We start from the raw sequence: 56,104 nt of genomic DNA on the forward strand, positions 1-56,104 counted from the left end.
TCCACTATTTATCATTGGTCACAGATGCCTTCTCACGCAAGATAGTCGGTTATCATGTCAGTAATGAAATGAAAGCGACGGATGTCGTTAAAGCGCTCGATATGGCGATACAAAATAGACGTTACGACCATGATGCTATTCATCACTCAGACCGAGGATTGCAATACTGCTCAACGTTGTATCAATCAGTACTTGAGACAAATAACATCCGCCCTTCAATGACTGATGGCTATGACTGTTATCAAAATGCGCTCGCTGAACGCATAAACGGAATACTGAAACAAGAGTTCTTAATCTATCAATGCAATACACTGGATGAGCTAAGTGTATTAGTCAGTGAATCGATAAACATATACAACGAATTAAGGCCGCACTTGAGTTTAGAGATGAACACACCTAACAAAGTGCATATAATGAAAAGCCAGCAAAAAATGCTGGCTTAAAACCGTCAACTTATTTTAGGACGGGACATAGAGACAGATTGTTTTCAGCTGCGAGCTGCTAGCGACGAGTTTCGAGCAAGAGCAACAGCAACAGCACAAGATAGGCTAGGTGGGCGACACGCCATATAGACAGTTCGGCTCACCTTGCGTTAATTCACCGAAAAAAGACTCGGCTGAATTAACACGGAAACGACACGTCATATAGACAGTTCGACTCAACTTGCGCTAATTCACCACAAAAAGACGTGGATGAATTAGCACAGCTTAGCTCTTTAGCTTAAACCTCAACTTACCCTCTTCAATCACCACTTCTTTACCTAGATTAATAAATACCCATTCTTCCCAGATATTTTCATCCATGGTGTAGCGTAATGATTCACTTTGGGTCATTTCTGCGACTCTTTTCTCGAGTTGTGACTGATGATAATCGAGTACTCGTTGTTTACTGCCATCAACATATAATTTTAAATAGTCATTCATTTCGACAGGTACGGTACTGCTCATTAAATTAAAGGCATTTTTCATCGTTCCGGTAAATAAGGACAACACTGGACTGGGAATAAACAGGCTTAATAAACTTTTGTAGTCTTTAATTATTGAATATTCATCTTTAACTAGGCGAATATTAACAATTCGAGTTTCTGCTAAGTATACCGCTTGTTGCTGTGGGTCATAATCTGGCTTTGCCGTCAAGCTGACAAGTAAATGCGCCCGGTAGATGGGACTGGCTAAATAATTGATTTCAAACGAACAAAGTAATTGGCAATGCAATAGATCAAAAGCTTTCGGCATATCCACTTCAGCAGATAATAAAACCAGTTTACCTTCACCTCTAGGTACGCTAATTGGTACTGTTTGAGGTAAATGGGGTTTAATTAGGTCCTCGATTTCTGCTGACGAATATTCTACATAGCGAATTTTTTTAAAATGGATAAACCATTTGGTAAACCACAGTTTTAGAGTCAATTTATGTGTCGATTTTAACAAATAAAGACTCCTTTAAAAGTCGTAAATTGATAGTAGTGACGGGTAATGATAAACGAAATGTAGCTTTAGTAGTAAGGTTTTAGTTAAGGCAAATTATTGAGAAAGGCGTAAAGGGTTTAACATTTAAGTAACACTTAAAATTCTTTTTTGATACACTAACTGGTATGACGTCAGATGTGTTGGGTTGGTTTAGTGTTTTGCGCTAAACGTCCTCAATACCATTCCCTCAAGTATTAGCAAGTAGATGAATATGCAAACAAACTCACAAACACAGTTCGACTTTATAATTGTAGGTGGGGGCTCAGCTGGTGCTGTATTAGCCACTCGTTTAACTGAAAATAAAGATTTTTCAGTTTGTTTAATTGAGGCGGGGGGTAAAGACACTAGTCCTTTCATTCATATCCCTTTTGGTTTGGCCTTGTTGTCACGTTTGACTAATTTGGGATGGAGCTATAATACTGCTCCGCAAACAGAACTTAACAAGCGCGAGTTATTTTGGCCACGAGGAAAGGTGTTAGGGGGCTCTAGTTCACTAAATGCCATGTGTTATATCAGAGGTGTTAAGGAAGATTATCAGCGCTGGGATAAACTAGGCGCTAAGGGCTGGGACTGGCAATCCGTTTTGCCTTATTTTCTTAAATCAGAAAAACAACAACATGGTGCTGATGAAAACCACGGTGATAGTGGCTACCTTAGCGTAAGCGACCTACGTCACGTTAACCCCTTGTCGAATACCTTTGTCAGTGCTGCCAATGAAGTTGGACTAAAAGAAGTAAGCGACTTTAATAGTGACGAACGTGAAGGATTAGGTTTGTACCAAGTCACTCAAATTAATGGTCAACGCTGTTCAACGGCCAAAGGTTACTTGACTGAAGCCTTAGGTAGGCCAAATTTAACAGTATTAACCAAGGCCTTAGTGCAGAAGATCACTACGTTGAACGGCCAAGCAACAGGGGTAATAGTTAAACTCAACAAGCAGTTACTTGAATTAAAAGCTAACAAAGAGGTGATATTAAGTGCCGGTGCGATTAACTCTCCGCAAGTTTTAATGTTGTCGGGTATCGGCCCAAAAAAACATCTGGCTGAGTATGGTATAACGACTGTGGTAGATTTACCTGGGGTAGGACAAAATTTACAAGATCACCTAGACGCGATTGTGCAAGTTCGTTGCAAGAATCGCGATAGTTATGCGGTGAGCTTTGCCGCAATCCCTCGTTATATAAAGGCGTCATTCGATTACCTATTTCAGCGTAAAGGTATTTTGAGTAGCAACGTAGCGGAAGCTGGCGGTTTTGATCGTACAGAGTACGCACAAGGTAGCCCAGATATTCAATATCATTTTTTACCTGCCATATTACTAAATCATGGGCGCACAACCGCTTTTGGATATGGCTTTGGGGTACATGTTTGTGGTTTATACCCCAAAAGTCGTGGTGAAATCCGTTTACAATCAAATGATCCAGCCCAACCTGCGATAATAGATCCTAAATATCTTAGCCATGTCGATGATCAAAAAGTAATGATCGCTGGAGTGCGCAAGGCTCGCCAGATTTTATCAGCAAAGGTATTTGAAAAATATCAAGCATGGGAGATAGGACCTGGACCTCAAGCCCAGTCTGATGAAGCGATCTTAGACTTTATTCGTAAAAAATCCGAAACTATTTATCATCCAGTTGGTACTTGTAAAATGGGTAAAGCCGAAGATCCAACGACCGTGGTTGATGAAAATCTAAAGGTTAAAGGCATAAAAGGTTTACGTGTGGTTGACGCCTCGGTCATGCCAAGCTTAATAGGTGGCAATACTAATGCGCCAACTATTATGATCGCTGAGCGTATCGCTGATTTAATTAAACAAGATTATAAGTCTTAATGATTTTGGCAAACTAGTGTGTTGGTAGTTCGCTAATATTATGTTTATTCGGATTTCAGTCTACTTTATCTGCTAATCGCATTAGTAATGCGATATTAAATTGGATGAAAAATAGCGGCAGGGATTTTTATTCTCGGTCATGACTTCTAGTAAATAGGTTGACTGCACACTCACACATTTCATCGATGTGACTGCGGTCAGCATAAATTCCATCAATAAGTAAACGAGCAATGCCGTGTAGGGTGCCCCACGTCACCTGAGCTAGGCGCAATGTATCTTCTGTAGCCGGCATAATACCAGTGTTTTGCCATTCCTTTGTCATTTCAACCTGTTGATGAAAGCTTGGGTAAGCGATATTGCGTAAGCTCTGTGTTGCGCTGTTTTGTTTCCATATCGTACGACCAAACATCAAATCGTAAAGCTCAGGATTATCCGCGGCATAGGCAATATAGCCGCGAATAAACTGGCGATACTTTTCTCTAGCCGTTAAACCCACGCTGTTAAAAATAGCGGTAGCGTCTTGTTGCCAGTGCATAAAACCCTGCTCAGCGATGGCGCAGAGTAGTTCGTTTTTATCTTTAAAATGATGGTAGGGAGCGGTACGAGATACGCCAACTTTATCGGCTAATTTACGCAGTGATAAGCCATCAATGCCGCTTTCTTTTAACATTATACTGGCAGCATCAACTAAGGAGCTGCGCAAATCACCGTGATGATAACTATTTTTTTCCAACTTTTTAGCCAATGGTCTATAACTCTCGTTTGCAGATATGTATAAAATTTATTAATAGGCGCTGATCTTGACAGCGTCAACATAAACCCTTAACTTGACGCTGTCTAGATTAAAATAATGTTAATTTAAATTACTGTATTCCATAAATTGGAGAAAGCTTGTGCACACCATTGATTTTTCAACGTTAAAGACCTTATCCGTATCCATTGAACACCATATTGCCCATATTCAACTGAGCCGTCCCGAGGCTCTGAATAGTATGATCCCTGCTTTTTGGAGTGAATTGCCAGCAGTGGTGCGTCAAATTGACGCGGATGCAAAAGCCCGAGTCATTGTTATTTCATCTCAAGGCAAACACTTTAGCGCTGGAATGGACTTGTCCGTATTCACCGAAATGGGTAAGAGTTTTAATGGTGAGCCTGCTCGCAGGGCAGAGCGTATGCGCCGCATGGTGTTGGAATTACAGGATAGTTTTAACGCCCTAGAAGAGGCACGCATACCAGTATTAGTCGCTATGCAAGGTGGCGTTATTGGCGGAGCTGTGGATATGGTCAGTGCAGCCGATTGCCGCTATTGCACTGAAGATGCTTATTTCACAATCAAAGAAACGGAATTGGGTATGACAGCCGACGTTGGCACCTTGCAACGTTTACCCCATCTTATTCCGCAAGGTTTGGTCAGAGAGCTCGCTTTTACTGGCCGCAATATGCGGGCCCAAGAGGCGCAAAGTTGTGGTTTAGTTAATCAAGTCTTTAGCGACCAGAGCAGTATGTTAGCCGCCGTTATGGCTATTGCCGCCAAAATAGCCATGAACTCACCTATGGCAGTGTCTGGATGTAAAGAAATGCTCAACTACAGCCGTGATCACTCGGTAAACGACAGTCTTAATTACATGGCCACATGGCAAGCTGGCATGTTTCAAATGCCCGATGTGCAAGAGGCCATGACAGCGGGTCAACAAAAGCGTTTACCTGAATATGCGCCCTTACATAAAAAAATGTCCAGTATGTAAATTCAAGCAAATTAATAAACAGTTTCGGCAAAACACTAGCTTTAGGAAAATATATGACAAATAACAACGCCAATACGAGCAAGGGTGCAAACAAGTATCCTCATTTACTCCAACCTTTGGATTTAGGTTTCACTACCTTAAAAAACCGCGTAATAATGGGCTCAATGCATACTGGCTTAGAAGAAGCGCCTAATGGCCACTTGCGCATGGCTGCTTATTTTGCTGAGCGCGCAAAAGGCGGTGTGGGGCTGATAGTGACAGGCGGAATTGGCCCAAATGATGAAGGTGCTACGCATAAAGATACCAAGCGTTTAGATACTGATGAGGCAGTGGGTCATCATAAAATGATCACCGATGCCGTGCATCAACATGGTGGCAAAATTTGCATGCAAATATTACATACTGGTCGTTATGCTTATAATCCCGCCTTAGTGGCTCCTTCTGCGGTTCAAGCGCCTATTAATCCGTTTAAACCCAGAGCTCTTGATCAAGAGGGCATAGAAAAGCAAATTGAAGACTTTATTTTCACTGCCAGTCAGGCCCAGAAAGCGGGCTATGACGGCGTAGAAATAATGGGGTCTGAAGGTTATTTTCTTAATCAATTTATTGCCGCTCGCACCAATCATCGAGATGACGAATGGGGCGGTGATTATCAAAACCGCATAAAGTTGCCGATTGAAGTCGTGCGTAGAGTGCGTGAGGCAGTAGGTAAAGAGTTCATAATTATTTATCGTTTGTCGATGCTTGATTTAGTTGAAGGCGGGTCAAACTATGCTGAAGTGGTTGAGTTAGGTCTAGCGATAGAAAAAGCTGGCGCAACAATTATCAATACTGGTATCGGTTGGCATGAAGCGCGTATCCCGACTATTGCGACTAAGGTTCCCCGTGCCGCGTTCACTTGGGTAACGGCTAAGTTTCGTAAGGCCTTAACTATTCCAGTGATTACTTCTAATAGAATTAATACACCAGAAGTCGCTGAGCAAGTGCTTGCTCGTGGCGATGCTGACATGGTGTCTATGGCTCGGCCATTTTTAGCCGATCCAGAATTTGTTCTCAAAGCTATTGAAGACAGAGCCGATGAAATTAATACCTGTATTGGTTGTAATCAGGCGTGTCTAGATCATGTGTTTGCAGGACAAATGACAAGTTGTTTAGTGAATCCTCGTGCTTGCCACGAAACTAAAATGAATATTGAATTAACGACTACTCCACTGAAAGTGGCTGTAATAGGTGCAGGGCCCGCGGGTTTAGCTGCAGCCACAACCGCCGCAAAACGCGGGCACAAAGTTACACTGTTTGATTCGGCCAGTGAAATTGGCGGTCAGTTTAATATTGCTAAACAGATACCCGGTAAAGAAGAATTTTCTGAAACCTTGCGTTATTTCGCACGGCAAATAGCCTTGTTAAATATTGATTTAAAATTAAATACCCGCATCAGCGTCAGTGAACTTAATCAAAGTGATTTTGACCAAGTTATTCTTGCTACAGGTATAAAACCGCGGACACCACCCATTGAAGGTATTGAGCATAGCAAAGTACTCAGTTATATCGACGTTATTACCCATAAAAAGCCAGTAGGCAAAAAAGTAGCGGTGATTGGCGCAGGTGGTATTGGTTTTGATGTGAGCGAATATCTATCTCATGGCAAACAAACCCCGAGTTTGGATATTCCTGCGTTTATGCAGGAGTGGGGGATTGATATGACTTTTTCTCATCGTGGCGGAATCGAAGGTATGCAAGCTAAACCAGAAGCGTCGCCTCGTGAGATTTATTTGTTGCAGCGTAAAACGACCAAAGTTGGTGCTGGTCTAGGTAAAACTACAGGTTGGGCGCACCGAGCTGGTTTGGTTAGTAAAGGCGTACATATGTTAGCTGGCGTTGAATACCTAAGAATAGACGATGCAGGTTTACATATTCGAGTGAATGACGAGGAGCAAGTCTTAGAAGTTGATAATGTCATCATCTGTGCTGGACAAGATCCTTTAAAAGAATTGGTGGATGGCCTATGCAAACCTTATCAACTAGTAGGTGGAGCTGACGTTGCCACTGAACTCGATGCCAAACGAGCGATTAAGCAAGGAACTTTAGTCGCCATGGCTGTATAGATTGATAGTGCGCAGTGATAACTTATTACTGCGCACTGTGTTTATGTTGGAGGTCTTTGTCTAAGGGATATTATAAAAGTGGCAGCTCTATTGTATCGCTGCATGATAGCGCATAGCTTGGGATTAAGAAGATTAACTGCTTTGCATACAGTTTCCTGCTGGGTTGCAAGCCATCCTTGAGTTAAACCTAGTTCTTTCCAAAACCTCAGATAAACTAAGTAAGGCCATTCCGCTAAACCTTTACTGCAGAGCAATTGGAATTAAGCAAGCTGCTTAGCTTTGTTAATGTTGGCACAATTTAAGGAATTTTTACCTTTCCTTGACTCATTGCTTCTTCAACACTAAACAGTAAAGTAAGTCTTAAACATGCAAACCCCGCAGGTTGATGCAATTTACTCTGAGTGCTGATACTCAGTAATGGAGCGAGTCTCAGTGACTGCTGGTCATTTTTTTAAACCAAGGTCTAGTCTGGTTTATTCACCTCTGGCCACACAAATCCCGTTGTTTCAGCACTATCAACTTTAGGTGGGCTGCTATCTCGTTGTGTTGTGGTTTTTGCTTTTGGTTGTTTGGCGATTTTTGCTAAATACAGCTGTTCAACTTGCTCCCGTGCCCAAGGGGTTTTACGCAGAAATTTTAAACTCGATTTTATTGAAGGATCGCTACTAAAGCAGTTGATACGGACCGCAATAGCCATCTTTTCCCAACCGAGTTTTTCAACCAGATCTTCGAGTATTTTCTGCAAGGTCACGGCGTGCAAGGGGTTATTATTTTGTGCTGTGGTCATTTTATGCCGCTGGAATATTTATTTACGATGCAGTATAACGTTTTTTTCTGCACTAAGGACAGTTGGTAAAAAAAAGCCCTGTTAGAACAGGGCTTTGATATCTTTAATTAGTCTTATGCGAAGTTTGCTGCAGCAAAATCCCAGTTAACTAAAGACCAAAAACCTTCTAGATATTTAGGACGCGCGTTACGATAATCGATGTAGTAGGCATGTTCCCACAAATCAACAGTCAACAATGGTGTGACGCTGCTGTCAGTCAATGGAGTACCAGCGTTGCTAGTGTTAACAATGTCTAAGCCATTTGCTGTTTTGACTAACCACGTCCAGCTTGAACCAAAGTTGTTGACTGCTTTGTCATTTAAAGCCGCTTTAAAGTCTGCAAAAGACCCCCATTTTGCTCTGATAGCATCAGCAAGAGCGCCCGTTGGTTCGCCGCCGCCATTAGGGCTTAAGCAGTTCCAGTAAAAAGTGTGGTTCCAGATTTGTGCTGCGTTGTTAAATACGCCGCCTTCAGAGCTTTTTACAATCTCCTCTAGGCTTTTAGAAGCCATATCAGTACCTTCAACCAAACCATTCAACTTAGTAACATAAGTGGCGTGATGTTTACCGTAATGGTATTCCAAAGTTTCTGCAGAGATGTGTGGTTCTAAAGCGTTCTTTTCATAAGGAAGCGCAGGAAGTTCAAAAGCCATGTTATTTCTCCATTTAGGTGTTGATGTGTGCATTAAGTCGTTGAATGCTAAATGCTAGACTTTAATCGCCCAGAGTAAAAGTGCAGTGTGAATATTACTTATAAATAAAACGCTGCATAAGGATCATATATTGCGTCAATAGGGGGTTATTTCAAGTCTTGCTTTAGAAGAAAATACTTAAGTTGCCAAAACAGTAAAAATATTGCGCTTTGATTTCAACTGGCCTTGAAAAGCGATAAACTAGTGGCCATTACTATGACCATACTTGATATGAGGCGAAAAAATGGAAAATATTGAAACCGTTGAAAAAATTCAGCAACAACTTAAAGAAAATCCGATTTTATTGTATATGAAGGGCTCGCCTAAATTCCCAAGTTGTGGTTTTTCGGCGCAAGCGTCACAAGCATTAATGACATGTGGAGAGCAGTTCGCGTATGTGGATATTCTGCAAAACCCAGATATTCGCGCAGAGCTGCCTAAATATGCCAATTGGCCGACATTCCCGCAGTTATGGGTAGATGGCGAACTTATCGGTGGCTGTGACATTATTCTTGAAATGGTACAGCAAGGTGAACTGCAGGGAATTATTAAAGAAACTGCTGCGAAATACCCCAGCCAAAACGCTGAGTAGTATTAGCTACACATGTGATAAAAAAATAGAGCGATATCGCTCTATTTTTTTATTTATTTTTAATTTAAAGGGGGCTTGATTGTGCAGGTGGTATTTTGTTCAAGCTTTTTTCTAAGCTAGTTAATTTACTATTCAGCTCATCTACTTTGTTGGTTAAGTTATTGTTACCTAAAGCGCTTGATATGAGTTTTTCACGCAAACTAGTCAATTGCTGCTCATTACTTTGAATCGTACGTTTTAGCAGATCTTGAGTCTCTTGGTTAACTTTCTGGTTTTGATTCAGCTGAGTTAGTTGATTATTTAAACTCACTACACTGGTGTCTTGTTGCTCATTGCTATCAATTAGACTTTTAATCTTTTTGTCATAACTTGATTTAAGTTTTTGCAATTCACCATTTAAATCTGCAATTTCTGCTTGATTGCGACGCCATGCAGAAGCCCATAATTTGTCCATTTGTTCCCACAAATCTTCGGTTTTTTTACTCAACTCCGTTACTTTCACTTGCAGAGCTACAGCTGATTGATCTAACTCTTCGCCTGTAGCGGACAATCGACGTTCTAATTCACTAATGCGTTCTTGTGCAAGACTTAAGGTTTTTTGTTGCTGAATTGACCAGTAAGCGCCTGCGGCAATCACGATGCCCAACACCAATATAAATATTAGCCAAGAAGGCGAGCCTGACCGCGTCGATTTAGCATCTCCTGGCGTTTTGTTTTTATTCGAGTTGGGTTTATTTGATTGCGCCCGAGTACGTTGAAATGACTCTAGGTCATCTCTTTCTAAGGTAATTTTGGGCATATCATCCATTGGTTCTATCGCCATGATATTTATATAATTCCTGCTGTTAAGGCTTATTGAGACTGTGAACCGTTTGAGTCACTGTATTTGCTCTATAAGATATCAAACAATCAGGGTAAAGTGAGCTAACAATTAAAAAAAACTGTGACTTAGAGAATAACTGGGGCAAAAATAAGCAGGGTGCACTTGATCTAAAACATCTCCCAGCTTTGAGGCGCTGTAACACACTTCAATATAGTGAGTGACAATTTGAGATATTGTTTGATATCTTAAGTTTATTAATTATGTAAACCTAAAGTTGAAACAGGTTTATACTTGGGAACCAGATGAATTGTGATTTAAAAACATCAATAATCGGTGACAAATGGAAAAAATAAAAGCTAGATACAAACGCCTTATTTCCGACGCTCGGATTTTAATTGTCGATGACGAGCCGATTAACTGCGAAATTATGCAACATATGTTGGGTGAACTCTACCACGTAAGTAGCGTGCACTCTGGGCAAGATGCGATTGACGCTTGTTTGAGCCAAAAACCAGATTTGATTCTACTTGACGTGGTGATGAAGGGAATGGATGGCCTTGAAACATGTCGCTTGATTAAAAGTAATGAAGAAATACAACATATTCCCATCATTTTCATTACTGGCGTGCAAGATGAGCAACAGGAAGCAGATTGTTGGGATGCAGGAGCTGTTGATTTTGTTGCAAAGCCGGTCAATGGTGTTGAACTGCGCAATCGGGTGCGCGCTCACCTTACGCACAAATTGCAAACTGATTTATTATTGAACTTGTCATACGTTGATAAATTAACTGGGGCCTATAATCGTCATTTTTTAGATGATGTTATACCGAAGTTAGAGAAACAATCAAAACGTAGCCACAGTTTGGTGAGTGTGCTGATGATTGATATAGACTGGTTTAAACTTTATAACGATCATTTTGGTCATTTACAAGGCGATGAATGTTTGCACCAAGTTGCAGATAGCATTGTGGATGTATTAAAGCGACCCACCGATATGCTTGTTCGTTTTGGAGGCGAGGAGTTTCTTGGTCTGTTAGTTGATACTGATAAACAAGGCGCCATGCATGTGGCACAGAACATTCTCGAAAAAATAAAACAAACCAACATAGACCACCCCAAGTCAGATTTTTCGCGCATTACCTTAAGTATAGGTGTTGCGACTTACAACGATCAAAACACGCAAACTACACTATTCGATGTTATTCAAGAGGCAGACAAATTGCTGTATAAAGCGAAATCGGCTGGACGGAATCAGGCGCTCGGATAAGGTGTATTTGCCTTATGTTTTAATTTTTCATGAGTCATTTGATTAAAAACAAGAAAAAGATTACTAATCTGTTGAAGTATTAACCATAAACGTGTAGCAAAGACTAAAAATCACTCACTTTTATCTTTGTAGTCACACAAGTCTTCAAGAATGCACGAGCCACAACGAGGCGTTCTGGCGATACAAGTATATCTGCCGTGCAAAATTAGCCAGTGATGCAGATTGTAAAAGAACTGAGCTTTGTTGGGGGTATTTTTGATGATGCTTTGTTCAGTTTGTTCAACCGTTTTACCTTTAGCATAGCCGGTACGATTCGCTACCCGTTGAATATGGGTATCGACTGCAATAAAGTAATTACCTTCATTATCTTTGAGCCAACCAAAAGCCGTATTGAGTACCACATTGGCAGTTTTGCGACCAACACCGGGCAAGGCTTCTAGGGCTTGACGATTTTCTGGTACTTGTGACTGATGCAATTTTATTAACATGTCACAGGTTTTGATCACATTTTCAGCCTTGGCGTTAAATAGGCCAATAGTTTTAATATAGAATTTGAGACCCTCAACGCCCAATGCATAAATTGCTTCTGGGGTATTTGCTACGGGATATAATTTCGCGGTAGCTTTATTAACGCCTACATCGGTTGACTGAGCCGATAAAATCACAGCAATAAGCAGTTCAAAGGGGGATGTGAAGTTCAGCTCGGTTGTTGGGTGAGGATTCTCAGCCTGCAAGCGCGTAAGCATTTCAATGCGTTTTTGTTTGTTCATCTAAATTTTATCTTCGTTGCTTAGGCTCAATTTTCTGCAGTAACCCGTGCCCGCTGAACAACTTTTACTTCTGTTTTAGCGGCGAATGCTTTCTCCATTCGTTTATCCAGCACATTTTTAAGCGCAATTAACAAACCCATACCGAGAAAAGCGCCAGGTGGCAAAATAGCTAATAAAAAAGGATTATCTGCACTGAATAAGGTTATTTGCCAATTACTCGCCCAGTCACCAAATAATAAGTTGGCACCAGCAAACAGGGTGCCATATCCCAGCACTTCGCGCATTGCGCCTAAAATAACCAGCACTAAGGTAAAGCCTAAACCCATCATCAGGCCATCTATGGCAGCCAGACCAACCGGATTTTTTGCTGCATAGGCCTCTGCTCGACCAATGATGGCGCAATTAGTGACTATCAAGGGTATAAAAATGCCAAGTGCCTGATACAAAGTAAAGGTATAAGCATTCATTAAAAGCTGCACAATAGTGACAAAAGACGCAATAATCATCACAAAAATAGGTATGCGGATCTCATTAGGCACAAAATTTCGAATCAAGGAAACTGTGGTATTTGAACCGATTAAAACTAAGGTTGTGGCCAAACCCAAGCCGAGACCATTTATCAAGGTTGCCGTGGTCGCGAGTAAAGGGCAAAGGCCTAATAATTGCACCAAGGCAGGATTGTTTTTCCATAGACCCTGCCAACTCAACTGTTTGAATTCATTCATCTTAGTTTTTCTCTGGTCGGGTAAGAACATCTAAACTACAGGCATTAGCGGCACTAAATATGGCTTGTTTTTCTTGCTGGTAATACAAGGCACTGCGTTTAACAGCTTTCACTACGGCACGAGGTGAAATAGTTGCACCAGTAAACTGGTCGAATTGCCCGCCATCTTTCTTAACTGCAAAGCGTTCACTGGTTTCAGGACTAAATAAAACTTGGGTAAAACTGAGGATCCAATCATTAACCCGTAAGTCGATTTTATCGCCAAGTCCTGGCGTTTCTTTGTGATCTAATACACGCACACCAGTGATGATAACATTGCCCTGTGCATCATCTGTCAGACCAACAACTAACTGAATTTTACCACTGTAACCATCGGGGGCAGTCGTTTCTATCGCTACCCCAACAGGAAGATTGTTGTTAAATGCCCGATAAATACGCTGGGGTTCTTTACTGCCTAAATACTCCGATGAAGTCACGTTAATACAATTATTTGCTATGGCGTTATCATATGAGCCTGGGGCAATAATAGCATTTAGAATGCCCTGTAACTTAGCTTGTTGTTGCAGGGCAATTTGTTCATGAGTAGCAAAGTAAGTAATAGCAATTAAACCACTTGTTAGCATGGCAAATATGGCCAAAATAAGCCCATTTTTACTGACCGACTTTCTCATTTTGTACTCGCTTTCGTCTTGTGGCCATAGACTCGCGGACGAGTGTAATAATCGATTAGTGGTACCGCCATATTCATAATAATAATGGCGAAAGCTACGGCATCGGGATAGCCACCCCACGTTCGGATAAGGTAAACCCAGATGCCAATTGCCGCACCAAAAATTAACCTTCCTTTGTTCGTGGTCGACGCGGATACAGGATCAGTGGCCATAAAAAAGGCACCAACAATGATACTACCGTTAAATACATGGAAAATTGCTGAGCCATAATGATCGCCATCAACTAAAAACATGATGCTTGCCATGACAATGATGCCGAGCATCATACTAGCCGGTATATGCCAGTTGATGACTTTTTGTTTGATAAGTAGCAAACCGCCGAGTAAAAAGGCACAACTAATCCAAGACCATGCAACGTTTAGCGAATAAATGCTGCTGTCAAAAATAGTGTGTTCAAGACTTTCAGTATAAGTCAGCCCTTTGGCTAATCCAGTTCTGAGGGTGTCTAAGGGAGTGGCCATTGTGCTGCCATCAAAACCAAAACGCAGTTGATTAAGGCTTAAGCCATTTTGGCTAAACCCGGTAAATATGGTGTACCAGCTATCGACAAAGGAATTATTATATTGGGCTAAGCTCTGAGGTGGCAGCCATTGGGACATTTGCAACGGAAATGAAATCAATAACATAACATAGGCAGCCATAGCGGGATTAAATAGATTAAAGCCCAAGCCCCCATACAGTTGCTTTACAATTGCGATAGCGAAAAACGTACCAATGACAATAACCCACCATGGCGCCAGAGGCGGAAGACTAATGGCTAACAATACTGCCGTTAAGACCGCACTGTAATCACGTAAGCTGCGTTCAAAATCACGTTTACGTAACTCTAGAATGCTGGCTTCAGTCACGACCGCTGTGATAATAGCTAAGGCGATTTGAATCAGGGTACCAAAACCAAAAAAGTAGGTTTGTAAGATGATGCCTGGGATCAGCGCATAAATAACCAGTCTCATTACTTGGCCGGTATTACGGCGATTATGCTGGTGCGGTGAGCTCGCCAGATTTAAATTCATCATCATTGTTTTTCATCTTTAAGCGCTTGTTCTGCGGCTTTTTTGGCTTTGGCTTTGGCCACAGCGGTGGCTATTCTGCGTTTTTTAGCATCCAAAGCTTGAGTGTCATCATCAATATTTGCAGAGGTCTGTGATGGATTGCTGGTCAGTTCAGAATCTGCAGGTGTTGGTTCATCAAAGGTACTATCGAGCAATGTAGTTTCGCCTTTTTTGGCTTTCGCTTTAGCAACTGCTGTGGCGATGCGCTGTTGTTTGGCATCCTTTGTCTCAGCCTCTGTCACCTCCTGTTGAGCGGCGTTTGCTGTCGACTCAGGTTCTAATGTCAGCGTGTGTACCATTTCTTCTATTTGCTGCGAACTGCCGCGGCTACCAGAACTTGCGGCCTTTTTGGCTTTAGCTTTGGCAATAGCCGCTTGTACACGTTCGTTTTTAGCGGTCTGCTCTAGTGTAGTGACTTGTGCTTCAACTGGTTTATCGTCATTGGCACTTGCGGCCTTTTTGGCTTTAGCTTTGGCAATAGCCGCTTGTATACGTTCGTTTTTAGCGGTCTGCTCTGGGGTACTGACTTGTGCTTCAACGGGTTTATCTTCGTTGGCACTGGCAGCCTTTTTGGCTTTAGCTTTGGCAATAGCCGCTTGTATACGTTCGTTTTTAGCGGTGTCCTCTGGGGTACTGACTTGTGCTTCAACGGGTTTATCTTCGTTGGCACTGGCAGCCTTCTTAGCTTTAGCTCTCAAAATAGCGGCTTGCACGCGATCGTTGTTGCTTGAGGGTGGGACAACTTCTGGTGCATCGTTCTGAGTCACGTCTTTAACTGACTCAGTATTATCATTGTCGTTTAATTGAGTTTGTTTCTTCTCTTTGGCCCGCGCTAATGCGGCTGCGATCCTGTCTGCAGCATTATTACCCGTTTGTGACATCGCTTGTTTTCTTGCTTCGGCTGCGAGGCGATGCTTTTCGTCTCTGGCTTCTTGGTCGGCAATCAGTCGTGCTGCGCGAGTTTCAAATCTTTCACGGGCTTTATCGGATTTTTGTTTTTCTTGCTGTTCAATTCTGACATCAGCCTTGGCAATGCGATAATAGTGGACCAAGGGGATTTCACTCGGACAAACAAAAGCACAGGCGCCACATTCGATACAGTCAAATAAGTTATATTCTTGGGCCTTGTCTAACTCTTTGGCTTTGGCGTGCCATAAGAGTTGCTGGGGTAACAAAGAGGCTGGACAAACGTCCGCACAGGCGCCGCAACGAATACAAGCCTGCTCATTATTACCGGCTAATTCATTTTTTGCAGGTACAAGAATGCAGTTTGTAATTTTAACTACCGGCACTTGTTGACTGGATAGGGTAAATCCCATCATTGGTCCACCCATGATGATCGTGGGCTTTTTTTGTTTGTTGCTTTGAAACTGACTGATATTGAGTAAGTGCTCTACAGGTGTACCAATAAGCGTCCAATAATTGCCCCGCTGGTTAACCGCTTGGCCAGTCACAGTCACCACACGTTGTATTAGAGGTTTCCCACTAAAGATAGCGTCAGCAATGGCGTAGCAGGTACCAACATTATGCATAATAACGCCGACATCCATTGGTAGCCCGCCACTGGGTACCTCTCTGTTGGTGAGCATCTGAATCAATTGCTTTTCACCGCCGGCCGGATATTTAGTTGGAATAACGCAAATACGGTATAAGGGGTTTTCACGGTAGGCTAAACGCATCGCGTCTATCGCTTCAGGTTTGTTATCTTCAATGGCAATGATGACAACCTTAGGCTCTAACAAGTGACTTAGAATATCGGTACCTTGGCGAATTTGCCAAGCATGCTCACGCATTAGCCTGTCATCTGAACTGATATAAGGCTCACATTCAATACCATTGATGATCAGAAATTCAACATTCTTTTTAGGCGCTGCTTTTATGTGGGTAGGAAATCCAGCGCCGCCCATACCGCTGATACCGCTGTCACAAATCGCACTTAATACCGCCATTTTAGGTTGATTCTGATAATCAGCTAATGGCTTGAGAGGTAACCAAGTATCAAGTTGATCGCTTTGAATTTCGATAGTTAATTCAGCAATGCCTGAGGGATGAGCTGAAACATGAGAGCCTATACTGACAATGTGGCCAGACGTTGGCGCGTGAACAGGCACAGCAAAAGGGTTCATACTTTTCGTTAGTGCTTGGCCCTTTAATACATGCTGACCCACTTCGACAACAATATGTCCTTCTACACCTATATGTTGCTTAAGGGGCACAAACAAACGAGCAGGAATAGGCAACTGAGCTATGGGTGTTTGATTAGATAATAGTTTTTGTTGAGGAGGATGCACGCCACCGGGAAAATCCCACACTTCGTTGGCATTCAACTTACTCATTACGTCGTCAAAATCACTGAACATATTCACACTTAACTTACTTGTTTAATTGGAATTGGGTTGAGCTCCCAGCGCCAAGCGGCACTATTTAATTTAACTGGCAGCATATCAATACAATCAACAGGACAGGGATCAACACATAAATCACAGCCTGTACATTCATCACTAATAACGGTGTGCATTTGTTTTGCGGCACCCAGAATGGCATCTACAGGACAAGCTTGGATGCATTTAGTGCAGCCAATGCATTCGTCTTCACGAATAAAGGCAACTTTTTTGATATCTTCGGTGCCATGAGCACTATCTAAGGATGTTGCTTCGACACCCATTAGTTCCGCCAATTTTTTAATAGTGGCTTCGCCTCCTGGGGGGCATTTATTGATGTCATCACCATTAGCAATAGCCTCTGCATAGGGCTTACAGCCGGGATAACCACATTGTCCGCATTGGGTTTGTGGTAAAATCTCGTCAATTTGTTCAACTAAAGGGTCACTTTCTACTTTAAAACGAATGGCCGCATATCCAAGGATCGCACCAAAAATAAGTGCCATTACTCCCAGTGCCAGTAGTGCGGTTAATATTGCCAAGCTTAATGACATTAAAACTTCACCAAACCGGTGAATCCCATAAAGGCAAGAGACATTAAACCAGCTGTTATCATCGCAATTGAAGCGCCTTTAAAAGGGGCGGGCACATCTGCTACAGCTAAACGTTCTCGCATCGCTGAAAACAATATCAGTGCTAAAGAGAATCCTACGGCAGCACCAAAGCCATAGATCACCGACTCGATAAAATTGTGTTGTTGATTAATATTCAAAAGAGCTACGCCCAATACCGCACAATTTGTGGTGATCAATGGTAAAAAGATACCGAGCAATCGATATAGGGTGGGGCTAGTTTTATGTACAACCAATTCGGTAAATTGAACGACTACTGCAATAACTAAGATAAAACTGAGTGTGCGCAGATAAGCAATGTCTAGTGGCAACAAAATGTAATGTTCAACCAAATAGCTAGAAAGAGAAGCTAAGGTCAAAACGAAAGTTGTCGCCATGGACATACCAATTGCTGTTTCCAATTTGCCTGATACGCCCATGAAGGGGCATAGACCAAGAAATTGGACTAATACAAAATTATTGACCAGCACGGTGCCGATAAGGAGTAAGAAGAATTCAGTCATTGTATAAAGAAAATTACTACGCTTTATTAAACAAGCTTTATTATCGGGGTTTCGATGAGTATTAACAACTTGATATTCAAAACTTTATTGCTGATTCAGCTTTATTTTTTAAATACTGGGCTATAACAAGGAATGATTAAACAAGAATTAAAAGATTGAAGCCAGCAGTCAGATATACTGAAGTGGCTCCCCCTCCCCGACTCGAACGGGGGACCTGCGGATTAACAGTCCGTCGCTCTAACCAGCTGAGCTAAGGGGGAATTTTACAGAGTTAATAGAAATTTAGTTGCCTGAGCCATCTGTTAAACTGTGATCCAGTTTTCTAGATTGGCTCCCCCTCCCCGACTCGAACGGGGGACCTGCGGATTAACAGTCCGTCGCTCTAACCAGCTGAGCTAAGGGGGAATCACATTTCTATATTGAGAGCCGATTAATTGGCTTCAATTTGCCGTTTTTCAACGGTGGCGAATGTTAATGAGACAGTGGCCCACTGTCAACACTCAAAACAACAAAATCCGCAATCTTTTTACGATCTGTGTAAACCTTGCACAATTGTTGCTTTTTATTTGCACTGCAGGCTTTTTTTTAAGCACTTTGTTTGGTTTTTGTGCACAAGTAAGACGCACAAATTAAGTGCAATATTTTTTGTTTTTTTAGTTCTCTGCATATAACTAAAAGATATTAAAAACTTGTTGAGTACTGTTTTAGTATACAGTGCTTAACAAAAATGTAACCTTTTGAGGCCTTGCTGAAGGTTAGTGTTTACCAACTAAACATATTGACTATCTCAAGCCAAGGTCACGTCCTACTTGTGTCTGACTTAGTTATCCACGAAAGCTGTGGATAAAGTTGTGGGTTAAATATTTTGCACTAGAGTTTTGAGTTTCAAATGATTGTCAATCGCTATTATTAAAAAAAGCATTATTTAATAATTATCTATAAAAAACAGTTAGATACGTTTTTTTATGGTTTTTAGGTTTTTTATTTCACCCGTATTAGTTTAGATTTCAAACTCATGTTAGCTTGTGTGTTGTTTTATAAGGAAAAAATAAATTCATCATTATTTTACATTACTTCCAAAAATATTTTCATCAAAGTCAAGCCTTAAATACAGTAATTTTAATGAAATATTTAGTCAAAAGAGGGCTTGCATATTATTTAGAAGAATAACTTTGTTGCTATTTAGCTACACTTTACTCAAAAAAATAACTGAGATTTTTTCAGTCATTAAAAGCAGAATTAATGATAATTGCGCTAAGGATATCGCGTACCATTAGTGTCATAATTATTGGTGTTTGTTAAAAATAAACATTTAATCAATCGCTTAACGTTTTGTGGCTGTAATAGGGGATGATTTGAATTTGGTGGTGCTCCAGGGAAGCAGCAAAGATACGCCTGACTTAACTTTATTTTACTTATCTGTGTGAGAACAAACTTGAATAAAACCCCTAGTTCAGGTCCTGACTTATTAAATCAGGATATAGCAAGTACCTTGAAGTCGATGACCATCCCCATGATTGTGGGCATGATTATGCTCATGACTTTTGGACTAGTCGATACGTTTTTTATCGCGATGTTAGGCACCGATGAACTAGCTGCTATTAGTTTTACCTTTCCTGTTACCTTTACAGTTATCAGTCTGAACATAGGCCTGGGCATAGGTACATCGGCTGTTATTGCCCGATTACTTGGGGCGAAATTACATGAACAGGCTAAAGAGACCGCTACCGGTGCGCTGATGTTGTCTGCCTTACTTGCAGTGATTTTGGCTATCGTTGGCGTATTTTCAATTAAGCCTATCTTCACCGCTATGGGAGCGACAGCCCAAGAACTCGTGCATATTAAAGATTATATGTATGTTTGGTATGCCGCAGGCGTATTTTTAGCTATGCCCATGGTAGGTAATAGTGTTTTGCGCGCATCCGGTGATACTAAAACGCCTAGCTATATTATGGCTTTTGGTGGATTGGTCAATGCGGTACTTGACCCATTATTGATCTTTGGCTGGGGCCCAGTTCCGGCTTTTGGTATTCAGGGGGCTGCCATTGCGACTTTGATTGCTTGGGCCATTGGTTTGTTTTACATCATTTATTTATTGGCAATCAAACGTCATTTGATGCTGCCCAGATTATTGACCTTAATAGAATTGAAGCGTAGCTGTGGTGGCATTTTAAAAATCGGACTACCTGCTGCTGGTGCCAATATGCTTACCCCCATTGCAGCAGGTATTGTAACTTCATTTGTTGCAGGTTACGGGCAAGTTGCCGTTGCAGCTTGGGGGGTAGGTGGTCGACTGGAATCCTTAGCAAGCATAGTGGTGTTATCATTGTCTATGTCTTTACCGCCCTTTATCAGTCAAAATTTAGGCGCTAATAAGCTAGAACGGGTGCAACAGGCCTTTAATTTAAGTATTAAGTTTATTGTGTTTTGGCAGATTGCAGTCTATGTCGTGGTGGCACTTTCCGCTGGCTTCTTAGCCAATATATTCACAGACGACGCTGAAGTTGCAGATTTAATTAAATTATTTTTGCTTATTGTGCCATTAGGTTATGGCTGCCAAGGTGTGATTATTTTAGCTAACTCTTCTTTTAATGCTTTGCATTTGCCTCTGTCTGCGCTGGGATTAAGTATTGTGCGGCTTTTTGTGGTTTACGTACCTTTTGCCTTTATTGGTAGTCAACTATTCGATCTACAAGGAATTTTTGTTGCAGCGGTATTGGCCAATGTTATCGTCGCTAGTGTGGCCTTTATTTGGTTTACGCGCGTAATCAAAAACAAAATATTGCAAGTGAGAGTTGAATGAGTGAACCCCTAACAATGAGTCGATCTTTTGAATTAAGGTCAAATTATTCTCCTGCCGGTGACCAACCAAAAGCCATTAAAGCCCTAGTCGAAGGTTTGGAAGATGGGCTAGCTCGGCAGATTTTGTTGGGTGTAACGGGTTCTGGTAAAACGTTTACTATGGCCAATGTAATTGAAAAAATGCAGCGGCCCACCTTAATCCTAGCCCATAATAAAACCTTAGCTGCACAACTGTACGGAGAAATGAAAGAGTTCTTTCCTAATAATGCGGTAGAATATTTTGTTTCTTATTACGATTATTATCAGCCTGAAGCCTATGTTCCTTCGAGTGATACCTTTATTGAGAAAGACGCCTCTATAAACGAGCACATTGAACAAATGCGTCTGTCAGCCACCAAATCATTGATGGAAAGACGGGATGTTATTATTGTTTCCAGTGTGTCGGCTATTTATGGTTTAGGTGATCCTGAGTCCTATATGAAAATGTTAGTGCATTTTCGTGTGGGCGACGTTATGGATCAACGTGACATACTGAGGCGTTTGGCAGAAATTCAATATAAACGCAATGATGTGGCCTTTGAGCGCGGTACCTTTCGGGTGCGAGGTGATGTTATTGACGTGTTTCCTGCAGATTCTGAGCGCCATGGTATTCGCGTTGAATTATTTGATCAGGAGATAGAGCGTATCAGTGTTTTTGATCCGCTAACAGGAGCGGTTGAAAAAACGGTTACTCGAGCAACAGTGTTTCCCAAAACTCATTATGTTACTCCCCGTGAAAAGATTTTGTCGGCCATTGAACATATTAAAGTTGAATTAAAAGAGCGTCGTGCGCAACTTTTATCTGTGAACAAGTTGGTGGAAGAACAACGTATTAGCCAACGCTGTCAATTTGACATCGAGATGATGCAAGAGTTAGGTTATTGCTCTGGCATTGAAAACTACTCGCGTTATTTGTCAGGTCGTCCACCCGGTGATCCACCGCCGACTTTAATTGATTATTTTCCAGCCGATGGTTTGCTGTTTATTGATGAAAGCCACGTAACCGTTTCGCAAATTGGCGCCATGTATAAAGGCGACCGTTCGCGCAAAGAAACCTTGGTTGAATATGGCTTTCGTCTACCTTCAGCTCTTGATAACAGACCTTTAAAATTTGATGAATTTGAACGTATCTCGCCACAAACTATTTACGTGTCGGCAACGCCGGGTAAATTTGAGTTAGAGCATGTGCCTGATGATATTGTTGAACAAGTTGTTAGGCCTACAGGCTTGGTGGATCCATTAATTGAAATTCGACCGGTTGGCACTCAGGTGGATGACTTATTGTCAGAAATTCATAAATGTGTCGCCGTTAACGAAAGGGTGTTAGTAACTACCTTAACTAAACGTATGTCTGAAGATCTTAGTGATTATTTAGATGAACATGGGGTAAAAGCGCGCTATTTGCACTCCGATATTGATACGGTTGAACGCATAGAAATTATTCGTGATTTGCGCATCGGTAAATTTGATGTATTAGTAGGGATTAATTTATTACGTGAAGGCTTGGATATGCCCGAGGTATCACTGGTGGCTATTCTTGACGCTGATAAAGAAGGATTCCTGCGTTCAGACCGTTCGCTCATTCAAACCATTGGTCGTGCCGCTCGACATCTTAAAGGTCGTGCCATTCTGTATGCCGATCGTATTACCGGTTCAATGCAACGGGCGATGGATGAAACCGACCGTCGCCGAGAAAAGCAAACAGCTTATAATCTAGAACATGGCATTGTACCTACCCAGATGTATAAAGCCGTGACCGATATTATGGATGTGGGTGATGGTGGGGATGATGGTAAGGTTAAATTGCGCAAAGTGGCGGAGTCGAGTGGCCGTTATAAGTCAATGAACACCTCGCAACTAATGCAAAAAATCAGTGAGCTTGAAAAGCAAATGTTTAAATTTGCTAAAGAGTTAGAGTTTGAAAAAGCCGCTAACCTGCGTGACGAAATCGAAATGTATCGACAACAACTGGTTAAGTTATCCTAATAAACGCAATATCGGGCTGATACAGCCCGAACACCTAAAATTTTCATTGTATTGAGGCTATCACTTTTCTAAGATGTAGTTTAGTATCAATAATTATACCTATAAGTGGTGCTGAGTATGTTGAACCGTCTGCAAGAATCCGATATCAAACTATTACGCGTTTTTTATGCTGTAGCGTCATGTAATGGTTTTACCGCTGCCGAGCCTGTATTGCGTATGCAACGGCCGAATATTAGTGCCGCTATTAAGAAGTTAGAAGAGCGTTTAGACTTGGTTTTATGTCATCGTGGCCGCGGTGGCTTTCAAATGACCAAAGAAGGTGAGGTGGTTTTTCAAGAAACCAAACGCATATTTAATGCCTTTGACAATTTCGTGTTTAACCTCAAAAGTTTACATGATGATTACTCTGGCCACATTACTTTGGTTATGATGGCCGGTTTACCGCTTTCCTATCATTTGGCTGTCAGTAAAGCAGTTAAAAGTACCATGAAAAAGTTTGTTGATATTCATGTCAATATACAAACTCGCTTGTATAACGAAGTCGAGCATGTGGCGTTATCGGGGGAGTGCCACTTGGTGCTGTCAACTTACGATATGTTAAAGCCAGAATCGGTGACCTTTCACACAACTAGTGTGACTTGCCATGGACGTTTGTACTGTGCACCTTCGCATGCTTTAGCTAAATACAAAGAGCCCTTACCAAAAGGCGTGCGTATTGAAGATTACCCAGCAATCGGTATTTCAGGCTTGTCTTCAGCCAACTATATTTCTGATGATAGACGTATGGCTATACAAACCTTTTCTGATTCATTCGATGCATGTTTATCCGCTATTATGACGGGTGAGTATGTAGGCTTGCTGCCAGACTACGTATTATTGAATCAAGGTGCAGGTTTGGGTCTAGTTCCAGTGGGAGGCAGTATGTTTGAATTTAAACATGAGCTGTTTTTAATGAACGGCAAAAACACCCGTCTAAACCCAGTTCTGCGCCATCTTATTAAAGAAGTGAGTTACTTTATTCAGCAAGTGGATAAGAAATAGGCTTTGAGCTACGAGCTACGAGCACCGAGTTTCGCTCAACTAGCGCATAAATGATATACCAACAAAAAAGTCCTCGGGAGAGGACTTTTTTGTTGAAATCTTATAATACTAATTTAGTGCTTTTTCTCGCATCTCAGACTTCATAATCCAAAGGATCCGTCTTTCCATTTTGTGCAAAGGCTTCCAACCTCTCTTGGCAAGCGCCACATTTACCACAGGCCAATTCTCGGCCATTGTAACAGGTCCACGTTTGACCATAGTCTAAACCCATCTCGAGTCCAGTAGTAAGAATCGTTATTTTACTGTCATGTAAGAAAGGTGTAACAATTTCTACCGCTTCGTAATTAGCAATAGCACAAACATCATTCATCCGTTCGACAAATTCAGGGCGGCAATCAGGGTAGATTGCATGATCACCCGAATGAGCACCGTAATAGACTTTGTTTGCCCCTAGCGAAACCGCGTAACCTACCGCCATGGATAATAAAATCATGTTACGATTAGGCACTACAGTGGTAAGCATATTCTCCTGTTCATAGTGACCTTCTGCTACTGCAATATCAGCCGTTAATGACGAACCACCAATCAGTTCATTTATAGCTGAAATATCGATGATCTTATGTTTAACCTTCAAGTTGTGGCAAGCCTGAGCGGCATAGTCGAGCTCCTTTTTATGCCTTTGCCCATAATCAAAAGACAAGGCGTACACGTCGAAACCTTGTTTTACGGCCATATTTAATACAGTGAAAGAATCCATTCCACCAGAAAATATCACTACTACTTTAGTTGCTGTCATGTTTAGCTTCTTTATCTAACTACAATTGGTTAAGATCTTAAGTCATCTATAAAGTAATTCCCATAGACCAGTGACGAAAACCTGACACAAATAAGGAAGGGCATTGAGCCAGTACAAAATAAATGAAGTTTTTGAATCTATTCAAGGTGAGGGCAGCTTTACCGGCGTGCCCTCTATTTTTGTGCGCCTCCAAGGTTGTCCGGTTGGCTGCCCATGGTGCGACACTAAACATACTTGGACCCTTGATAGTCAATTAGAGCGCAGTGGGCCTGTTGTCATGGCTGAGCAGGGCGAGTCGTCTCATTGGTTTAATCATACAGTAGAACAATTACTGGCTTTGTTTACCGAGCAAAACTACCGCGCTAAACATGTGGTTATTACCGGCGGTGAGCCTTGTATGTATGATTTAATCCCTCTATCGAGTCGTTTAATCTCCTTAGGTTATTCGGTGCAAATAGAAACTAGTGGCACGTATGAAGTTCTCACTCATGAAAATACTTGGGTTACCGTGTCGCCTAAGGTCAATATGCCAGGGGGAAGAAAAGTCTTAGCTAGTGCTATGCAAAGAGCAAATGAGATAAAACATCCCATTGCCATGGAAAAACATATTGAAGAATTAGATCAAACTTTAATCTTGTTAGAAGATAAACCACAACCTGTGATTTATTTACAACCTATTAGTCAGCAAAAACGGGCGACTGAGCTGGCTATTAAAGTGTGTATTGAGCGTAATTGGCGCTTGTCATTGCAAACTCATAAGTTTATCGGCATAGAATAGGAATATTGTGACTATATTGGAGAAGGATGAATTAAGCCGGTTTTTGATGGATTTTGCTGGCACTTTTTTGCAAGACAAGCCGGCGCTAGCGGCAAACTACTGTGTTGTGCCGAATATTATTATTGGTGAGCAAAATAAACGCGTACTTAATTCCAAAAAAGAGTTAGAAAACTTTTTTATGGGTTTTAGCGAGGTTTTGGCAATGCAGGGTATAACGAGTTTTTTGCCTATCATAAATCAAATACTGCGTTTATCTGATTCTTTATATTTCACCAATATTCGTTGGCGATTAATGGACTGTCACAATGAGGTTATAATTACATGGGCGGCTTCCTATACTTTACAAAAGACGGAAGACGGCCAACTTATGATTATCGTTACAGTTGTTGATGATGATCACCAGCAATTGAAAACAATGTTACCCACTGAATTGAGACTTTGATGATTAAAACTTGCGTAGTTTTACTGTTATTAATGTTAACAAGTGTTGATAGTTTTGCTGCATCTTGGCGAATTAACTATCCTCGACCACTGTCAGAGAGTGATAGGCGCTCTGATTATCCACTAAAACTGTTGGCCTTAGCATTGGATCAAACAGGGGTTAATTATCGCTTGATTGCCTCTGATCGTATTATGCCACAGAGTAAAGCGCTAAAACGTTTAATGGATAATCGCGAAGTCAACGTAGTGTGGAGTATGACGGATGAGCAAAGGGAAGAACAATTATTGCCTATTCGAATTCCTATCTACAAGGGCCTGATAGGATGGCGAGTTTTCATCATCCGCAAAGATATGGATTCACGTTTTAAATATATCCAAAATTTAGATCATTTACTGAAGCTTAATCCTATACAAGGTAGCGATTGGCCTGATACCAAGATATTACAAGCTAATGGTTTTGATGTCATTACCGCCACAGATCATAGCGCATTATTTAAAATGTTAGCGAATGCGCAAGGTGATTTTTTCCCACGCTCTGTGGTGGAAATTTGGGAAGAAATGAAAACGGATAATCCAGCCAATGATTTTGTGGTTGAGTCTAAATTGGGTGTGCGATATCCGGCTGCAATGTATTATTTTGTTAATAAAAACAGCGTACCCTTAGCCAACCTTATCCGCATCGGCTTAGAAAAAGCGATTCAAAACGGTAAATTTGATGAATTATTTTTAGAAGAGCATCAGGCTTATCTGGATAAATCCGAATTAGATAAACGCACGTTTTATCAATTACAAAATACTTATCTGCCGATTAAAACCCCTTTGCATCGCAAAGAGCTGTGGTTTGAAAATACAGAGCCTGTTATTCAATAAACCTGAGTTTAGCAATGGGGCTGGAAAAACAAAAAAGCCAGCGATATTCGCTGGCTTTTTAATGTAAACGCAGCGTGTTATTTGGACGCTTGCAAGTGTACGTTGCGCATTGCGCGTCCAGAGGGGTCAGCATTGGCTTTAAAGCTTGCATCCCACTCAAGAGCTTCCACTGTACTACATGCGATAGATTTTCCACTGGGCACACACTTAGCGGCGGTTTCCTGAGGAAAGTAGCCTTCAAATATGGTGCGGTAATAATAGCCTTCTTTCGTATCCGGAGTATTGATCGGGAAACGGAAAGCTGCTGAGGCCATTTGCTGGTCAGTCACCTGAGTTTCGACAAATTCTTTTAAAGAATCAATCCATGAATAACCAACGCCATCGCTGAATTGTTCTTTTTGTCGCCATAAAATTTCGGCGGGTAAATATTCGTTATTATCAAACGCTTTGCGCAGCACCCATTTTTCCATTTTGCCATCAAGACACATTTTGTCCTGCGGATTTAAACGCATTGCCACGTCCATAAATTCTTTATCAAGGAAAGGTACACGACCTTCAACTCCCCAAGCCGAGGTGGATTTATTGGCACGGGCACAATCAAACATATGCAGACGTTTGAGTTTACGCACAGTTTCTTCATGAAATTCTTTGGCATTAGGGGCTTTGTGGAAATACAAATAGCCACCAAAAATTTCATCAGCCCCTTCACCAGACAATACCATCTTGATACCCATAGCTTTAATTTTACGACTCATCAAATACATAGGAGTAGAAGCTCGGATGGTAGTCGTATCATAGGTTTCAATGTGATAAATCACGTCGCGAATAGCATCAAGACCTTCTTGCACAGTAAAGTGCACTTCGTGATGCACAGTGCCGATCATTTTAGCTACTTTTTGTGCGGCAATCAGGTCAGGTGCACCTTCTAAACCGACAGCAAAAGAGTGAAGTCGTGGCCACCAGGCTTCTGACTTATCTTCATCTTCAACGCGCTTAGCAACATATTTGGCGGCGACAGCAGATACTAAGGATGAATCTAATCCACCCGACAACAATACGCCGTAGGGCACGTCAGACATCAAATGAGTTTTGACTGCTTTTTCAAAAGCAACCTTAAGATCATCAAGATTGGTCGGATTATTTTTGACGTTTTCGTAATCCATCCAATCACGTTTATAATATTCAGTTAACTTCCCAGTTTTACTCCATAAGTAATGCCCAGGGGGGAACTCCTGCACGGTTTTACAAACAGGTACTAAGGCTTTCATTTCTGAGGCAACATACATATTGCCATGTTCATCATAGCCTGTATAAAGGGGTATAATGCCCATATGGTCACGCGCTATCAAAAACGCATCTTGTTCTTCGTCATACAGGACAAAAGCAAACATACCCTCAAGCTCGTCGATAAATTCGACACCTTTTTGTTGATACAAAGGTAGGATAACCTCACAGTCTGATTTGGTTCTGAAGTCGTATGGAGTGCTTAAATTTTTCTCAAGGGTTTTGTGATTGTATATTTCACCATTAACCGCTAATACCTGATTATTATTTCGGCTAATTAAAGGTTGAGCGCCTGTATCAACGTCGACGATAGCCAAACGTTCATGACACAAAATGGCATTATTATTATTCCATATACCTGACCAATCAGGGCCACGGTGGCGCAGCAATTTGGAAAGCTCTAACGCTTGTGTTCTAAGTTCTGCCACATCAGTTTTGATGTCCAGAATGCCGAAAATACCACACATAAAAAAGTTTCTCTTGAGTTGCGGGTTAGATAAAATAGCTGGTTACATTGGCGGATAGTGCTTAATGAACCCCTAGGATCGCGTGAAGTTGTTGGTTTTATTCATTCTTTCGCGCCCTTGAATTTGCCAGCCTGAGCGAAAAAAGCAAGCGGAAACTGTAATTTTTTTACACTAGCTAATTATCGCAAAGTATAACGCGGGTTTATTGCTGCTTTTATCGACAAATTGGCCCTTAAAAAAGGCAAGGTTTGTGGCCTTGCCAGTTATTATTTTACGTAACTGTCTTATTGTTTACGTTGAAATTCGCTGGTGGGGCTCCACTTGGGCCAATCTTCTGAATTAGCTAACATGTAGCCAACTTCAAATAGCAATTGCCCATCCTCTACTATGCCGCTTAAGTCCCAATTGTCACGAAATTGATCGCACACTTGATGATAACACCCTGTCACAATCACATTAGTGCGTTTGCGATATTTAGCCGTGGCTTCATCAATGGGCTCATCGCCACCTTTAGCGTACAGAGCAGGTACACCTTGTTGCGCAAAGCTGAAATGGTCTGAGCGAAAATAAATCCCTGCTTCAGGACGACTTTCTTGCACCAGTATACGATTTTGGCGCATTGCCGCTTTAGCTAAATAATTTTCAAGTTCAGATTTTCCCATACCGACCACTGCTACATCTTTGGTACGCCCCAATACACTTAAAGCGTCCATGTTGATATTTGCGACCGTGTCTTTTAAAGGAATAATGGGATGTTCTGCATAATATTTAGAACCTAACAAGCCTTGTTCTTCGGCGGTTACAAACAAAAAGCTCACCGAACGCTGCGGTTTTACACTGAGTGCAGAGTAGGCTTTAGCTAGTGCTAAATTCGCCGCTACGCCGGTAGCATTGTCATGGGCACCATTATAAATTTGATCACCGTCTTTACTACTGTCCTTTCCGAGATGATCCCAATGTGCTGAGTAGATTATGTGCTCTTGGGGATGAGTCACTCCGGGCAGCGTTGCCAGAACGTTATAACTGGTCGACTTTTTTAGGCTACTGTTAATCGTCACTGACGCTTTTAACGCTAATGTTTGATGATGGGGGCCCGCTAAGGCGAGCTGCTTTTGTTCCGCAAAATTTAATCCTGCGTCGGCAAATACCTTTTGCGCAGCCTCAGTAGTAAGCCATCCTTCAACCGCAACCCGACTCGCATTACCGTCTTTACTGACCAAACTATATTGTGGACCACTCCAACTATTGGCCACTACCGACCAACCATAAGAAGCGGGCACTGTTTCGTGCACAATAATAGCAGCGGCGGCACCTTGGCGACTTGCTTCTTCATATTTGTATGTCCAACGACCATAATAAGTCATCGTTGTACCTTGAAATTTACCACTTTGGGGCATTTCAAAACCGGGGTCATTCACTAATATCACTACGGTTTTGCCTTTAACATCGATACCTTCGTAATCGTTCCAACCATATTCAGGGGCATTGACACCAAAACCAACAAAAACTAACTCTGAGTCCTTAAGCTCGACACTGGTTTTTTCTCGCTTAGTGGAGACGACCATATCTTGTTTATAGGTAAACTGGTTTTCTCCAATGTGTAAAGTCATATCAGGAGCGGCGGTTATTTCGACTAAATCAACGGCTTGTAAAAAGCTATCGCCGTTACCCGGTTGTAAACCTAGCGCCAACAATTCAGTGCTTAAATAATCTAAGGTCAACTGCTCACCCTTACTGGTAGGTGAGCGGCCTTCAAATTCGTCAGAGGCTAGGATTTGCATATGGCGTTTTATATCTGCGCTATTAATCTGTTCGTAAACGCTGAGGAAATTATCAGATTCTGGAGTAACTGTTTCTGCTTGTTTTGAACATCCGAGGTTTAGTAACAGGGACCCCAGCAGCAGCAAGCCGGTTTTGTTGTAAAGTTTCATACATTACTCTTATAGTTATAGTGGCTTCGCATTATACTGCCTTATAACTTGCGACTTAAACTTTTTATTTAGCCTATGACATCGAATTGGAACGCGCCCTTAGTCGCTCAGCAAACGACATTGCCCTTTGCACAATTAACTGGCCTTTTTAATTTAGAGCAATTTACTCAATGGCCCAATGCACTGGGCTTGAATCAATTAAAAAACCAAATTTTAGCTGACTCTCTAATTTGCCCTGATTTTGTCTGCCAATCACAGTTAATTGAAAGTGATGAATATTATGAGCAGACTATTTATCAACACAAACGTGTGCCCACGCGAGCAGATAGCTGGCATGACTTATTTAATGGTCTGATTTGGCTGCAGTTCCCGAAGACTAAAGCACTGCTTAATCAGCAACATATTGAAGATATTAATCAATATGGACTTAATCCCCGCACACTAAGACGCAATAACCTGACTCATTTTGATGAGTGCGGGGTTATTTTAGCGGTCGAAGAAGGCTTTGAGTTTTTACTTGAAGCACTGAGCCAGCATCAATGGCATTCTGTGTTTGTAGTACATCGAGCATTATGGAGTGAAAAAATACACAGTGTTGTCTTTGGTCATGCAAATTTAGAAATGTTATTACATCCTTTTATCGGCTTAACGGGAAAGTGGCTGGGACTGACAGTAGACTCAGGTTTTAGTCAATTGCCCTGCAATCAGCAGCGCAGTGTGCTGGATGACAAACTGTTCAGGCAAATTAGTCAAAGCAATCTGTTTGGTCAAAAAAAACCACTATTTCCCATTCCCTTATTGGGGATACCCGGATACTACAGGGAAAATAAACAAGATGCGTTTTATCAAAATACTGATTATTTTCGACCCAAATCAGTTTTACTTGTCAAATAGCTTAAAACAACAGTAGCAGCAACCAAAGACCCCAGATAAGCACATAAGGTCCAATTGCAATCCGATAAATTTGTTTTTTTGCTAGGCTTGTCCACTGGCTTAAACCGACAGTGGTTAAGTATATGATCCAAATGTATTCTAATTTGAGTGACTCAAATAAACCAAACCAAGGAGAGCGTATATCAACTGAAAAAATGAAGGCCAATGAAGTTAGTTCCAATACGGTTTGGGATAATTGCGGTGATTGAGAAAACCATATAACGACGCAGGTCAAAAGTTGTACCGCGACTAAAGGTAAACTGATCCACCAACAAAAACCAAACCAATCGGTAAAGCCTTGAACACATTCTTCGTCCATTTTAGCGCATTGATTCAAATAGGCCGCCATAAAGGCATTAAACAACACAATTTTAAACATCAAACCTAAACTTAAGCTAAATAATAGAACGTTGCCTTGTTCCATGCCATCGCGCATCGCTTTAACCTCTGCGGGACTGACATCTTTTGCAATAAGTTGCAGCATCGAGTCGATAAACCAATTTACGTCGACCACATTAAGATAACTGTAGATAGTCAAAAAGGTTGCACCCGCCACCAGAAAAAATGGCACCCATGACCAATTGTCGGTTGTTTTTATTTTTGCAAACACACCATTAGGTTTGAGTACAATATTTTTACAGGCTTGAAAGGGATTACTAAGGGATTCCATGTGGTGTTTCTCATTGGTGTTTCTAAAGGCCGATTTCACGTATATTGGCTTATTATATCTGTGTCGCAATAATAGATGATTGTTACATAGTTTATTTTACTTTCTTGTGTAATAAATTCAATCTGTTACTGATGTTAGAAAGGTCACAATCTTTTAAGGGAAATGGAATGATAGAAATTTTGCAATTAGCTAAAAAATTTAAGGTGGAAAATCCTAAAAAACTGAGTGAACAAGAAAAGAAAGATCCTCGTTTGAAAGGGCGCTTTTTTCATTCAGTTATGGATGTATCTTTCAGTTGTGAGCAAGGTCAAGTTCTTGGCTTGTTAGGGCCAAATGGGGCAGGTAAGACAACAACCTTACGTATGTTGTCTACGGCCTTGAAACCCGATTCAGGTAGTCTGACCATTAATGGCATAAATGTATTGACCAAGCCTTTGTTGGCTCGTCAAAAAATTGGTTTTTTGTCTGGTTCAACCGGTTTGTATGGCCGACTCACTGGGCGGGAAAATATCGAGTACTTTGGTCAGCTGCATGGTTTATCTGCTAATAAAACAGCACAGCGGATTGAAGAATTGGCTGACTTACTGGACTTGCATACCTTTCTTGACCGTCGCTGTGAAAACTATTCAACCGGGATGAAACAAAAGACTGCAATTGCACGTGCAGTGGTGCACGAGCCTGAAGTTGTGATCCTTGATGAACCTACAACTGGGCTAGATATAATGGCAACCCAAACGGTGTTGGACTTTATCAGGCGTTTAAAAGAGCAAGGTACACCGGTTATTTTTTCAACTCATCATTTAGATGAAGTAGATGAACTATGTGACAAAGTAGTTGTTATTGACAAAGGCCTCACCATGTTTGATGGAGATACTACAGCATTTAGAGCACTCGCTGATGGATCTTTGCATCAAGCATTTATGGCCAGTATTCAAAGCCCAACTGCAAATATTTAAGGAGTGAGTTATGTGGTTAGTATTTTTAAAAGAGTTGAAAGAGTTAGTTCGCGATAAAAAAACCTTGTTTTTTATGATCGCCTTACCCCTATTAATATTTCCTTTGATCTTTGGTGGTGTGGCTTTTGTCACCAAACAAGCCATTGAAAAGGCTGAAACTAAGGTGCTTAAATATGCGGTGGTTGGTGGGGAATATGCGCCGATTATCACCGAAAAATTAGAGCAACCAGCGAAATTTGAAAAGGTTGATATCGGTTCCCAGAGTGATTACACCAGCCTTATTCGTAACGAAACTATTGATTTTGTATTGATTATTCCATCGTCTTATAGTGAGGAAGTGCTAGGTAATGGCCAGTCAACGATTCAGTTGTATTTAAATGACGCTGGACTGAATCTGGTTTACCAAAGAGTAAATGAAATTGTTAAAGAGCAAGCTGATGCCTCTCAACTTCTGGCCTTTGCCAGCTTGGGACTTGATGCAAATCAACAGCAAGCCCTACTTGAGCCTATTGTACTAGAAAAAATTAATACCGCGGATGATCGTGAAAACTGGGGTGAAAAAATTGGTGGAATGCTGCCGTATCTGCTGTTTATTTTGTGTTTACAAGGCGCCATGTTTCCGGCCACGGATATTGGGGCTGGGGAAAAAGAACGAGGCACCTTAGAGACCTTGTTAATTTCACCTATCGATAGAAATAAAATTGTATTTGGGAAGTTTTTTACCATTGCCTTTGCCGGCACCATGACAGCCCTTATCACCGTTGCCAGTATGGCAGGCTGGGGCTTAGTACTCAGTCAAGGCATGGCCGTTAAATTTGTAGCTGATTTTATGGGACAAATAGGCGTGATTGATTTTATCCTGATCTTTTTAATGTTGGTGCCAGTGGTCGCCATTTTTGCTGCGGTACTGCTTAGTATTTCAATATATGCCAAGAGTTTTAAAGAGGCTCAAAGTTATATGGGGCCGCTGGTGATTTTTGTCATTATTCCGGTTATTTTGGCCTTGTTGCCTGGGGTGGAATTAAAAGGTGGATGGGCTTGGGTGCCGTTAACAAATGTAGCATTAGCTATGAAAGAGTTAGTCAAAGGCACGATGGACTATTACCAATTGATTGCAATATTTGGCTCAACGGTGCTTATTGCAGGGGCTTTAATCGGCTTTTGTGTGTATTGGTTTAAACAAGAAAAGGTCTTATTTAGATAGATATGCTTAAAAACCAGAGCTAGAAACTTAGGCTTAAAAAAGCCACTGTAATTTTATTACAGTGGCTTTTTTTATGTTCATAGCTTTGGTAAATGGCACCATAATGTAAACGGTCTCATTTTTTTACCTTTTTAGTAGGTTTTTTTGTGTTTTTTTAAATCCATACAAAACAGTAGCTTAAAGTATTTTTGCTGTTATCACTTTTCAACTGTTAAAAAAATGTTGCTATTGTTAGCGCCTTGCTTTACTTTTGTTGTAAGCGCTTACATTATGATGTAATTCATGGTTGAAGCCTGTCAGTACTTGGCTTTTACAGTTAAAAGCACAGGTAACGTTTTAGCAATAAGAGCTGCCGCTGAATACTCTGGATTTTTAAGTTTAATGCGTATTCGGTCAAATATTTTATTGATTTGAGGTGGCTGGTTATTCACCACTTACCTGCTGACTCACTTAGTGTTTGGTAATCAGACTTGTGTTTAGACTTGTCGCAAACAACGAATGTTCACTCAATCGTTGTTAGCAATAAGGCTAAAGACTGACTGCATTTCGCTACCCCTATTTTTATAGATAGCAAACTCGGTTTATATTGATTTGCTGTTTAGTTAAGGAAAATTTAATGAAAACAAAACATGGTATTGGTTCTTTCAATAAAACGTTGCTCGCTGTCTTTATATCAACATCCTTGGTAGCTTGCGGCTCTAGCGATGATACACCAATTGATGAAACCCCCACTAATGCAAGTCCTGTCGTCACAAGTTCAGCCAGCTTATCCGTCATTGAAGGAGAGAGTTATTCTTATACCATAGCAGCAACTGACAGTGATGGTGATACCTTAACGTTTAGTGTCGGCAGCATGCCTTCATGGTTAAGTTTTAATGCCACAACCGGAGTGCTAAGCGGTACACCGGCAACAGCCGACGTCGGCACCCATTCTATTGTACTAAGTGTTTCTGATGGCAGTGAAGTGGTCAGTCAGACCTTTTCACTAGAGGTATCGGCCTTCGTCGCTCCAAACTCAGCCCCAGCTGTTACCAGTACTGCACTCACTAGTGCAAAAGTTGGAACGGCATATTCGTATACAATGACCGTTTCTGATGCTGAAAATGATACTTTGGTGATGTCGTCAGTTGCAGCTCTGCCTGCATGGGCTCAATTTGATGCGGCAACAGGTGTACTATCGGGTACGCCGGATGTTACTGGTGATTTTAGTATTGAACTGTTGGTTAGTGATGGCAGTGATTCAACAAACCATAACTTTACTATTACAGTAAGTGAAGCGAGTGCGTCTAATGTTGCCTTAGTGGTGTTTGAAAATACAGCCCTGCCTCAGTGGGCTGCGTGGGATTGTTGTGGTAGCACAACGCCGGGCTTAGTCACAGATGATGCTGCACACGATCAGGTCACTGAATTTACTATTAGTGGCAGTACTGTAGTTGGGTTTACCGCGCGCGCTGATGATGGTGCAGTTGGGGGAAGCCCATTCAATGCTACAAGTATTACTCCTAGTGGCACCGTCTCTTTTGACCTGAAACTGACGAAACTGCCAGATGCTGGCGTAGTTGATTGGAAATTCAAAGTTGAAAGTAATGGTGGTGCAAGCAATGCTGAAGTTAATTTATCCAGCAGTCAAGAAGGTCATACGACTCCAGTCCTAAATACATGGCAGACCTATACTTTTAATCTAGCAAATTTAGCCGCTGCGGGACTTGATACTAGTGCCATTGATTTGTTTATGGTTTTTCCAGTTTGGGGATCAGGCAACGGTGCTGAGTATTATATTGATAACTTAAGTGTTTTCGATGGTGGTGGAAACTACGGTTCAAATATTAGCGGTGGTAGCTTAGTCATTGATATTACTCAAGGTATTGATTTTGAGGGAACGGAAGCTGAACAAACAAATTGGGAAGCCTTCGAAAATGGTGATCCCTCACCCGCATTAGAATTTGTTACTAACCCCAGTCTAGTGGGCAATACCTCAACGGGTGTAGCTAAGCTTACGCCTTTAGCCTCAGATCCTTGTTGTGGGAAATATGCCGGTGTTGTTACTCATCAAGTTCAGCCATTTACCCTTTCTGCCAGTAATGCGCTGGTTAAGATTTGGGTATACAAAGACAAAATAAGTCCAGTAGGCGTTAAATTTGAAAAATTCAATGGTGACGGTTACGGCTCACATGGCGAACTAACTGCTACTAATACCAAAATTAACGAGTGGGAAGAACTTACGATTGATTTTACCTCGCAAATTGGTTTGCCTGAAAATACCGGTATTTCAGGGATTGCCATCTTCCCCGATATGGTAGACGGCAGAACAAGTAATGCTGTGACATATTTAGACAACCTTACTTTTACGAGCAATGGGGCTGGTGGTACAGGAGGTGGTGGAGATGGCTCACCTCTAGTAAGCAATGGTGACTTTGAATCAGGCACAAGTGGCTGGATTGGCGCGGTAAACGTGGTCGCTGATGGCGCCAATAACGTTTTTCAAGCAGAGGTGTTAACAGCTGGTAACCCTTGGGATGTAAACTTAAGTCAAGTGATGACGCTAAGTCAAAATACTAGTTATGAATTAACCTTCAAGGCAAAAGCCTCGATTGACCGCAACATACTGGCCGGTTTAGGACTAAATGCAGACCCTTGGACCAATGTGACGGAAACAGTAGCCTTAACCACATCATGGCAGACTTTTACCTACACCATCACAACAACTGGTTTTGGTGATGCAAACAGTCGTGTATTGTTCGACTTAGGTGCAGATACGGGTATTGTTAATATTGATGATGTCAGTGTAACTGAGACCACGGCCAGTGGTGGCGGAGATGTCGGCGGCGGTGATGGCAGTGCTCCTGTGACAGTTGATTTCGAAAATGGCGGTTCAGGCAATACTGGTTTCACTTGGGCTGTATTTGAAAATGATGACAACCCTGCTGTTGAATTTGTTAGCAATCCAGACAGTGCAGGTATCAATACTTCCAATACGGTAGCTAAATTTACTGCTCGTCAAACAGGTCAACCTTGGGCCGGCACTGAAACAGCCCATGGTGATATAGCAACGTTTACCTTAGATAGTACTAACAGCACCATAAAAATAATGGTCTATAAAACAGTTATTAGCGATGTGGGTATTAAGTTTGCAATAGCTAATGGTGGTGCTCAGCCTGAGATAAAAGTGGCTAATACTTTGGTCAATCAATGGGAGGAATTAAGCTTTGATTTCTCTGGCTACATTGGATTGACTGAGGCGATTAATATTGACCAACTGATTATTTTTCCTGATTTCAATACTGCGGGAAGAGCAAGTGACACTGTTACTTACTTCGACAATGTCACGTTTGGCAATTAATACTTAGCTAGTGATTAATTTAGTTAATGGATGACTAGTTAAAGGCTTACAACAATAAGTTGTAAGCCTTTTCAGCAAGAGAAGTATGTATGATTTCAAAATTTTTAAGTAATAAGAGTAAGGTGACTAAGCGACTTACTGGCTTGTTAGGTTTATTCCTCTTAGGCGTTAATCACGGCGCTATTGCTGGTTGGCAGGTGCAATGGATTGATAGCTTTTCGGGCAGCGGGGTTAATTTACAAAATTGGACTGCGCAAATTCAAGCCAACTATAACAACGAAATTCAATGTTACACCGACGATGATAGTTCAGCAGACAGGAACTATGAAGTATCAGACGGCACGCTAAAAATTATCGCACGTCGCCAAACGACTAATTGTGTTGGTCTAGGCGGGCAACAAAAAAGTTGGACTTCAGGTCGTTTAAACAGCAAAGACAAAGCCGAGTTTTTATATGGCCGTGTGGAAGCTCGCATCCGTTTTTTAAATCTAGAAAGGGGTACGTGGCCCGCTTTCTGGATGCTCGAAAATCGTATTGCTGAGGATCCTAAGAAAAATGATAATGACTTCATTAATTGGCCTAATCCTGGGGCAGGTGAAATTGACGTTTGGGAGTGGTTTTCTAATCGGCCAGACAGTTACATCACCAACTTTTTTAACACCAGCGGTTGCGGTTCTGAGGCTCTGTATAATTATCCCGGCGGTTCTGCTGACGTAAGTCAATGGCACAAATATGCGATTGAACGTTCAGCCACTACGATCGAATTTTTTATTGATGACATACTGGTCACCAGTCATGATGTAACTAACTGCGCACAGTACAAAGAGCCTATGTTTGTTCTATTAAATGTGGCTATTGGCGGCAACTTAGGTGGAAGCGTTGACCCAACACTTAATAAAGCGACGATGGAAGTGGACTATGTTGCGCATTGTACCCAGACCCAGACTAACGATTTCGCCTACTGCGACGAATCAACTGCCAATGATCTAGACGACGATGCTGACGGCGTGCTTAATGCCAATGATTTATGTCCTGCTACATCGATTGGGTCGAATGTGGATGAAGTAGGTTGTGCTGATGATCAAGAGGTGAATATAGCCCCTGTTATCACGCTAAAACTTGAACAAAATGGTATTGAAGTCACTCAGATTGAGTCTGCTAATGGCTTGGTGACTATTACCGCACAGGTAAGTGATGCGAATGCACAAGACAGCTTTGTACTTGATTGGCAAACATCTGCATTGAGCAGTGCGAATATTAATGACCTAGAGCTTAGTTTTGAGCCGATAAATTTGCTAGCAGGCTCTTATACTATTAGCGTTCAAGCGACTGATGATGGCAACCCCAGCTTAAAGAACACTGCCTCACTAACCTTTGATGTTAAGGCCAACCAGCCCCCTACAGCCAATATAAGTTTGTTGACCGGGTCGGCCGATGCAGGTAGCACGGTTGAGTTGTCCGCGGCGAGTTCAAGTGATCCTGATCAAAACAGTCTGACTTACCTTTGGACGCAAACAGAGGGACCTGTGCTTAGCCTGATCAATGCCAGTACTGCGGTCGTTTCTTTTGTGGCTCCTGCACTCACTGAAGACAGACAAGTCACTTTTTCTGTTGAGGTGTCGGATGGACAACTAAGCGACTATGCAACAATCAGTGTAATGTTGCTAAAGTCAGCGACTAGTGCAACGCCAACAGAGACCTCTGGAGGAGGCAGTATGGGTTTAACACTGATTTTTGTTTTGTTTATCTACTTCGTACTTACCACCTTTGTAATGAAAAAAGAGCCAAATAAAAGGTCGATCCGCCAGACAAAAGTAAAGTGAAAGTAGGATTCAGAATAAGTCTTTTTGTTCTTTCTGATGACTAACCAAGCTTAAATTTGGCAGAGCATTTTGAGGATACAATTGATTAAAATCCTCAACGAATGACTGCGCTAGCCAAGGGGCGTCTTTGTTGTCTGGCATATGGAAAAACAAGGTTGGATGTTTTCCTTCATCCAACCACTGTTTAATTTTATGCAGCCAAGGTCGATAATAGGGTTTTGTCTGGGCAATATCTGTTTGTCCTACAAAGCGCACAATTGGCCTTTGTGCTGTGGCTATCACATGAGTAGGCACCCTAGGCTTTTTAGCTTGTACCTCGCGAATAAGTGCGCTCTCATGCGCTGGATATTGCTCTGCAGCACAAGCAAATAAGCCCCGTGTATCCATTATTACTCGATCAATATGATGCATTTTAAATAATCGGTTAACCGCGATCTCAGCCTCACCCTTAGCAAAAAATTCAAGATGTCTAAGCTCAACAGCCAATGAAAAATGTGAGGGGAAATGCTCAATAAAATGCTGCAAACTGGGTAGTTGGGCAGGAGAAAAGCTGGCAGGAAGCTGCAGCATCACTAAGCCTAACTTTTCGCCAAGCACGTTAAAATGCTCAAGTGCTTGTTCCAACAATCCAGCACAATTATCTAATTTACTCTCATGGCTAATAGTGCGCGGTAGTTTAAGAGAAAACCTGAAGTGTTCTGGAACCGAGTCTGCCCATTTGTGTAAAGTAGCTTTCTCGGGTAAATGATAAAAACTACTATTGCCTTCGATACTGTTGAAATAGCGGCTATAGGATTCAAGTGGGTTAATCTGTCTAGACTTAGCCGGATAAATATGACCAAACCACGAAGGGTGGGTCCAAATTGGACAGCCAATATAGCAATGCTTCATGTTTAATTTTCACCCCCTTTAAAAAAGCCCTCGATGGCGAGGGCTTAGTCGATTATACCGAGACTAAAGTTTGATAATATTGTTGCCAGTATCGCGGTCGATAAAGCGTACAAAGGGATCAATACCTGCATAGCTTGGTAATTGGTCTACCGTGATTTCGATAACAGAATCACCACTTTTAATGCGATGGTTTTGTGCATAAATTATCTGATTGTCACTGCTAAAATCATTTGGGTCATGACTGAACAAAAAGATTTCAACCTCTTTATCGAAGTCTTGTTCAGTCTCTTGTCCTTTGCCATCGGCACTTAGCTGCATCGCTGATACAGTGAGTTTGACTTTGAATTTACCTTCATCCAGTGTTTCAATTTCAGCCGCTACTGCGCGCAAGTCATATAAGGTTATTTGGGCAAACAGTTCTTGAATGTCCTGTTTTTGCTCTGGCGTAGCAAGTTCATTCAGATAGCGCATTAAATCTAAAGTAGTGGGGTAAAGATCAGTTCTGAACTTAAACTCCTTTAGCAGCTTACTAAGGGCTAGGTTGATTTTTTCTTCACCCAATTTATGTTCTAGCGCCATCATCACGATAGAGCCCTTTTGATAATGAATATATTGCTGATTCTCAGAACGCATTAGGGGCATTTCTTCGATGGTCTCACTGGCACGTCCTCGCAAATAACGGTCAAGCTCATAGGTTAAAAATTGACGTAAGCGGGTTTCGCCATACTTCTTTTTCATCACCATCAGAGCGCTGTATTGCGATAGGGTTTCAGACAATATGGCGCTACCTTGCACATTGGCGGCATTGAGCTGATGTCCCCACCATTGGTGCGCCACTTCATGAGCGGTGACATAATAAACGGGATCAATATCTTTAGGGTCACGCAAGTCAGTGGTAAAGCCAATATCCTCTGAATAAGGCACGGTATTGGCAAAACTTTGCGCAAAGCCGCGATAGCCAGGAAACTCAATAATACGCAGTTGTTTATGCTGATAAGGACCAAAGGCCTGTTGAAAGTAATCTAAAGAGTCCTTACTGGATTCAATCATACGATCTACATTCCATGCATGACTAGGATGATAATACACTTCAATATTGACGCCTTTGTACTGCTCTTTTTTGCTGTCTAGTTTGGCCGACATAATGCTAAAAAAGTTAACCATCGGCGCATCCATTTCGTAGCGATAATAATTACGCCCATTTTCTTGCCATTCTTTGGCTAAATATCCGGGGGCAATGGCGAATTGTTCGGCGCTGGTGGATAGAGTGGCGCTGAAGTCAATAAACGCGACGCCAGGACCAAAAAAGCTCTCTTGATAATGACTACTGTCTTCCAAGTCATAAGCGCGTTTAAGCGGTTCCAAGTCGCGTTTACGCCTTTCATGGCGATCACTTATGCGTGCATCACCGCTAAATCCAAAACTAGGAAATAAAGCAAAATTGTCAATAAAGGTGCCGTTTTTGATGAGGGTAGGGTCTTCACCAGAATTCTTAAAACCGTGATGCTCACGTATCACGCTAATTTCCCCTTGACGCTTCTCTCCTGGCGCTAGGGGATTGGCAAATTCAAACCACGCAGTGCTGAATTTCTCATCTATTTCACCCATTGTGCCACCTTCAATGGTCACTAATTCATCGCGGCTATATTGGGGTAAATTCACTAAAAAACGTGAAATAGGGCTATCACTATTGTTCACTACTTTAATCGCAGCTTTGGCTTCAATCCGTCGCACTTGCGGAAAGATATCAACAGTCGCATCAACAGCAGTAATGGTAGGAAAAGCAGCAAGTTCGTATTCACCAAAGGTCTTTTCATAATCAGCACGTAAATCAAGACTCTCTTCACTGCTGACAAATTGGTTCAGCACTTTAGTGTTGTAATGGATCCAGCCACCACAAGCGACAAAAATAAGCAGGGCGCTGATGGCAACAGCCATACCTCGTTTACCTAGCTGGTACTTAAGTTGAGCGAACCGTTGTTTAAGTGAGCTACTTGGTCCTCGTTGCCATAATCCAAAACTAAGTACGCCCAATATTACTGCTAATGCTGTCCAATAGAGCATGAACCATTGTTGGGTTTGTAAATACCAGCCGTAACCATTTAAATCAGAATATTGCATGGCAGGTGCTTCACTATAATTGAACATATTGTGTTCAATACCTAAGGAAATAAAGGCCAGTGAGACAAAGGAATAACCGACAAATAGCAACATACCGATGTATTTATTGGGACTTAATGCTTGTAAAAAGAATGCCAGTACGGCTAATAAACAAAAGGGTAGGGCGCCAAAATACAGCAAACTTACCGCATATTGGCCAAGCTCAATTTGGCTATAACCAGTAAGTAACTGATAGGAAATTGAACATAGTGCGCCGAGTAAAAAAAGTGACAGAATCACTAAAATAACCGCGACTAATTTGGATAACCAAAAAGTTAAATTGTGTACGGGCATGCTATCGACAATATCACCCATACCCACTGAGCGTTCACGCCATACAATTTCGGCACTGTAATAGGTGATGACGATAATCAGCATTAACGAAAAAGATCCCGTAATTAAGCTTACTAAGGTTTGGGTTAATGGCCAATTAGGGGTACCGTACATGCCGGATATTTCAAAAAGGTTGGCGAACAGTTGAAAGCTAGAAAAGAGCAGGAGTACTAAAAAAGCCGGACTAAAAAATACCTGTTTAATCTCAAAGCGAGTGCGGGTTAAAAACTGACTAATGTTGTTGCCGTCGATACTTTTGTGGCGAAAATTTTGGTTGAGTTCAGCTATTTCAAGTGGTGAAACGGCTGCTGTTTTTTTAGCCTTGCTAAGGGGCAGACTAAAAGACTTAAAAAGTCCCCCGCCCGTTAACAACATTAGTAGGCCAATACCCATCCAAAGCAAACGGTTTTGCAATACAAAACCTTCAAAACGAGGCACTAAACTATTTTTCTCAAACGCGGTCCAGTAGCGGGAATATTCGCTAAAGGTATTTAGCCCGAAAGGGTCAATCAGCGCGCGAATAGTGCGCTGATCCGGTTCATCAAACACTTGTCCGGCAATAACATAAGCAATAAATAAACTCAAAGCAGCCAGATAAACGGCCATGGTGCTTTTAGTTTGTTGTGCCACCGCATAAAACAGGCTAGCAAATACAAATAGTGTCGTGGTCGAAAATACTAAAAAGGGTGATAAATAAAGACTAAAAGAATTAGGCCCTAAGCGTTCTGCATCTAACCACGGCATAATACTGCCTAAAAACAAACCCAAGGGCACCATGGCAAAAACCACTAAACATATTAAATAAGCACCGATAAAACGGCCTAAATTATAAGGTAAGGGATGAATAGGTTTGGTGGATATGATTTCTGCCATTAAGGTTAGGTCGTTTCTTGTTGCTGTATTAGCCACAAAATTAACCACCATAAACATAGCAAAGATACCGAGGATAAGCATGGTCTGAGCGATCGCAAAAGGGCTGTTAAACAGCACGTTACCACCAGAACCAATTTGCACCTGATCGACCACCATGGCTAAAAAGGGTAATAAAAAGAACACCAAACAGGTAACGATGAAAGAGGGTTGACGCACAAAATAACGCCACTCAAATTTTAACATTGCAAATAACATGAGTGACCCCTTAGGCGACGTTGGCTGAACGAGAGCGATGTAATGTTGAAAAATACACATCTTCTAGGGTCGCTGGCGTACTTTCGAAACCGGAGGGCGCCTCATTGGCCAGTACATTTAATACTGTTTTACCGGCAAACAAACGTTTGGAAATAACCGGCAACTGAGCTTCAAGTTCAGCGGCTTCCTCAAGTGTTACGACCTTACGCCAAATCTGTCCACTGAGTTTTGCGGTTACATCCAGAGGGTTTCCCTCAAGTAATATTTCACCATTACCCAATACCGCCATGTTGGCGCATAGCTCTGATACATCGTCGACGATATGAGTAGACAAAATAACCACTTTTTGTTCACCCAAACTTACTAATAAATTATGGAATCGATTGCGCTCCTCTGGATCGAGGCCCGCCGTGGGTTCATCCACGATGAGTAAGTCTGGATCGCCTAATAAGGCCTGTGCGATGCCGAATCGTTGGCGCATGCCACCAGAAAAACCACTAACCGCTTTTTTACGATGTTGAAATAAATTGACATGGGCGAGCAAGCCATCCACGGCTTCTTTTCTCATGGATTTATTACTTAGCCCTTTTAGTATGGCTAAATGGTCGAGTAAATCGTAAGCACTTATGCGGGGATACACACCAAAATCTTGTGGCAAATAGCCCAGCCGTTGACGTAATTCATTAGGTTGGCTTAATACATCAATATTATCAAAAGTGAGCGAGCCACTATCTGGTTGCTGCAAGGTAGCGATAGTGCGCATTAAACTTGACTTACCCGCGCCATTTGGCCCCAATAGACCAAACATACCTTTTGGTAGCGATAGATTGACGCCATTTAATGCTTTGACGCCGTTGGCATAGGTTTTAGTGATATTGACAATATTGAGCATAGTAAAATCCCTGTTTTATTTTTTAGTATAACAAGCAGATTAACAGGGGCAGAGAGTAGGGTAAATAGCTATTTGGACAAGCTATAAACTCGACTAACTCATTGTTATTTAATTAATATTTATTTCAAAAGTTGAAATAAGCAATATTTACTTACCAAAAAACGGGTTGTTGATCAGAACTTAAAGTGCAGCAACTCAATGTGCAACTACAGGCCCTAATTATGACTGATACTAAAAGCGTCTAGACGTCTAGACGTAAAGATGTTGACTTTTGGCTCCGTTTAAGCGAGATTTGTCATCATTAATTTCATCCTTGGAGTCTTTATGCCCATTCGTATCCCGAGTAATTTACCCGCACAAAATGTCTTAAGTCGCGAAAATATTTTTGTGATGGATAACGAACGTGCTGCGACTCAAGATATTAGACCAATGGAAGTGGGTATTTTGAACCTGATGCCTAACAAGATGGAAACTGAAGAACAGTTTTTGCGTTTGTTATCGAATACCCCCTTGCAGGTCAATGTGGATTTAATTCGGATTGACAATCAAGCACCTAAAAATACTCCAAAAGCTCACATGGATGCTTTTTATCGGAACTTTGAAGAGGTTGCCAATAAAAAGTATGACGGCTTAATTGTCACCGGTGCACCTTTAGCGCATCTTGCTTATCAAGATGTGAAGTATTGGGAAACAATGACGGTGGTGATGGATTGGGCGCGCAGACATGTGCAATCAACCTTGTTTTCATGTTGGGCGGCGCACGCCGCTATTTATCATTATTTTGGTAAAAATCGTGTGCTTAATAGTGAAAAGCTCAGTGGTGTCTACCCTATCGAAGTGCAAAACGAGCATGATGAATTAATGCGTGGTTTTGATCCGATATTTTATGCACCGCAATCCCGTTACGGTGAGATACCTATAGCGATTTATCAAAGTATTCCAGAATTGACTATTTTGGCAAGTTCTGCGAAAACAGGCGCACATATCGTGGCGTCTAATGATAAACGTTTGGTTTTTGTGACAGGCCATCCAGAGTATGATCCCGAAAGTTTAAGTCAAGAGTATCATAGAGACTTGGCGTCTAACTTAGCACCAAAAATTCCAGTAAATTATTTTCCAGATGATGACCCTACAAAGCCTCCTATGGTTAAATGGCGGGCTCATGGCAGCTTATTGTTCACAAATTGGTTAAACTACTACGTTTATCAAAATACGCCCTATGATTTAGAGAGTTTATCTCGTTAAAGTAATGCTAAGTTATTAATTAATAAAGATTTATTGAGGAAAAGTGTTGAGTCAGTCTAACCGAGAAAAACTACTATATAGTGCCGCCCAGCAACGTATTCTAATTTTGGATGGTGCTATGGGTACCATGATCCAAAAACATAAATTAGAAGAAGAGGATTTTCGCGGTGAGCGATTCGCTGATTGGGCATTTGATATCAAAGGTAATAATGACTTATTGAGTCTTACCCAGCCCCATCTTATTTATGACATTCATTGTGCTTACTTGGCTGCTGGAGCAGATATATTAGAGACCAATACTTTTAACTCGACCACTATTTCAATGGCTGATTATCATATGGAGTCCTTAGCCAAGGAGATAAACTACGAGTCAGCTAAATTAGCCAGAAAGGCGGCTGATGAATATAGCCTGCTTACGCCAGATAAACCGCGTTTTGTCGCAGGTGTACTGGGACCAACAAGCCGCACTGCCTCAATATCTCCCGATGTAAACGACCCCGGCAAGCGCAATGTGACCTTCGATCAATTAGTTGAGGCTTACATTGAAGCAACCCATGCCTTAATTGATGGAGGCAGTGATCTGATTTTAATTGAAACCATCTTTGATACCCTTAATGCCAAAGCTGCTGCCTTTGCGGTTGAAACCGTATTTGAGCAACGTCAGCAACGTCTACCTATTATGATCTCAGGTACGATTACCGATGCATCAGGTCGCACCTTGTCAGGCCAAACTGCAGAAGCTTTTTATTATTCTATGTGTCATGTTAATCCGTTTTCGATGGGTTTAAATTGCGCATTAGGCCCTGATTTGTTGCGTCAGTATGTTGAAGAAATTTCGCAAATATCGGATTGTTTGGTCTCAGCCCACCCCAATGCGGGTTTACCCAATGAGTTTGGTGAATACGACATGGAAAGTGATGAAATGGCCAGCCACATAAAAGAATGGGCCGAATCAGGTTTATTAAACATAGTCGGGGGGTGTTGTGGCAGTACCCCTGAACATATTGCTGCGATGGTTGCCGTTACTAAAGGCAAAGCACCACGAAAAATTGTTAAACACCCAGTTAAAATGCGTTTATCTGGCCTCGAACCTTTTGTCCATTAGGCCGCATAAATGAAAAACAGTGAAATAGAATTAGTGACTCAAGAAAGCGCAGCAAGCGTATTTATTAACGTTGGTGAACGAACCAATGTCACCGGTTCAGCCATGTTTAAACGGCTGATATTAGACGGTGATTATGAAAAAGCTTTAGATGTCGCTCGTCAACAAGTCGAAAACGGTGCACAGATCATCGATATCAACATGGATGAAGCCATGCTTGATTCCGAAGCTGCCATGGTGCGCTTCCTTAATTTAATTGCTTCTGAGCCCGATATTTCACGGGTGCCTATCATGATCGACTCATCAAAATGGTCGGTAATTGAGGCAGGTTTGAAATGTGTGCAAGGTAAGTCGATTGTTAACTCTATTAGTTTAAAAGAGGGTGAAGAAAACTTTTTACATCAAGCTAAATTAATTAAGCGTTATGGCGCAGCAACGGTTGTTATGGCCTTTGACGAAGCGGGGCAGGCTGATACTGAAGCTCGTAAATATGAGATTTGTGAGCGTAGCTATAAATTATTAACAGAAAAAATCAATTTTCCGCCGCAAGACATTATCTTCGATCCTAATATTTTTGCCGTGGCTACTGGCATAGAAGAACACAATAATTATGCCATGGATTTCATTAATGCTACGCGGCGCATTCGGCAAAATCTGCCCCATGCGCACATATCGGGTGGCTTGTCTAATGTGTCATTTTCGTTTCGGGGTAATAATCCGGTGCGCGAAGCGATGCATTCGGTATTTTTGTTTTATGCCATTAAAGCTGGCATGGACATGGGCATTGTTAATGCGGGACAACTTGAAGTTTATGATCAAATTCCTTTAGAGCTACGTGATGCCGTAGAAGACGTAATACTAAATCGCCATCCTGATGCCACTGATAGACTCATTGAACTGGCGCCTAAATACCAAGGTGGCGGTAAAGTTCAAGAAAAAGAAAACCTAGAATGGCGCGAGTTACCCGTTAACAAACGTTTAGAATATGCGTTGATACGCGGCATCATGGATTTTATTGAAGAGGACACGGAAGCCGCCAGACTTGAAGCTGAAAAACCCTTACATGTGATCGAAGGGCCATTGATGGACGGCATGAATGTCGTCGGCGACTTGTTTGGTGAAGGTAAAATGTTTTTACCCCAAGTGGTTAAGTCAGCACGGGTCATGAAAAAAGCGGTGGCTTATCTCAACCCATATATTGAACTAGAAAAAGATCAAGGTAGCTCTAACGGCAAAATACTCTTAGCGACGGTCAAGGGGGATGTGCACGACATAGGCAAAAATATCGTGGGCGTAGTACTACAATGTAATAACTTTGAAATCATTGACTTAGGTGTGATGGTTTCCTGTGCCAAAATTCTGCAGGTAGCAAAAGAGCAAAATGTCGACATGATTGGCCTTTCAGGTCTGATTACACCGTCTTTAGATGAAATGGTGCATGTTGCTAAAGAAATGCAGCGCTTAAATTTTGATTTGCCTTTGTTAATCGGCGGTGCCACAACATCTAAGGCCCATACTGCGGTTAAAATTGAACAACATTATCAACATCCTGTAGTGTATGTGCCTAACGCCAGTCGTGCTGTTGGTGTTTGCCAACGATTAATCGCTGCAGATAATCGGGCCATCTTTGCTGCTCAACTTAGTGCTGAATATGCAAGTGTTAGGGAGCAACACGCTAAGAAAAAACCGCGTACTAAACCGATTACTTTAGAAAAGGCCAGAGCCAATGCTTTTGTTTTTGATTGGACTGCTTATCAGCCACCCGTGCCCAGAGAATTAGGGGTAAAAGCGGTTTCGGTTGGTTTAGATGTCTTGCGCCCTTACATCGACTGGACACCGTTCTTTTTAACTTGGTCTTTGGCTGGCAAGTACCCGCGTATTTTACAAGACGAAGTGGTAGGTAAAGAAGCACAAAGTTTGTTTAATGATGCGCAAGCGCTATTAAATGATCTCTGCGCTAATCAACTATTACAAGCGAAAGGGGTCATGGGTATATTCCCTGCCAATAGTGCGGGTGATGATATTGAAGTTTATCAAGATGAGAATAGGCAGCAGTGTCAGTTTATTGCTCACCATTTGCGTCAACAAACCGAGAAAACCAATGGTCCTAATTATTGCCTAAGTGACTTTATCGCCCCTAAAAGTTCGGGTAAGTCTGATTATTTAGGCGCTTTTGCGGTAACGGCTGGCATAGGTGAGGATGAATTAGCGCAACACTATATCGATGATGGCGATGATTATAATGGCATCATGGTTAAAGCACTGGCTGATAGGTTGGCTGAGGCCTTTGCAGAATACTTGCATGAGCAAGTACGCAAAGAAATATGGGGCTTTGCAGCACAGGAAAACTTGAGTAATGATGAACTTATTCGGGAGAAATACCAAGGTATTCGTCCCGCGCCAGGTTATGCTGCTTGCCCTGAGCACACAGAAAAACAATTAATATGGGATCTACTCAATGCAGAAAAACACACTGGCATGAAACTAACTGAAAGTTATGCCATGTGGCCTGGGGCTTCTGTGTCAGGGTTTTACTTTTCTCATCCACAAAGTCGCTATTTCGCGGTGGCGCAAATTCAACAAGATCAATTTGCAGACTATGCTAGTCGTAAAGGTTGGTCTGTTGAAGAAGCGCAAAAATGGCTAGCACCCAATATTCAACTTTAATACGAGGTAAAACCCAATGAATAAGCCCTTTAGTCAAGCTTGCGAAAATAACAAAGGGCCTATTCTGGGAGTATTGAAGCAGTATTTTGCGCAAACTAAATCTGTGCTTGAAATTGGCTCTGGTACCGGTCAACACGCAGTTTACATGGCTAAAAACTTAGCCCACTTACAATGGCAAACGAGTGATGCAAGCAATAATCACGCGGGCATAAAACAATGGATTGCGGCTTTTCCAAGTAGTAACTTGAAATCACCTATTGCATTCATTATTGGCGATGATGCGTGGCCAGAGGGTGGATATGATGGGATTTTTAGTGCCAATACTGCGCACATCATGCAAAAGTATGAAGTTAAATTGATGATGACAATGATTGCAGAGTTCTTACCAGTAGACGGTATTTTTTGTCAATACGGGCCCTTTACTCAAGACGGGCAGTTTACTAGTCAGAGTAATATTGATTTCGACTTACATTTAAAATCGAATGGCTATGGCGGTATTCGGGATATTAATGAGTTACAGATGTGGGGACGGGGATTAGGTTTAATAGACACCCTTACGATGCCTGCTAATAATCAGTGTTTAGTTTGGCGTAAACTTGCTGAGACTTAAGCTACAACCTGTCGTCTGTGAGTTTTTTAAAAGGCAACAAGCTCTCAGCATTCTGCTTATATTCTGCAATGCCGATATCCTCGGTTTTAATAAAGCGGCCAACGGCCTCATGAAAAGCCAACTCTTTTAATTGATGATTAGAGTAGCAATAGGTGGGTTCGAATCCACGCATAATTTTATGTTCTCCCTGGGTACCTGGGTTAAACTCTGCTAGCCCTTTGTCAATACAAAATTCGATACCTTGATAATAGCAACACTCAAAATGAAGTTGCGGTATGTCCACTATTGCTCCCCAGTAACGACCAAACAATTGTTTATCATCATAGAAAAAGAGGGCACTTGCGATAGGCTGCCCCCCCATGCTTGCCTCAACAATAAGTAGGTTGTGATGCATCGTTTGAAATATTTGTTTGAAAAAGTCTTGGGTAAGATAACCAGTGTGTCCACTGCGTTTTAAGTAAGTCTGTTGATAGCAATGATAGAAAAAATCCATGTTTGCCATGTGTAATTTCTCACCTGTAAGGCGTTCAACAGTTACCTCAGCTTGAAAAACTTTGTTTCTTTCTGATTTAATAGTTTTGCGCTTTCTGGAGTTCATGGTGGCTAAGAAATCACTGAAAGTAGCATAGCCTCGATTAAACCACTGGAATTGTACTGAACGTCTAGTAAGTTGCTGCTGTACTGCTAAGCGTTGACTTGTTTGTGCTTCAACAAATAACCAGTGCATTGACGACAGCCCATCTAAGCTTAGCTTTTCTGATGTCACTTGGCATACGACTTCAACCAACTCAGTTTGATCCGTATTGGGGCGACATAAGATTCGGCCACCCGTAACGGGAGTAAATGGAATCGCACTAATCAGTTTAGGATAGTAGTTTAGGCCATATTGCTTGTACGTATTGGCCCAAGCAAAATCAAAAACATATTCGCCATAACTATGGTTTTTTTTGTATAATGGCACGAGGCAAACGGCTTCGTTATTTTTGTATAGTATAAGATGATGAGGATGCCAGCCGGTATCTGGACCGACAGATTTGGATGATTCTAATGCATGCAGAAATTCGTACTGGCAAAAGGGATTAGTGCCTACTGCCATTTCCTGCCATAGCGCTTGACCTATTTTTTCAATATTATTAACAAAGGTGTAGCTAAGTTTGCTTTTCAAATTAGGGATCCCAAATTTCGGCAAAGGCAATACAGTCGGTTTAAGCATATGAGTATCAATGAACCCTATAAGGAAATAAAGTATACCATTACTCGTCTCTTAGCCAGAAGAGAACATAGTCGCCATGAGTTGATCAGTAAATTGAAACTCCGCAAATATGATACGGAACTGAGCGAACAATGGCTCAATAAGTTTGCACAGTCGGATATCCAAAGTGATGAGCGTTATGCTGAAATGTTGGCTCGCAGTAAGGTCAATAAGGGCGCAGGCGAACTGAGTATTAGAAATGAATTTCGCTTACATCACATAGATGATGACATCGTAAACAGAGTATTGACTCAGCTAGATATAGATTGGTTTGAACATGCCGTGCTCGTGTTGGAGAAGAAAAAAGGTCATGCCCAACTTAGCGAGCCGAAAGTTTATCAAAAATACTATCGCTTCATGCTTCAAAGAGGCTTTTCTGCCGAACAAATTCACTATGCTATGGGGGTCTTAAGGACTTAAATTAAGCGCTTAACAATAGTAGCTCAAACATGTTACTGTTATGCGGTACAGGCAATTTTTTATTGCTTCCTAGTCTAATTTCAATCTAACTAAAATTTTATATTTTCAGGACTATAAATGAGTATGACAACCGCCGAAATTCGCGGCGCCTTTCTAGATTATTTTGCAAAAAACGGACATCAGATTGTCTCTAGTTCTTCTTTAGTACCTAACAATGACCCTACTTTATTGTTCACTAATGCTGGGATGAATCAATTTAAGGATGTATTTTTAGGCGCAGACAAACGCAATTATGTTAGAGCTGTCTCATCACAGCGCTGTGTGCGTGCTGGTGGCAAGCATAATGACTTAGAAAATGTCGGTTATACCGCCAGACACCATACTTTTTTCGAAATGTTAGGTAATTTTAGTTTCGGTGATTATTTTAAAATTGACGCCATAAAGTTTGCTTGGAACTTTTTAACCGAAGAGCTCAAATTACCCAAAGAAAAACTATTGGTTACTATCTACGCAGAAGATGATGAAGCCTTTGATATTTGGGCTAACGATATCGGGGTGCCAAAAGATAAAATCATTCGTATTGCTACCTCAGATAATTTCTGGTCAATGGGTGATACCGGTCCCTGCGGTCCATGTTCTGAGATTTTTTATGATCACGGCGAACACATTTGGGGTGGACCGCCGGGCTCACCAGAAGAAGACGGCGACAGATTTATAGAAATTTGGAACTTAGTGTTTATGCAGTTTAATCGCCAAAGTGACGGCACTATGCAACCCTTACCCAAACCATCGATCGATACGGGCATGGGCTTAGAGCGCATATCAGCGATTCTTCAACATGTTCACAGTAACTATGAAATTGATATTTTTACTCATTTAATTGCTCAGACCGCAAAGATCATTGGTACTACCGATCTTGCAGATAAGTCGTTGCGGGTTATTGCCGACCATATTCGCTCATGTAGCTTTCTAATTTGCGATGGTGTGGTGCCATCAAACGAAGGACGAGGTTATGTGTTGCGTCGTATTATTCGCCGCGCTGTGAGACATGGTAATAAATTAGGTGCGAAAGACGTATTCTTTTACCGCCTAGTTGCCGCATTGGCAGAGCAAATGGGCACGGCTTATCCTGAATTAACAGAGCAAAAAAGTTTTGTTGAAAAAGTGCTAAGAACTGAGGAAGAGCAGTTTTCTCGTACCTTAGAGCGAGGTATGGCAATTTTAGATGATGAATTAAACGCCCTCAATGGTGAAGTGATCCCAGGTAGTGTTGTATTCAAGCTTTATGATACCTATGGCTTTCCAGCAGATTTAACTAACGACGTTGCAAGAGAGCGCGGTTTGCGCATAGACGAAGATGGTTTTGCGGCGGCTATGGCCGAGCAACGCAAACGTGCTCAGCAGGCTAGTCAGTTTGATACAGACTATAACGAGCAACTTAAGAGCGATAATGTCTCTGAGTTTACCGGTTATGATTTAAAAAGTTCTCACTCTGCAGTGCTTGAAATTTTGCTTGCTGGGCAATCAGTAAGTACATTGCAAGATGGACAAACTGCCTATGTTGTTCTTCAGCAGACGCCTTTTTATGCTGAATCAGGTGGTCAAGCCGGTGACAGTGGTATTCTACTCGGTGCCAATGGTCAATTTGTGGTTAGTGATACCATCAAGATTGGCAAAGCCATTGCGCACAAAGGGAAAATGCAAGGCTCCTTGAGCCTGGGTGAGCAAGTTGACGCTGCCTTTGATGCCGAACGTCGAGAAGCGATAAAGCTTAATCATAGTGCCACTCACCTTATGCACGCTGCTCTTAAGCAGGTGCTCGGTAGTCATGTGAACCAAAAAGGCTCTCTGGTGACTGACGAGCGTTTGCGCTTCGATTTTTCTCATTTTGAGGCAATGACTAAAGAACAAATCAGTTTGGTCGAAAAATTAGTGAATGATCAAATTCGCACTAATAGCGTAATAGACACTAAGCTAATGAATTTAGACCAAGCTAAAGCTGCCGGTGCCATGGCTCTGTTTGGTGAAAAGTACGAAGAGGATGTGCGTGTTGTTAGCATGGGAGAGTTTTCCATGGAACTGTGCGGCGGTACTCATGTCGTAAGTACAGGTGATATCGGTTTGTTTAAAATATTATCCGAAAGCGGTATTGCTGCAGGCGTAAGGCGTATTGAAGCTGTTACCGGAGTGACAGCCATCGACTTAATGCAAAAGCAATTTAACGAGCTAAGTGGTCTAGCAGCGATACTAAAAACTGAACCGGTTAATTTGGCTTCACGGGTGACGCAACTCCTAGAGCAAAACAAGCAGTTTGAAAAAGAACTTGCCAAATTAAAGCAACAATTGGCCAGCACTAAAGGCAATGATTTGTTGTCGAATGTGATTGAGATCAATGGTGTTAAAGTGCTCATTGCGCATTTACATGATGTCGAAGCTAAAGCGTTGCGTGGTATGGTCGATGATTTTAAAAACCAGCTTGGTAGTGCTGTGATTGTGCTGGGTGTCGCTGAACAAGATAAAGTAAGTTTAATTGTCGGGGTGACTCCAGATTTAACCTCTGTTGTAAAAGCGGGCGAATTGGTCAATTATATTGCTCAGCAGGTTGGTGGAAAAGGCGGCGGTCGACCTGATATGGCTCAGGCTGGCGGAAGTCAGCCAGAAAATCTTGCTAGTGCAATTGAAACAGTTAAGCCCTGGTTAATAAAAGCATTGTAGATTAAAAGAATTATCGGTTAATTTTTGAGGTGACAACAAAAATAAGGAATAACTGAGTGTGGAAAATTTTAGTCGTATAGAATTTTCTACTAGTGTTACTTAAGGACTTAAAATTTTTATTTAACGGAAAAGGAGCAAGAGAATGCTAATTTTAACTCGTCGTGTAGGTGAAACCTTAATGGTCGGTGATGAAGTAACTGTCACTGTCTTAGGTGTTAAAGGAAATCAGGTAAGAATCGGTGTTAACGCACCCAAAGAAGTATCTGTGCATCGTGAAGAAATTTATATGCGCATCCAAGCAGAAAAAAATGGTCAAGCAGAGGGTGGCGATAAATCTTCGACACATGAGCAAGACTAAATATTTTTAAATCTGCAAAAAAAGCTGGTTTCGACCAGCTTTTTTTATGTCCAGAAATTGCTGTTTTTAAGCTAGTTGTCGAAAAAGTTTGCTTAAACTGTTCATAAAAAAAACAAAGCTCGATTTATCGTTCAAAATGCAAGCAAGCAGTTCATAAGTTGAGAAAAATTGTTTGACTTACGTTTGAGTATCGGTAAACTTCGCCTCCTCATTTAGGAGAGTCAGTCAGTTGGCTGAAGGCACTTCCCGCTAAGGGAGTAGAGGTTCAAACCTCGATAAATTGTCTTGTCATTATGGTCTTATTAAGATGCATTATGATATCATCTAAATGTGCAAAAAGTTTATATCGTGTTCCGGAGAGGTGGGTGAGTGGCTGAAACCAGTTCCCTGCTAAGGAACCATACCTATTACTGGTATCGAGGGTTCGAATCCCTCCCTCTCCGCCATTTATAAACAGGAAAGTTTCAACGCGTGTGTAGCTCATTGCTCCACAACGGGCTGAATAGAGACCTAGCTAAGAACTAAGCTTTGTTTTGATATAAAAATAGTTCAAATGTTATCAACGCGTGTGTAGCTCAGCTGGATAGAGTACCTGGCTACGAACCAGGCGGTCGGAGGTTCGAATCCTTCCACACGCGCCATTTTATTAAGGTTAATAAAACCTTAAAAAATGGAAAGTTAATAAACTTAGTCTTTTACTAAGTCATTCCAAAGTTTTGAAATAGTGCTGTGCGTGTGTAGCTCAGCTGGATAGAGTACCTGGCTACGAACCAGGCGGTCGGAGGTTCGAATCCTTCCACACGCGCCATTTCAATAACCTCCCCAAA

General features: G+C 41.6%; 44 protein-coding genes and 5 tRNA genes. 27 read left to right on the top strand and 22 right to left on the bottom strand.

What is annotated here, in order from left to right:
* The coding region (locus tag ABKW31_RS19920) for an IS3 family transposase (protein ID WP_348618349.1) at positions 1–443 on the top strand (443 nt) is incomplete at its 5' end.
* 264 nt (positions 444–707) lie between these two features.
* On the opposite strand, the gene ABKW31_RS19925 is transcribed toward ABKW31_RS19920, so the two are convergent.
* Entirely contained in the window at positions 708–1,430 is a 723-nt protein-coding gene (locus tag ABKW31_RS19925) for a hypothetical protein (protein ID WP_348618350.1), read from the bottom strand.
* 250 nt (positions 1,431–1,680) lie between these two features.
* On the opposite strand from ABKW31_RS19925, the gene ABKW31_RS19930 reads away from it, so the two are divergent.
* Positions 1,681–3,300, top strand: a complete 1,620-nt coding sequence (locus ABKW31_RS19930; protein ID WP_348618351.1) for a choline dehydrogenase — start codon at positions 1,681–1,683, stop codon at positions 3,298–3,300.
* 127 nt (positions 3,301–3,427) lie between these two features.
* Here ABKW31_RS19930 and ABKW31_RS19935 read toward each other — a convergent pair whose 3' ends face one another.
* Entirely contained in the window at positions 3,428–4,033 is a 606-nt protein-coding gene (locus tag ABKW31_RS19935; RefSeq protein WP_348618352.1) for a TetR/AcrR family transcriptional regulator, read from the bottom strand.
* 160 nt (positions 4,034–4,193) lie between these two features.
* Between ABKW31_RS19935 and ABKW31_RS19940 the strand changes: the two genes are divergently transcribed.
* Together ABKW31_RS19940 and ABKW31_RS19945 are read left to right on the top strand one after the other, a co-directional pair.
* Positions 4,194–5,045 (top strand): crotonase/enoyl-CoA hydratase family protein, encoded by an 852-nt coding sequence (locus tag ABKW31_RS19940; RefSeq protein ID WP_348618353.1) that lies wholly within the window; start codon positions 4,194–4,196, stop codon positions 5,043–5,045.
* A gap of 53 nt (positions 5,046–5,098) precedes the next feature.
* Entirely contained in the window at positions 5,099–7,150 is a 2,052-nt protein-coding gene (locus tag ABKW31_RS19945) for an NADPH-dependent 2,4-dienoyl-CoA reductase (protein WP_348618354.1), read from the top strand.
* A 463-nt stretch (positions 7,151–7,613) separates the two neighbouring features.
* Here ABKW31_RS19945 and ABKW31_RS19950 read toward each other — a convergent pair whose 3' ends face one another.
* Positions 7,614–7,937: a VF530 family protein gene (locus tag ABKW31_RS19950; protein ID WP_348618355.1), complete on the bottom strand. Its 324-nt coding sequence runs from the start codon at positions 7,935–7,937 to the stop codon at positions 7,614–7,616.
* Positions 7,938–8,050: 113 nt separating this feature from the next.
* Positions 8,051–8,629: a Fe-Mn family superoxide dismutase gene (locus ABKW31_RS19955; protein WP_348618356.1), complete on the bottom strand. Its 579-nt coding sequence runs from the start codon at positions 8,627–8,629 to the stop codon at positions 8,051–8,053.
* 292 nt (positions 8,630–8,921) lie between these two features.
* Between ABKW31_RS19955 and ABKW31_RS19960 the strand changes: the two genes are divergently transcribed.
* Positions 8,922–9,260: a Grx4 family monothiol glutaredoxin gene (locus ABKW31_RS19960; protein WP_348618392.1), complete on the top strand. Its 339-nt coding sequence runs from the start codon at positions 8,922–8,924 to the stop codon at positions 9,258–9,260.
* A 64-nt stretch (positions 9,261–9,324) separates the two neighbouring features.
* On the opposite strand, the gene ABKW31_RS19965 is transcribed toward ABKW31_RS19960, so the two are convergent.
* Positions 9,325–10,083: a hypothetical protein gene (locus tag ABKW31_RS19965; RefSeq protein ID WP_348618357.1), complete on the bottom strand. Its 759-nt coding sequence runs from the start codon at positions 10,081–10,083 to the stop codon at positions 9,325–9,327.
* Positions 10,084–10,423: 340 nt separating this feature from the next.
* Between ABKW31_RS19965 and ABKW31_RS19970 the strand changes: the two genes are divergently transcribed.
* Complete coding sequence (locus ABKW31_RS19970) at positions 10,424–11,350, top strand: diguanylate cyclase (RefSeq protein WP_348618358.1); 927 nt, start codon at positions 10,424–10,426, stop codon at positions 11,348–11,350.
* A gap of 110 nt (positions 11,351–11,460) precedes the next feature.
* Here ABKW31_RS19970 and nth read toward each other — a convergent pair whose 3' ends face one another.
* The 9 genes from nth to ABKW31_RS20015 form a co-directional block, all read right to left on the bottom strand.
* Complete coding sequence (gene nth, locus ABKW31_RS19975; protein WP_348618359.1) at positions 11,461–12,120, bottom strand: endonuclease III; 660 nt, start codon at positions 12,118–12,120, stop codon at positions 11,461–11,463.
* A gap of 26 nt (positions 12,121–12,146) precedes the next feature.
* Complete coding sequence (locus ABKW31_RS19980) at positions 12,147–12,845, bottom strand: electron transport complex subunit E (protein WP_348618360.1); 699 nt, start codon at positions 12,843–12,845, stop codon at positions 12,147–12,149.
* Position 12,846: 1 nt separating this feature from the next.
* On the bottom strand, positions 12,847–13,515 hold the full coding sequence (gene rsxG / locus ABKW31_RS19985; RefSeq protein WP_348618361.1) for an electron transport complex subunit RsxG: 669 nt from the start codon (positions 13,513–13,515) through the stop codon (positions 12,847–12,849).
* Positions 13,512–14,588: an electron transport complex subunit RsxD gene (gene rsxD / locus ABKW31_RS19990; RefSeq protein WP_348618393.1), complete on the bottom strand. Its 1,077-nt coding sequence runs from the start codon at positions 14,586–14,588 to the stop codon at positions 13,512–13,514. Before rsxD ends, rsxG begins: the two co-directional genes overlap by 4 nt.
* A 2-nt stretch (positions 14,589–14,590) precedes the next feature.
* Positions 14,591–16,987 (bottom strand): electron transport complex subunit RsxC, encoded by a 2,397-nt coding sequence (gene rsxC, locus ABKW31_RS19995; protein WP_348618362.1) that lies wholly within the window; start codon positions 16,985–16,987, stop codon positions 14,591–14,593.
* 8 nt (positions 16,988–16,995) lie between these two features.
* Positions 16,996–17,562 (bottom strand): electron transport complex subunit RsxB, encoded by a 567-nt coding sequence (gene rsxB / locus ABKW31_RS20000; RefSeq protein WP_348618363.1) that lies wholly within the window; start codon positions 17,560–17,562, stop codon positions 16,996–16,998.
* Positions 17,562–18,143, bottom strand: a complete 582-nt coding sequence (gene rsxA / locus ABKW31_RS20005) for an electron transport complex subunit RsxA (protein ID WP_348618364.1) — start codon at positions 18,141–18,143, stop codon at positions 17,562–17,564. The genes rsxB and rsxA overlap by 1 nt, the downstream gene beginning before the upstream one ends.
* Before the next feature lie 183 nt (positions 18,144–18,326).
* Positions 18,327–18,403 (bottom strand) — tRNA-Asn (locus tag ABKW31_RS20010).
* Between the two features lie 68 nt (positions 18,404–18,471).
* Positions 18,472–18,548, bottom strand: a tRNA-Asn gene (locus ABKW31_RS20015).
* A gap of 1,096 nt (positions 18,549–19,644) precedes the next feature.
* Here ABKW31_RS20015 and ABKW31_RS20020 point away from each other — a divergent pair.
* The 3 genes from ABKW31_RS20020 (at position 19,645) to ABKW31_RS20030 (ending at position 24,011) form a co-directional block, all read left to right on the top strand.
* Positions 19,645–20,946 (top strand): MATE family efflux transporter, encoded by a 1,302-nt coding sequence (locus ABKW31_RS20020; RefSeq protein ID WP_348618395.1) that lies wholly within the window; start codon positions 19,645–19,647, stop codon positions 20,944–20,946.
* 14 nt (positions 20,947–20,960) lie between these two features.
* On the top strand, positions 20,961–22,970 hold the full coding sequence (gene uvrB / locus ABKW31_RS20025; protein WP_348618396.1) for an excinuclease ABC subunit UvrB: 2,010 nt from the start codon (positions 20,961–20,963) through the stop codon (positions 22,968–22,970).
* A 117-nt stretch (positions 22,971–23,087) separates the two neighbouring features.
* Positions 23,088–24,011: a LysR family transcriptional regulator gene (locus ABKW31_RS20030; RefSeq protein ID WP_348618365.1), complete on the top strand. Its 924-nt coding sequence runs from the start codon at positions 23,088–23,090 to the stop codon at positions 24,009–24,011.
* A 133-nt stretch (positions 24,012–24,144) separates the two neighbouring features.
* Here ABKW31_RS20030 and queC read toward each other — a convergent pair whose 3' ends face one another.
* The gene (queC, locus tag ABKW31_RS20035) at positions 24,145–24,807 is read right to left on the bottom strand and encodes a 7-cyano-7-deazaguanine synthase QueC (protein WP_348618366.1); all 663 of its coding nucleotides are present in this window, start codon (positions 24,805–24,807) and stop codon (positions 24,145–24,147) included.
* Between the two features lie 103 nt (positions 24,808–24,910).
* Between queC and queE the strand changes: the two genes are divergently transcribed.
* Genes queE through ABKW31_RS20050 form a run of 3 tightly spaced genes read left to right on the top strand, consistent with a single transcriptional unit; the run spans position 24,911 to position 26,896 of the window.
* Positions 24,911–25,585 (top strand): 7-carboxy-7-deazaguanine synthase QueE, encoded by a 675-nt coding sequence (gene queE / locus ABKW31_RS20040; protein WP_348618367.1) that lies wholly within the window; start codon positions 24,911–24,913, stop codon positions 25,583–25,585.
* Between the two features lie 7 nt (positions 25,586–25,592).
* Positions 25,593–26,027, top strand: coding sequence for a hypothetical protein (locus tag ABKW31_RS20045; protein WP_348618368.1), 435 nt, complete (start codon positions 25,593–25,595; stop codon positions 26,025–26,027).
* Positions 26,027–26,896 carry an amino acid ABC transporter substrate-binding protein gene (locus ABKW31_RS20050; RefSeq protein ID WP_348618369.1) on the top strand — a complete coding sequence of 290 codons (870 nt, stop codon included), beginning with the start codon at positions 26,027–26,029 and terminating at the stop codon, positions 26,894–26,896. The genes ABKW31_RS20045 and ABKW31_RS20050 overlap by 1 nt, the downstream gene beginning before the upstream one ends.
* A 77-nt stretch (positions 26,897–26,973) precedes the next feature.
* Here the strand turns inward: ABKW31_RS20050 and asnB are convergent, their stop codons facing one another.
* Positions 26,974–28,647 (bottom strand): asparagine synthase B, encoded by a 1,674-nt coding sequence (gene asnB, locus ABKW31_RS20055; protein WP_348618370.1) that lies wholly within the window; start codon positions 28,645–28,647, stop codon positions 26,974–26,976.
* Between the two features lie 284 nt (positions 28,648–28,931).
* Positions 28,932–30,578, bottom strand: a complete 1,647-nt coding sequence (locus ABKW31_RS20060) for a M28 family metallopeptidase (protein WP_348618371.1) — start codon at positions 30,576–30,578, stop codon at positions 28,932–28,934.
* Positions 30,579–30,653: 75 nt separating this feature from the next.
* On the opposite strand from ABKW31_RS20060, the gene ABKW31_RS20065 reads away from it, so the two are divergent.
* Positions 30,654–31,472, top strand: coding sequence for a DUF3025 domain-containing protein (locus ABKW31_RS20065; RefSeq protein ID WP_348618372.1), 819 nt, complete (start codon positions 30,654–30,656; stop codon positions 31,470–31,472).
* 1 nt (position 31,473) lies between these two features.
* Here the strand turns inward: ABKW31_RS20065 and ABKW31_RS20070 are convergent, their stop codons facing one another.
* Complete coding sequence (locus ABKW31_RS20070) at positions 31,474–32,181, bottom strand: YIP1 family protein (RefSeq protein WP_348618373.1); 708 nt, start codon at positions 32,179–32,181, stop codon at positions 31,474–31,476.
* 167 nt (positions 32,182–32,348) lie between these two features.
* Here ABKW31_RS20070 and ABKW31_RS20075 point away from each other — a divergent pair, with 167 nt between their 5' ends.
* The 4 genes from ABKW31_RS20075 (at position 32,349) to ABKW31_RS20090 (ending at position 39,504) form a co-directional block, all read left to right on the top strand.
* Positions 32,349–33,137 (top strand): ATP-binding cassette domain-containing protein, encoded by a 789-nt coding sequence (locus ABKW31_RS20075; protein ID WP_348618374.1) that lies wholly within the window; start codon positions 32,349–32,351, stop codon positions 33,135–33,137.
* A gap of 10 nt (positions 33,138–33,147) precedes the next feature.
* A complete protein-coding gene (locus ABKW31_RS20080; RefSeq protein ID WP_348618375.1) occupies positions 33,148–34,341 on the top strand; it encodes an ABC transporter permease in 1,194 nt (397 codons plus the stop codon).
* A gap of 616 nt (positions 34,342–34,957) precedes the next feature.
* Positions 34,958–37,681, top strand: a complete 2,724-nt coding sequence (locus ABKW31_RS20085) for a putative Ig domain-containing protein (RefSeq protein ID WP_348618376.1) — start codon at positions 34,958–34,960, stop codon at positions 37,679–37,681.
* 89 nt (positions 37,682–37,770) lie between these two features.
* On the top strand, positions 37,771–39,504 hold the full coding sequence (locus ABKW31_RS20090) for a family 16 glycosylhydrolase (protein ID WP_348618377.1): 1,734 nt from the start codon (positions 37,771–37,773) through the stop codon (positions 39,502–39,504).
* Between the two features lie 9 nt (positions 39,505–39,513).
* On the opposite strand, the gene ABKW31_RS20095 is transcribed toward ABKW31_RS20090, so the two are convergent.
* The 3 genes from ABKW31_RS20095 to ABKW31_RS20105 form a co-directional block, all read right to left on the bottom strand.
* Positions 39,514–40,395 carry a DUF72 domain-containing protein gene (locus ABKW31_RS20095; RefSeq protein WP_348618378.1) on the bottom strand — a complete coding sequence of 294 codons (882 nt, stop codon included), beginning with the start codon at positions 40,393–40,395 and terminating at the stop codon, positions 39,514–39,516.
* 63 nt (positions 40,396–40,458) lie between these two features.
* Positions 40,459–44,016, bottom strand: coding sequence for a M1 family aminopeptidase (locus tag ABKW31_RS20100; protein ID WP_348618379.1), 3,558 nt, complete (start codon positions 44,014–44,016; stop codon positions 40,459–40,461).
* 10 nt (positions 44,017–44,026) lie between these two features.
* A complete protein-coding gene (locus tag ABKW31_RS20105) occupies positions 44,027–44,908 on the bottom strand; it encodes an ABC transporter ATP-binding protein (protein WP_348618380.1) in 882 nt (293 codons plus the stop codon).
* Positions 44,909–45,232: 324 nt separating this feature from the next.
* Here ABKW31_RS20105 and metA point away from each other — a divergent pair, with 324 nt between their 5' ends.
* From metA to ABKW31_RS20125, 4 genes are read left to right on the top strand one after another with little or no spacing between them, the layout of a single operon-like run.
* A complete protein-coding gene (metA, locus tag ABKW31_RS20110; RefSeq protein ID WP_348618382.1) occupies positions 45,233–46,153 on the top strand; it encodes a homoserine O-succinyltransferase in 921 nt (306 codons plus the stop codon).
* 46 nt (positions 46,154–46,199) lie between these two features.
* Positions 46,200–47,258, top strand: coding sequence for a homocysteine S-methyltransferase family protein (locus tag ABKW31_RS20115; protein ID WP_348618383.1), 1,059 nt, complete (start codon positions 46,200–46,202; stop codon positions 47,256–47,258).
* A gap of 9 nt (positions 47,259–47,267) precedes the next feature.
* On the top strand, positions 47,268–49,922 hold the full coding sequence (metH, locus tag ABKW31_RS20120; RefSeq protein WP_348618384.1) for a methionine synthase: 2,655 nt from the start codon (positions 47,268–47,270) through the stop codon (positions 49,920–49,922).
* A 16-nt stretch (positions 49,923–49,938) separates the two neighbouring features.
* On the top strand, positions 49,939–50,532 hold the full coding sequence (locus tag ABKW31_RS20125; RefSeq protein WP_348618386.1) for a DUF938 domain-containing protein: 594 nt from the start codon (positions 49,939–49,941) through the stop codon (positions 50,530–50,532).
* Position 50,533: 1 nt separating this feature from the next.
* Here ABKW31_RS20125 and ABKW31_RS20130 read toward each other — a convergent pair whose 3' ends face one another.
* Entirely contained in the window at positions 50,534–51,697 is a 1,164-nt protein-coding gene (locus ABKW31_RS20130; RefSeq protein ID WP_348618387.1) for a GNAT family N-acetyltransferase, read from the bottom strand.
* 48 nt (positions 51,698–51,745) lie between these two features.
* Here ABKW31_RS20130 and ABKW31_RS20135 point away from each other — a divergent pair, with 48 nt between their 5' ends.
* The 6 genes from ABKW31_RS20135 to ABKW31_RS20160 all read left to right on the top strand — a co-directional run bounded on the left by ABKW31_RS20135 (position 51,746) and on the right by ABKW31_RS20160 (position 56,085).
* Positions 51,746–52,204: a regulatory protein RecX gene (locus ABKW31_RS20135; protein WP_348618388.1), complete on the top strand. Its 459-nt coding sequence runs from the start codon at positions 51,746–51,748 to the stop codon at positions 52,202–52,204.
* 117 nt (positions 52,205–52,321) lie between these two features.
* On the top strand, positions 52,322–54,919 hold the full coding sequence (gene alaS / locus ABKW31_RS20140) for an alanine--tRNA ligase (RefSeq protein WP_348618390.1): 2,598 nt from the start codon (positions 52,322–52,324) through the stop codon (positions 54,917–54,919).
* 142 nt (positions 54,920–55,061) lie between these two features.
* A complete protein-coding gene (gene csrA, locus ABKW31_RS20145) occupies positions 55,062–55,277 on the top strand; it encodes a carbon storage regulator CsrA (RefSeq protein WP_348618391.1) in 216 nt (71 codons plus the stop codon).
* A 355-nt stretch (positions 55,278–55,632) separates the two neighbouring features.
* Positions 55,633–55,723: transfer RNA gene (locus ABKW31_RS20150), tRNA-Ser, on the top strand.
* 118 nt (positions 55,724–55,841) lie between these two features.
* Positions 55,842–55,918 (top strand) — tRNA-Arg (locus ABKW31_RS20155).
* A gap of 90 nt (positions 55,919–56,008) precedes the next feature.
* Positions 56,009–56,085: transfer RNA gene (locus tag ABKW31_RS20160), tRNA-Arg, on the top strand.
* Positions 56,086–56,104: the final 19 nt, after the last annotated feature.

The sequence above is a fragment of the Paraglaciecola sp. 25GB23A genome (assembly GCF_040012495.1).
GTDB lineage: Bacteria > Pseudomonadota > Gammaproteobacteria > Enterobacterales > Alteromonadaceae > Paraglaciecola.

Coding starts and splice junctions, on each gene's coding strand:
- ABKW31_RS19930 (WP_348618351.1), top strand. CDS start 1,681: ATGCAAACAAACTCACAAACACAGTTCGACTTTATAATTGTAGGTGGG.
- ABKW31_RS19945 (WP_348618354.1), top strand. CDS start 5,099: ATGACAAATAACAACGCCAATACGAGCAAGGGTGCAAACAAGTATCCT.
- ABKW31_RS19950 (WP_348618355.1), bottom strand. CDS start 7,937: ATGACCACAGCACAAAATAATAACCCCTTGCACGCCGTGACCTTGCAG.
- ABKW31_RS19955 (WP_348618356.1), bottom strand. CDS start 8,629: ATGGCTTTTGAACTTCCTGCGCTTCCTTATGAAAAGAACGCTTTAGAA.
- ABKW31_RS19965 (WP_348618357.1), bottom strand. CDS start 10,083: ATGGCGATAGAACCAATGGATGATATGCCCAAAATTACCTTAGAAAGA.
- ABKW31_RS19970 (WP_348618358.1), top strand. CDS start 10,424: ATGGAAAAAATAAAAGCTAGATACAAACGCCTTATTTCCGACGCTCGG.
- nth (WP_348618359.1), bottom strand. CDS start 12,120: ATGAACAAACAAAAACGCATTGAAATGCTTACGCGCTTGCAGGCTGAG.
- ABKW31_RS19980 (WP_348618360.1), bottom strand. CDS start 12,845: ATGAATGAATTCAAACAGTTGAGTTGGCAGGGTCTATGGAAAAACAAT.
- rsxG (WP_348618361.1), bottom strand. CDS start 13,515: ATGAGAAAGTCGGTCAGTAAAAATGGGCTTATTTTGGCCATATTTGCC.
- rsxD (WP_348618393.1), bottom strand. CDS start 14,588: ATGAATTTAAATCTGGCGAGCTCACCGCACCAGCATAATCGCCGTAAT.
- rsxC (WP_348618362.1), bottom strand. CDS start 16,987: ATGTTCAGTGATTTTGACGACGTAATGAGTAAGTTGAATGCCAACGAA.
- rsxB (WP_348618363.1), bottom strand. CDS start 17,562: ATGTCATTAAGCTTGGCAATATTAACCGCACTACTGGCACTGGGAGTA.
- rsxA (WP_348618364.1), bottom strand. CDS start 18,143: ATGACTGAATTCTTCTTACTCCTTATCGGCACCGTGCTGGTCAATAAT.
- ABKW31_RS20020 (WP_348618395.1), top strand. CDS start 19,645: ATGACCATCCCCATGATTGTGGGCATGATTATGCTCATGACTTTTGGA.
- uvrB (WP_348618396.1), top strand. CDS start 20,961: ATGAGTCGATCTTTTGAATTAAGGTCAAATTATTCTCCTGCCGGTGAC.
- ABKW31_RS20030 (WP_348618365.1), top strand. CDS start 23,088: ATGTTGAACCGTCTGCAAGAATCCGATATCAAACTATTACGCGTTTTT.
- queC (WP_348618366.1), bottom strand. CDS start 24,807: ATGACAGCAACTAAAGTAGTAGTGATATTTTCTGGTGGAATGGATTCT.
- ABKW31_RS20050 (WP_348618369.1), top strand. CDS start 26,027: ATGATTAAAACTTGCGTAGTTTTACTGTTATTAATGTTAACAAGTGTT.
- asnB (WP_348618370.1), bottom strand. CDS start 28,647: ATGTGTGGTATTTTCGGCATTCTGGACATCAAAACTGATGTGGCAGAA.
- ABKW31_RS20060 (WP_348618371.1), bottom strand. CDS start 30,578: ATGAAACTTTACAACAAAACCGGCTTGCTGCTGCTGGGGTCCCTGTTA.
- ABKW31_RS20065 (WP_348618372.1), top strand. CDS start 30,654: ATGACATCGAATTGGAACGCGCCCTTAGTCGCTCAGCAAACGACATTG.
- ABKW31_RS20070 (WP_348618373.1), bottom strand. CDS start 32,181: ATGGAATCCCTTAGTAATCCCTTTCAAGCCTGTAAAAATATTGTACTC.
- ABKW31_RS20075 (WP_348618374.1), top strand. CDS start 32,349: ATGATAGAAATTTTGCAATTAGCTAAAAAATTTAAGGTGGAAAATCCT.
- ABKW31_RS20080 (WP_348618375.1), top strand. CDS start 33,148: ATGTGGTTAGTATTTTTAAAAGAGTTGAAAGAGTTAGTTCGCGATAAA.
- ABKW31_RS20085 (WP_348618376.1), top strand. CDS start 34,958: ATGAAAACAAAACATGGTATTGGTTCTTTCAATAAAACGTTGCTCGCT.
- ABKW31_RS20090 (WP_348618377.1), top strand. CDS start 37,771: ATGATTTCAAAATTTTTAAGTAATAAGAGTAAGGTGACTAAGCGACTT.
- ABKW31_RS20095 (WP_348618378.1), bottom strand. CDS start 40,395: ATGAAGCATTGCTATATTGGCTGTCCAATTTGGACCCACCCTTCGTGG.
- ABKW31_RS20100 (WP_348618379.1), bottom strand. CDS start 44,016: ATGTTATTTGCAATGTTAAAATTTGAGTGGCGTTATTTTGTGCGTCAA.
- ABKW31_RS20105 (WP_348618380.1), bottom strand. CDS start 44,908: ATGCTCAATATTGTCAATATCACTAAAACCTATGCCAACGGCGTCAAA.
- metA (WP_348618382.1), top strand. CDS start 45,233: ATGCCCATTCGTATCCCGAGTAATTTACCCGCACAAAATGTCTTAAGT.
- metH (WP_348618384.1), top strand. CDS start 47,268: ATGAAAAACAGTGAAATAGAATTAGTGACTCAAGAAAGCGCAGCAAGC.
- ABKW31_RS20125 (WP_348618386.1), top strand. CDS start 49,939: ATGAATAAGCCCTTTAGTCAAGCTTGCGAAAATAACAAAGGGCCTATT.
- ABKW31_RS20135 (WP_348618388.1), top strand. CDS start 51,746: ATGAGTATCAATGAACCCTATAAGGAAATAAAGTATACCATTACTCGT.
- alaS (WP_348618390.1), top strand. CDS start 52,322: ATGAGTATGACAACCGCCGAAATTCGCGGCGCCTTTCTAGATTATTTT.
- csrA (WP_348618391.1), top strand. CDS start 55,062: ATGCTAATTTTAACTCGTCGTGTAGGTGAAACCTTAATGGTCGGTGAT.